Source organism: Actinotalea fermentans (assembly GCF_007991475.1).
Lineage (GTDB): Bacteria > Actinomycetota > Actinomycetes > Actinomycetales > Cellulomonadaceae > Actinotalea > Actinotalea fermentans.
Genome location: NZ_BJYK01000004.1, coordinates 225,551 through 280,876 on the forward strand (window position 1 = coordinate 225,551; position 55,326 = coordinate 280,876).

The following is a 55,326-nucleotide window of genomic DNA, read 5'->3' on the forward strand; positions in this document are numbered from 1 at the left end:
ACGAGAACTGGCCGCACATCACCGACGGCAGCGAGCTCGCGCGGTTCTTCGTGGGCGTCAACGCGGTGGGCACGTGGGACGAGCTGTTCTTCATCTGCACGTGCTTCGCGCTGCTGCGCCGGCACTTCCCGGTGTGGCTGGCGAACCTGCTGCAGGCGGTCATCTTCACGTCGTTCCTGTGGGAACTCGGCTACCGCGAGTGGGGTCCGCTGCTCACCGCACCGTTCGCGCTGCTCCAGGGCGCGATCTTCGCCCGCACGGGGTCCCTGACGTACGTGCTGATCGTGCACCTGCTGTTCGACGCCGTGGTGTTCCTCGCGATCGTGCACGCCCACAACCCCGACATGTTCGCGATCTTCCTCACCACGCCCGGCCGCTGACGTCCGCGGGCTCCGGCACCCGGGCGTGCGCGAACCCCGCGATGCGCACCGGGCGCAGCGCGTCGGTACGCCCCGCGAGCAGGTGCCCGACGGCGTCGGCGAGGTCTCCCGTGCGCTCGACGGCGAGCCCGACCGCCTCCAGCAGCGCCCGGATCTCGTCGGGCGCGGCCTCGAACCGCCACGGTTCGCCGGACTGCGCGGCGACGGCGGCCACGCCCTGGGCGTACGCCTCGCCGACGTCGTCGCGGTGGGCCGCAGGCAGGACGTGGTCGAGGACCAGCTCGGAGCCCGGCGCGAGCGACGCGACGCCCAGGGCCAGGCCGCGGACGTCGTCGGCGGTCAGGTACATCGAGACGCCGAGGCAGGCGACGAAGGCCGGCTGGGTGGGGTCGAGGCCGGCGTCGAGCAGCGCCGCCGGCCACTCGGGGTCGCGCAGGTCGGCGGCGACGAAGCGCACGGTAGCCGGGACCGCGAGGCCGGCATCAGCGAGCGCGGCGCGCTTCCCCGCGCCCGCCGGGGCCAGGTCCACCTCGAACGCGATCCGGCCCGACGGCGCGGCCACGCGGAGCGCGGACGTGTCCAGCCCGGCGCCGAGCACCACGTACTGGCGTGCCGCCGACGCCGCGAGGAGGTCCTCGGCGACGCGCGAGCGCGCCACCGCCCACAGCCGGGCCGTGGCCAGCACGGGCTCGGCCGGGTACGCGCGCTGGTAGCCGAGGAACCCGGTGCCGGCGTCACCGAGCAGGCGCGCCGCGACGTCGTCGACGAGCAGGTGCGGAGGCTCGTCCACCTCGAGGTGGGCAGCGCGGGCGGCCGCCGCGGCATACGCCGTGGTGCCGAGACGGGGAGCAGAGGCGGGCGAGGGAACGGAGGTCGTCGTCACTCCATTCAACTATCACATTCGCGCCCTGGAATGCATTCCACCATACCACAGAAATGCATTTCTCGCAATCCGCCGAATGCATCATTCTCTGGCGGGGCCCGCCTGTTCAGCCGACCAGGTCGGCCACCTGGACGACACCGAGCTCCACCCCGGGCTCCGGGCCCGCCGGACTCGCCGGCAGCACAGCCCCCAGCACACCCGCCGCCGCGATGGCGAGGGCGACGGCCGCGACGAGCCCCCAAAGGGAGGCCGGCGAGGCGTCCTGCACTGCCCGTGGCACGCGCTCGATCCCCATACCTCGCTGTGTCGCGAGCGGGCCGGATCCTGCACGACCGCCGCGCGATCACCGAGGCGCCCGTGCGACCATCGGGGCATGGCCCTGCCCCCCGAGACTCCCGGCCCGGGTTCCGAGGTCGCCACCCCGACGCCGGACGCCGCGCCCGACGTGACCCGCGTCGTCGACCGTCCCGTGGAGCCGGAGCCGCACCTGACGTCCGTGACCGGCATCCGGATCCTCGACGCGGCACTCGACAAGGCCGTGTCGGTGCCGTCCGCGAGCATCCGCAACCACGTCGACAAGCTGCGCGCGCGCAACCCGCACGCCAGCCCGCAGCAGATCGTCACGCTGCTCGAGCGCGAGTACCTGCTCGCCGTGAGCGCGTCGGGCGGCGCCGTCGGGGCCGCGGCCGCCGCGCCCGCCGTCGGGACGGGCGTGGCCATGACCCTGACCGCCAGCGAGGTCGCGACCTTCTTCGGGGCGTCCGCGGCGTTCGCGCTCGCCGTCGCCGAGGTGCACGGCATCCAGGTGGAGGACGTCGCCCGACGCCGCACGCTCGTCCTCGCCACGGTCCTCGGCGACCAGGGTGCGAGCGTCGTCGGCACCGAGGCCGGGCTGACGAGCATGGGGGGCGCCTGGGCCAAGCAGGTGCTCACGAAGATGCCGTCGTCGACGGTACGCAAGGTCAACGGCGCGCTGGCACGGCGGATGCTCAAGCGGCAGGCCGCCAAGCACGGCGCGCTCGCCTTCGGCCGGCTGGTGCCGTTCGGCGTCGGCGCAGCCATCGGCGTCGCGGGTGCACGCTCGCTGGGCAGGACGGTCGTCGAGGGGGCGCGGCGGGCGTTCGGCCCGCCGCCGCCGTCGTTCCCGGCGACGATCGAGGTGGTCGCCATCGCGAAGGACCTCGAGCGGCTCCCGACGCGCTTCCGGCTGCCGCACCGGCGAGCGCCTCAGTAGCGCCTCAGTAGCGCCTCAGGCCACCTCAGCCGCGCGTCGGGAGTGCGTCACCACCGGTCGTGCACGTGCTCGCGGATCGAGCGGTCGTAGATGTCCTCCAGCGCGGCGAGCTGCGCCTCGGTGAGCGGCTCGAGCGCGGCGGCGGCCGCGTTGGCCCGCGCCTGCTCCGGCCGGCTCGCGCCCGGGATGACGGTGCTCACGCCCGGCTGGTCGATGATCCAGCGCAGGGCGAGCTGCGCCGTCGTCGCGCCGTGCGGCGTGAGACCGGCGACCTCGCGGGCCGCGGCCACCCCCACCTCGAACGGCACGCCCGCGAACGTCTCGCCGACGTCGAACGCCTCGCCGCCGCGGTTGTAGGTGCGGTGGTCGTCGGCGGCGAACTGCGTGTGCTCGTCGTACTTGCCCGAGAGCAGGCCCGAGGCGAGCGGCACGCGCGCGATGATCCCGACGCCCGCCTCCGCGGCCGCGGGCAGCACGCGCTCGAGCGGCTTGCGGCGGAAGACGTTGAGGATGATCTGGATGCTCGCGACGTTCGGGCGCGCGATGGCGGCGAGCGCCTGGTCGACGGTCTCCACGGAGACGCCGTAGGCGGCCATGCGCCCCTCGGCGACCATGCCGTCCAGCCAGTCGTAGGTGCGGTCCGCCTCGATGACCGACGACGGCGGGCAGTGCAGCTGCACCAGGTCGAGGGTCTCGACGCCGAGGTTCTCGCGCGACCGGTCGTTCCAGGCGCGGAAGTTGTCGATGACGTAGTTGCCCGGCTCCTGGGCCATGCGGCGGCCCATCTTCGTGGCGACCACGAGCCCGGCGTCGGGCCGCTCGCGCAGGAGGCGCCCGACCAGGCGCTCGCTGCGGCCGTCGCCGTACACGTCGGCGGTGTCGAGGAACGTCACGCCCTCGTCGACCGCGGTGCGCAGGATCGCCATCGCGTCGTCCTCGGCGACCTCGCCCCAGTCGGCGCCGAGCTGCCAGCAGCCCAGCCCGACCACGCTCACGTCCTTGCCCGTCCGCCCCAGCACACGCGTCTCCATGACCATGACGGTACCCCGCGGGGCAACCGCAGCTCGAATCGATCCGACCCACGCGGGGCCGTCGCCGGAGACGGGGACGGCAGCGGTCGGCCGAATACCCCGGCGCCCGGTGGTGTTGAGATCACATGAGCCGCCGCGCGTCAGCGACGACGCACCTGCCGATCCCCGCCGAGCGCGCGTGGGACCTCGTCACCGACGTCCGCAACCACGCCCGCTGGGTCCCGTTCACGCGCATCGACGCCCCGCACCCGCTCCGCGTCGGCGACCGGTTCTCCGCCGCGACGGGCCCCGCGGGGTCGCTGCACCGCCTCGCGCTCGTGGACCGCATGGAGGTCACCGCGACCACTTCGCCGACGACGGCGCCCCCGGCGCCCGGCCGCGCGGTCTACCGCAAGCTCGGCCCGGTGCTGCTCGGCGGGGCCGAGGTGCTCGTCGAGCCCGCGGGCCCCGACGCCTCCGACGTCACGTGGGTCGAGGACATCCACCTGCGCGGCCTGCCCCGCTGGGCCGTCGCCTGGATCTCGCGGCCGCTGGCCACGCTCATGGTGCGCGGCGCCCTGCGCAAGGTCCGCGCCGAGGTCGCGGCCGGCGTCGGGAACCGGCGGTGAGACGCGCCTCGCTCGCCGGGCTGCTCGCGACGGCCGTCGCCCTCGGGGTCGCCGAGCTCGCCGCCGGCGCCCTGGGCGCGCGCTCGCTCGTCGTGGCGATCGGCGACGCGGTCATCGACCGGACCCCCGGGTGGCTGGAGCGGTTCGCCGTCGCGACGCTCGGCACCGCCGACAAGCCCGTGCTCCTCGTCGGGATCCTCGTGGTGTCCGCGCTGGTCGGCGCGGCGCTGGGCCGCCTCGCCCGGACCCGCCTGGCCCTCGCCTCCGCCGGCCTGGTCGCGTTCGGTGCGCTCGGGGTCGCCGCCGCCCTGACCGACGCGCGGACCGACCCCGCCGCCGCCGTCGCGGTGGCCGGCGTCGGCGCCGTCGCGGGCGTCGCCGCGCTCGTCCTGCTCACCCGGGCGGCCGCGCCCGCCGGGCCGGCCCGCTCGGTCGACACCGACCCGACCCTCTTCGCCCGACGCCGGTTCCTCGCCCTGGCGAGCGCGTCGGCCGCCGTCGGCGTGCTGGGCGCCGCGGGCGGGCGCCTGCTGGCCTCCCCGCGCGTCGAGCGGCTGCGCGAGACGATCGCGCTCCCGCGCCCGACGGCGACCGCCGTCCCCCTCGCGCCGGGGGCGGGTCTCGCCGTCGACGGCCTGACGCCCCTGCGCGTGCCGAACGGCGAGTTCTACCGGATCGACACCGCGCTGCTCGTCCCGGAGGTCGACCCGCAGGACTGGAGCCTGGAGGTCCGCGGCCTGGTGGACCGGCCCTTCACGCTCACCTACGACGAGCTCCTCGAGCTCTCCACGGTCGAGTCGGACGTCACGCTCGCGTGCGTGTCCAACGAGGTCGGCGGGGGTCTGGTCGGCAACGCGCGCTGGCAGGGCGTGCCGTTGCGCGACCTGCTCGAGCGCGCCGGCGTGCAGCCGGCGGCGACGCAGGTCATCGGCCGCTCCGTCGACGGCTTCACCGCGGGTTTCCCGGTCGAGCTGGGCCTGCGCCAGGGGTCCGGGCCGGGCGACGTCGGCGCGCTCGTCGCCGTCGGGATGAACGGTGAGCCGCTGCCGCAGCGGCACGGGTTCCCGGCGCGGCTCGTGGTGCCGGGCCTGTACGGCTACGTGTCCGCGACCAAGTGGCTCAGCGCCATCGAGCTCACGACGTTCGACGAGCGGGGCTACTGGATCCCGCGCGGCTGGTCCCGCGAGGGCCCGGTCAAGACCCAGGCGCGCATCGACGTCCCGCGCCGCGGCACGGTCGCACCGGGGCGGCAGCCGGTCGCCGGCGTCGCCTGGGCGCCGAGCCGCGGCATCGAGCGCGTGGAGGTGCGGGTCGACGACGGCCCGTGGCAGGAGGCGCGGCTCTCGGACTCCCTCGGCGTCGACGCGTGGCGGCAGTGGGTCTGGGAGTGGGACGCGACGCCCGGCGCGCACACGCTCACCGTGCGGGCCACGGACGGCACGGGCGAGGTGCAGACCCCGCGCGTCGCTCCCCCGGCCCCGAACGGCGCCAGCGGCCACCACACCGTCCAGGTCGTCGTGTCCTGACGCCCCCGGACGCCCGGCGGCGCGTCTGCGGAGGATCCGTCGCGCTTTCCGGGACGTATCCTCCGCAGATCGAGGATGCGCGGACGGACGCGCAACGAATCGCCGTCCAGAGGGCCCTGCGCGCAACGGAACGCGCATCGACACGCACCGATGGTCGCGGCGTCGGCCACCCGGCGGCGCATAACCTCGAACAGACCGACCGCACGGCGGCCCGACGGCGCCGCGGCCAGGTCCGACCACACCCCTGGGCCAGACCCCGGCCCACCACCGGAGGCGACTTGTGACCAGCACGCCCACGCCGCACACCCCGCGCACCCCCACCCCGCGCCACTACCTCATGTGCCGCCCGACCTACTTCGACGTCACCTACGAGATCAACCCGTGGATGGACGTCACGAAGCACACGGACAACGCACGGGCCGTGGCCCAGTGGGAGCAGCTGTACGCGGCGTACCTGGAGTGGGGGCACCGGGTGGAGCTCATCGACCCGATCCCCGGGCTGCCGGACATGGTCTACGCCGCCAACGGCGCGATGGTCGTCGACGGCCTGGTCTACTCCGCGAAGTTCCGCTACCCGGAGCGCGCCGCCGAGGGCCCGGCCTACCAGAAGTGGTTCGCCGACCGCGGGTACGTCACGCACACCGCCGCCGAGACCAACGAGGGCGAGGGCGACATCCTCATGGCGGGCGACGTCATCCTCGGCGGCTCGGGCTTCCGCACCGACCCGGCCGCGCACCGCGAGCTCGCCGAGCTGACCGGCCACGAGGTCGTCACGCTCGAGCTCGTCGACCCGCGCTGGTACCACCTCGACACCGCGCTCACGGCGCTGAACGGCACGCCCGACCAGCCGCTCATCGCGTACTTCCCCGGGGCGTTCTCGCCCGCGTCGCAGGCCGTGCTGCGCGAGCGCTTCCCCGACGCGATCATCGCCACCGAGCGCGACGCCCTCGTGCTCGGCCTCAACTCGGTCTCCGACGGCTACCACGTGGTGCACTCCCCTGCGGCCGTCGACTTCCCCGCCCAGCTGCGCGAGCACGGCTTCTCCCCGGTCGGCATCGACACGTCCGAGCTGCTCAAGGGCGGCGGCGGCGCGAAGTGCTGCACGCTCGAGATCCGTCCGGCGCCCGAGGACTGACCCATGGACCCGCGCGACCTGCTCACCGACGACGACGCCCCGGTCACCCTCCCGGGCGGCGAGCCGGAGCCCGGCGCGCACCTGGCGGGCAACTACCACCCGCTGCCGGTCCGCATCGCGAGCGGCGAGGGCGCGTGGGTCCGTGACGTCGCGGGCACCCGGTACCTGGACTTCCTCGCGGGCTACTCCGCGCTGAACTTCGGCCACCGGCACCCGGCGCTCATCGCCGCCGCGCACGCCCAGCTCGACCGGCTGACCCTCACCTCGCGCGCGTTCCTGCACGACCAGCTCGGCGAGTTCGCCGACCGCCTCGCCGGCCTGGTCGGCCCGCTGCTCGCGCCGTCCGCGGGCGGCGAGCCGACGCTCGTCCTGCCCATGAACACCGGCGCGGAGGCCGTCGAGACGGCCGTCAAGACCGTCCGCAAGTGGGGCTACGACGTGCGCGGCGTGCCCGAGGGCGCGGCCACGATCGTCGTCGCGGCGGGCAACTTCCACGGCCGCACCACCACGGTGATCTCCTTCTCCACCGACGACGACGCGCGGCGCGGCTTCGGCCCCTACACGCCCGGGTTCCGCGTGGTCCCGTACGGCGACGCGGCCGCCGTCGCGGCGGCGATCGACGACACCACCGTCGCCGTGCTGCTCGAGCCGATCCAGGGCGAGGCGGGCGTCGTCGTGCCGCCCGCGGACTACCTGCCGACCGTGCGCGCGACCTGCGACGCCGCCGGCATCCTGCTGGTCGCCGACGAGATCCAGTCGGGCCTCGGGCGCACGGGCACGACGCTCGCGTGCGAGGTCGTCGGCGTGCGCCCGGACCTCGTGACCCTCGGCAAGGCCCTCGGCGGCGGGATCGTGCCGGTGAGCGCCGTCGTCGGGCGCGGGGACGTGCTCGGGGTGCTCACGCCCGGGACGCACGGCTCGACGTTCGGCGGGAACCCGCTCGCGACGGCCGTCGGGATCGCCGTGCTGGAGCTCCTCGCCACGGGCGAGATGCAGGCCCGGGCCGCGGTGCTCGGCGCGCACCTGCACGAGCGCCTCGCCGCGCTGGTCCAGGCCGGGCTCGCGGAGGCGACGCGCGGCGTCGGCCTCTGGGCGGGCGTCGACGTCCCGCCGGCGCTCGGGACGGGCCGCGACCTGGCCGAGCGGCTGCTCGCGCGGCGCGTCCTGGTCAAGGACACGCACGGGCACACCGTGCGGCTCTCGCCGCCGATCGTCATCGCCGCGGACGACCTCGACTGGGCGCTGGACCAGCTGACGGACGCCCTGCACTGACCTGCCGCTACGGCACCATCCAGGCGAGCGGGCCGGTCTGCAGCAGGACCAGGCCGGTGACGAGCACCAGCAGCCCGATGCTCCATGGCAGCAGCGTGCGGAACAGCGTCGGCTCGCTGCCCGGCTGCCCGACGGCGGCCGCGGCCACCGCGAGGTTCTGCAGCGACAGCATCTTGCCCAGCACGCCCGCCGACGAGTTCGCCGACGCCATGAGCACCGGCGACAGGCCCGTCTCCTGCGCGGCGGTCACCTGGAGCTGCCCGAACAGCGCGTTCGAGGACGTGTCCGACCCCGTGAGCGCGACGCCGATCCAGCCGATGAGCGGCGACAGCGCCGCGAAGGCCGCGCCGGTCGAGGCGAGCGCGGCGCCGAGCGTCGTCGTCTGGCCGGACAGGTTCATCACGAACGACAGCGCGAGCACCGCGGTCACCGTGACGATCGTCAGCCGCAGCTGGCCGAGCGTCTCGCGGTAGATCCGCAGGCCACGCCGCGGGCCGACCCGGTACATGGCCATCGTCGCGATCCCCGCCAGCAGGAGCAGCGTGCCGGTCGCCTTGAGGTGGTCGAGCGTGAAGGTCTGCGCGCCCACCGGCTCGCCCTCCGGCGTGACGACGTCGAGCCCGGGCCAGCCGAAGGTGACCCGGCCGACGTCGGACAGCCAGGCCTTCACCGCGGGCACCTGCGCGACCGAGAAGATCGCCATGATGACGAGGTAGGGCGCGACGGCGAACCACATCTGGCGCGCGGCGGGCCGCTCGACGGCGGCCGGCGCCGCCTCCCCCTCGCGCGCGACGCCCACGACCTCCGCCGGCCGCCACACCCGCAGCATCGCGAGCACCGCGACCACCGTCGCGACGGCCGCGACGACGTCGGTCAGCTCGACCGCCAGGTAGTTCGCCGTGACGAACTTGGCCAGGCCGAACACGAGCCCCGCGACCAGGGCGACCGGCCAGGTCTGCCGCACCCCGCGACGCCCGTCGACCATCAGCACCAGCAGCAGCGGGACGAGGAGCGCGATGAACGGGGTCTGGCGGCCCGCCATCGCCGACAGGTCGTCCAGCGGCAGGCCCGTCACGCCCGCGAGCGCGATGATCGGTGCCGCCATCGCGCCGAACGCGACCGGCGCCGTGTTCGCGAGCAGCGAGACGAGCGCGGACGTCATCGGCTTCATGCCGGCCGCCATGAGCATCGCCGCCGAGATCGCCACCGGCGCCCCGTACCCGGCGAGCGCCTCCAGCAGCGAGCCGAAGCAGAACGCGACCAGGATCGCCAGGATCCGCAGGTCGTCGGACACCGAGCGGATCGACCGGCCGAGCACGTCGAACCACGGCGTGTCCACGGTCACCCGGTACAGCCACAGCGCGTTGACCAGGATCCACAGGATCGGGAACAGCCCGTAGAACCCGCCCTCGGCGGCCGCGCTCAGCGCCTGCCCGGCAGGCATCCCCCACCCGACGACGGCGAGCACCAGCGCGGCGGCCAGGCTCACCAGGGCCGCGCGGTGCGCCTTCATCCGCACGACGCCGAGGAGCACGAAGAGGAGCAGCAGCGGGACGGCCGCGCACAGGGCCGAGACGAGCAGCGAGTCCGCGACGGGGTCGACGTCCTGCACGAACACGCGAGCCTCCATGATCGGCCGACGGGCGCCTGCGATTCTGCCGACCCCGAGGATGGCGCGACTGGGACCTTCCGCGCACCGGTCGTCCACCTCCGGCGTCGGGCATGCTTGGGTCCGTGCTTCCCGGTGCACCGGACCTGGACCCCATCGACGCCGCCATCCTGCGCGAGCTCGGGCGCGACGCGCGGGCGAGCTTCGCGCGCATCGGCGCCGTCGTGAACCTCTCGGCGCCCGCCGTGAAGCGGCGCGTGGACCGCCTCAAGCGGCGCGGCGTCGTCGACGGCTTCACGGTGCGCCTGGACCCCGGTGCGACCGGGTGGGGCACCGAGGCGCACGTCGAGGTCTACGCCGCGGGCTCCACGCGGCCGGCCGTGATGAAGGAGGCCTTCGAGCAGTACCCGGAGATCGTCGCGGCCAGCACGGTCACCGGGGACGCCGACGCCGTCGTGCACGTGCGGGCGCGCGACATGACGCACCTCGAGGAGATCGTCGAGCGGCTCAACGCCGAGCCGTTCGTCGTGCGGACGCGGTCGAGCGTCGTGCTGACACCGCTCGTGCGCCGGCCGGACGTGCCCGTGCAGCCGTGAGCGCCTGAGCGACCGCCGCTCGACCCGGGCTCAGTCCGCCGCGCCGCCGCCCCACTCCTCGTCGCGCACCTTGGTCGTGACGACCATCACCGGGCAGGACGCGTGGTGCAGCACCGCCTGGCTCGTCGAGCCCAGCAGCAGCCCCGCGAAGCCGCCCCGGCCGCGGGACCCCACGACGACCAGGTCGACGGCGGTGGAGAACTCCGTGAGGAGCTGTGCAGCCGTCCCGTCCAGGACGTGCCGGCGCACCTGCAGGTCCGGGTGCTCCACGAGCGCGCGGTCCACCACCACGTCCAGGCCGGCGCCGACGTCGTGCAGCACGGCCTCGTGGTCGGCGGCGCTCGGCTGCCACGCGAGGTAGCTCGTGGTCGTCCCGATGGGGACCGCCGCGAGGGCGGTGAGCTCCGCCTGCCACGCCTCGGCCTCCACGATGGCCCGGCCCAGCGCGACCTCCGCCGCCTCCGAGCCGTCGACCCCGACGACGATCCGGCGCACCGGCAGCGCCCCGGCCGAGGCGTCGTCGTCGACGTCGGCCGCCGCGGCGTCCGCGCCCGTGCGGTCGTGCCGGCGATAGGGCACGACGACCGTCGGGCAGTGCGCGTGGGCCGGCAGCGCCGACGACACGGTGCCGAGCAGGCGCTCCGCGAACCCGCCCCGGCCGCGGGTCCCCACGACCACCAACGCTGCCTCGCGGGAGAGCTCGACCAGGACGGCTGCCGCGTCGCCCGTCGCCACGACCGAGGTGGCACGCAGGCCGAGCGGGCCGACCCGCTCGAGCGCCTCGTCCAGCACGGCGCGCGCGCCCTCCGCGATCGCCGAGTCGTCGAGCGCGGCGTACCCGCCGTCGAGCGCCGCCGCCGTGAACGACGGGATGGAGTACGCGCACACGAGGTGCAGGCCCATGCCGTGGACCTTGGCGTACGCGCCCGCCCAGTCGAGAGCGGCCAGGCTCGGGGGGGATCCGTCGACTCCGACCAGGACTACGTCGTGGTGCGTCATCGCTCCTCCATCGGCTCGCGGACGATCACCAGTCTGCCCCTTCGCGCGTCTCCCGGAGCAGTCCCCGCGCCGGGAGATCGCTCAGGCCACCGACTCCAGGTACTGGTGCCACGACGGATGGGGGCGCACGGTCGCGGCCAGCAGCGCCGACCCTCCGCGGGGCGCCGTCGGCGTCACGAGGAGCTGCCACCCGAGCTCGGACAGCAGCCGGTCCGCCTTGTGGTGGTTGCACCGGGCGCACGCCGCGACGACGTTCGTCCACTCGTGCGGACCGCCGCGCGACCGGGGGTGGATGTGGTCCACCGTGTCCGCCTGCCCCGCGCAGTACCCGCAGCGGAAGCCGTCCCGCTGCAGCACGGTCCGCCGCGTCGGGGGCACCGACGCCCGGAACGGGACGTGCACGTACCGCGTCAGGCAGAGCACCTGCGGCACGGGCAGGGCGAGGGCCGCCGAGTGGAGGTAGCGGCCGTCGGACTCGAGGACCACGGCCTTCCCGCTCAGGATCAGGCTCACGGCCCGGTGCAGGGTCACGATGCACAACGGCTCGCGACTGGCGTTGAGAAGGAGCGACCGGCGTGGGGTCGCGGGATGGTGGTCCTCCGTGGACTGGCTGTCCACCTGGAGGGCCGGGACGTACGTGGATCGCACGGCATGCCTCCCGTCCTGTCGGACCCGGCTGGCTGCAGGGTCCCGTGACGCAAGGTCAGAGTACGCGAGGCTCCTGGGAGCGCCCACGGATATCGGGCGGCGGGGCGGCATCCGGCGGACCACGCGCGGGAGGCGCCCCGGTGGCGACCGGAGATGCGCGAAGGCCCGCGGACACGTGGTCCGCGGGCCTTCGTCGCGACGGCGTCGTCAGCTCAGCCGGTGACCCGAACGAAGATCGGGTTGGACTGCCAGATCCCGCGGAACTGGATCGTCTTGCCGGGGCGCGGGGCGTCGATCTGGAGCCCGTCGCCCGCGTAGATGCCCACGTGACCGGGCGAGACGATGATGTCGCCCGGCTGCGGCTCGGTGACCCGCGTGCCGACGTCGTAGTAGGCGCCGGAGCTGCGCGGCAGGGAGATGCCGAGCTGGCCGTAGACGTAGGACACGAAGCCGGAGCAGTCGAAGCCGTCGGGCGAGGCGCCGCCGGCGACGTACGGGACGCCGACGTAGCGGGCCGCGATCTCGAGGACCGCGTTACCGGCCACCGACTGCGGGATGGCGTTGTTCACCGGGCGAGCGGCGGCGCGCGACGCGGCGGTGGACCGCTGCACCACGGGCTCGGGCTTCGGGTTGGCGGTGACGGTGATGTCGGGGGCGTCGAAGCCCCAGGCCACGGCCTCGGTGGGGACCTGCACCACCGGCGAGGTGGCGAGGGCGGCGCGCGCCTGCTCGGTGAGCGCGGCGACGTCGACGGGGGGAAGGGCGTTGGCGGGGCCCTCAGCGGGCGCGGCCGACGTCGGGATCGCCATCGTGGTGATGGCCAGACCGCTGGTCACGGCGACGGCGGCGGAGCGCCGGCCGACGTTGGCCATCCCAGTCGCGGCAGCGGCTGCGATGTCGTCCAGCGGTGTGAGCGGCCGACACGCTGCGCGGTGCCTGGCTCGGTTGGAGTCCGTCACGCGTACCTCTCCGATGCCTGCGAGGTGAGCTGTCGGGTTCGGGTGGGAGATCACCCGGTCCTGGTCGCTTGCGCTCCCGGGACTTCACCCCAAGGGCATCGGAGGCCGATGCCCGGATTGGTTCCCCCGCTCCTGCCATGCGTGTCGAACGGACCTGCGGGTGGTGGCAGGACTCGGCATCCACCCGAGGGCTCCGAAGAGGAGGGTTCCCCGAAGCGCTTCGCACAGTACCGGAGGCGTTCGGCGAATGTCACGCTCCGGTCACGGTGACGCGGCGCACATGTCACGACACGCCCGCCCACGGGGGCCGGAGCCGAGGGCGCGCCAGGACCTCCAGGGCCTTTGGTCCCAGGCCGACGGGGGCTCGCCCCCGCCTCCGTCACGCCCCGGCGTCCGCCACGAAGACGTGCCGCGCGATCTCCTCGGGCAGATCGATGACCTCGGCGGAACCCACGCCCGCGACGGTCACGTGCGCCGCCGACGGGCGCACCACGACCGCGGCGTCGGGCAGCACGCCCGCCGCGCGCAGCTCGCCGAGCAGGTCCGCGTCGACCTGCACGGGCTCGCCCAGCCGCGCCACGACGGCGGTCGCCTCGCCCACGCCGTCGAGCGAGCGGGCGAACGCGCTGAGGGAGACCACGCCGTCGAGGAAGGCGTTGGCGGGCTCGTGCTCGCCGAGCTCGTCCAGGCCCGGGATCGGGTTGCCGTACGGCGAGCGCTGAGGGTGGTCCAGGAGCTCCAGCAGCCGCTGCTCGACCCGCTCGCTCATCACGTGCTCCCAGCGGCACGCCTCGTCGTGCACGAGCGACCACTCGAGCCCGATGACGTCCGTGAGCAGCCGCTCGGCCAGCCGGTGCTTGCGCATGACGCGCGTGGCCTTGGCCAGGCCGTCGTCGGTGAGCTCGAGGTGGCGGTCGCCGCTGACGACGACCAGGCCGTCGCGCTCCATGCGCGCCACCGTCTGCGAGACCGTCGGGCCGGAGTGGCCCAGGCGCTCGGCGATGCGCGCCCGCAGCGGGACGATGCCCTCCTCGACCAGCTCGTAGACGGTCTTCAGGTACATCTCGGTGGTGTCGATCAGGTCGCCGCTCACGCCCCAAGGTTACGGTGCCGCGGCCCGCCGCCCCGGGACGCGGGCCCGCTGGACGTCCCGCGGGCCCGGGCGGCCCCGCGCCTAGAGTTGGCGCATGATCGACACGACGACCATCGAGATCCCCGCCGACCTGCTCCCCCGCGACGGTCGCTTCGGGTCCGGGCCGTCGAAGATCCGGCCCGAGCAGGTCGAGGCGCTGGCCGCCGCCGGTCGCACGCTCCTCGGCACGTCGCACCGCCAGGCGCCCGTGCGCGCCGTCGTGCGCCGCCTGCGCGAGGGCCTGGCCGAGCTCTTCGCGCTGCCGGAGGGGTACGAGGTGGTCCTCGGCAACGGCGGCTCGACGGCCTTCTGGGACCTCGCCACCTTCAGCCTGGTCCGCGACCGCGCTCAGCTGTGCACCTACGGCGAGTTCGGCACGTCGTTCGCCACCGCGGTGCGCCGCGCGCCGTTCCTGGCCGAGCCCGACGTGCGCACGGCCGACGTCGGCTCGCGCGTGCTCCCGGCCGCGGCGCCGGGGATCGACACCTACTGCTGGCCGCACAACGAGACCTCGACGGGCGTCGTCGCGCCCGTGCGGCGGCCCGAGGGGGCCGACGCCGACGCGCTGGTGCTCGTGGACGCGACGTCGGGCGCGGGCGGCCTCGCGGTCGACGTGCGGGAGACGGACGTCTATTACTTCGCCCCGCAGAAGTCGTTCGCGTCCGACGGCGGCCTGTGGCTCGCCCTGGCCTCGCCGGCCGCCGTGGCGCGGGCCGAGGCGCTCGAGGCCGACGGTCGCTGGGTGCCGCGGTTCCTGTCCTTCGCGACCGCCCTGACGAACTCCCGCCTCGACCAGACGCTGAACACCCCGGCGCTGGCCACCCTGCTGCTCATGGTCGAGCAGGTCGAGTGGATGCTCGCGAACGGCGGCCTCGCGTGGACCGCCGCCCGCACGGCCGAGTCCGCCGCGCACCTGTACGGCTGGGCCGAGGCGCGCGACTGGGCCACCCCGTTCGTGGCGGACCCCGACGCGCGCAGCTCCGTCGTCGGCACCATCGACCTCGACCCGTCGATCGACCACGCGGTCGTGTGCCAGGTGCTGCGCCGGCACGGCGTCGTCGACGTCGAGCCGTACCGTCGCCTGGGCCGCAACCAGATCCGGGTGGCCATGTTCCCCGCGGTCGACCCGGCCGACGTCCAGGCCCTGACCGCGTGCGTCGACCACGTGGTCGAGCGCCTGCGATGACGGCCGCCGGTCCGACGACCGACCGCACCCGCCGCCCCCGCGCGTTCCAGCGCGACCGGCTGACCCTCACGCTCGACGGCGCCTTCGTCACCTGGGGCTGGTTCCTCTACGCGTTCACGCCGACGGTGCCGCTCATCGCCGGCGAGCAGGGCATCTCGTTCGCGCTGGCCGGCCTGCACGGGACGGCGATGGCGGTCGGCTCCGTGGTGAGCGGGTTCGTGACGCCGTGGGTCTCGCGCCGGTTCGGGCGCCGGGTGCAGTTCCTCGCGGGCACCGTGGCGATCCTGGCCGGCGTCGTCGCGCTCGTCACCGGGACCGCGCTCGTCGCCACCCTGCCCGCCTGCTTCCTGCTGTCGCTCGGCGGCAACCTGACGATCACCGCGGCGCAGCCGGCGCTCGTCGTGCACCACGGCGCGGGCGGGCCGTCGGCGGTGACGGAGGCGAACGGGATCGGGTCCGGCGTCGGGCTGCTCGCACCGCTCGCGGTGGGCCTGACGGTCGCCGTCGGCTGGGGCTGGCGGCCGGCGGTCGCGGCGACCGTCCTGTTCGCGGTGGGCGTCGCGGTCGCGGTGGCGACCCTGCGCGACGAGCCCGCCCTCTCCCGCCCGGCCCCCGTCGCGCACGCCGACCGGCCGGCCGACGTGCGCTTCCCCCCGGAGCTGTGGTTCTTCTGGGCGTCGATGGTCTGCGGCTCGGCGATCGAGTTCTCGACCACCTTCTGGGCGGCGGACCTCCTGGCCGTGCGCACGGGCGCGTCCGCGTCGCTGGCCACGGCCGCCGTCTCCGGGCTCATCGGCGGCATGACGGCGGCGCGCTTCGTGCTCGGCCCCCTGGCGGCCCACAAGGCACCCGAGAAGCTGCTCATGCTGAGCTACGCCGTCGCGCTGCTCGGCTGGGCGGGATTCTGGACGGCGACGTCGCCCGCCCTCGCCGTCGCGGGCCTGGTGGTCGCCGGTCTGGGCTACGGCGCGATGTACCCGATGTCCGTGTCGCTCGTGCTGCGGGCCGCGGGCGGGCGGCCGGACAAGGCGCAGGGCATCGCGTCGCTCGGCGTCGGGCTCGCCACGGGCGTGGCGCCGTTCGCCCTCGGGGCGATCGCCGACCAGATCGGCACGCACCGCGCGTTCGTCGTCGTGGCCGGGCTGATCGTGCTCGGCGGCTGCTCGGTGACGCTCGGCCTGCGCGCGGTCCGGCGGCGCGTGGCCGCCGAGCGCACCCTCAGGCTGCCGTGACGCGGTTCGCGGCGTCCTGCTGGCGCATCGCCTCCGCGGCCTCCTCGCGCGCCACGTCGTCGGGCCAGCGGACCTCCAGGTGCGGCCGGCTGAGGAGCCGGTAGCGGACCTCCAGGTCCCAGTTCCGGATCGCCCAGATGCCCGCGGCCGCGGCCACCACGAGGGCGCTGATCGCGCCGACGCCGATCGACCAGCGGGCGCCGTAGGTCTCGGCGACCCAGCCCACCACCGGCGACCCGATGGGCGTCGCGCCGAGGAAGACGATCAGGTACAGCGACATCACGCGGCCGCGCATGTGCGGCGCCGTCGACATCTGGATCGTCGCGTTGGCCGCCGTGAGCATCGTCAGGGAGGCGAACCCGACCGGGATGGTGGCGAGCGCGTAGAGCTCGTAGGTCGGCATGAGCGCCATCACGCCGGCGAAGACGCCGAAGGCCAGCGCGGACCCGATGACGAGCCGCACCCGCGGGCGCTCGCGGCGCGCCGCCATCAGCGCGCCCGTGAGCGAGCCGATGGCGAGGATCGAGCCGAGGATGCCGTACTCCCCCGCGCCCTTGCCGAACTCCGTGCGGGCCATCACGGCGCTGGTCAGCTGGAAGTTCAGGCCGAACGTGCTGACGACGCCGACCACCACCATCACCACGATGATGTCCGTGCGGCCGCGCACGTAGCGCAGCCCCTCGCGGAACTGGCCCTTGCCTCGCTGGGAGCGCTCGACGGGCAGGAAGTCGCGGGCGCGCATCGCGACGAGCGCGAGGATCGTCGCGGCGAAGCTCACCGCGTTGATCATGAACACCCAGCCGGTGCCGACCCAGGCGATGAGCAGGCCGGCGAGGCCGGGGCCGACCATCCGGGCGGCGTTGAACGAGGCGCTGTTGAGGCCGACGGCGTTGGACAGCTTGTCCGGCGGGACCATGTTCGCCACGAAGACCTGCCGAGCGGGCGCGTCGATCGCCGAGACGCACCCGAGCAGGCCGGCGAACACGTACACGTGCCACAGCTGCGCGTGCCCGACCAGCACGAGCAGGCCCAGGCCGCCCGCGAGGACGCCCATCGCCGTCTGCGTGCCGATGAGGAGCTTGCGCCGGTCGACCCGGTCGGCGAGGACGCCCGCCCAGGCGGACAGGAACAGCGCGGGGCCGAACTGGAGCGCCGTCGTGACGCCGACGGCGATGCCGGAGTCGTCCGACAGGACCGTGAGCACGAGCCAGTCCTGGGCGACCCGCTGCATCCAGGTGCCGATGTTCGCGACGAGCGCGCCCGCGAACCACAGTCGGTAGTTGCGGAAGGCGAGGGAGGCGAAGGTGTTCCTCACTGGGCGGCCAACCTCCGCAGCAGCGTGGCGGCCTCGGCGAGCACCGCACGCTCGTCGGGGGTGTAGCTCGCCAGGCGGGCGCCGAGCCACTCGTTGCGGCGGCGACGGGTCTCGTGCACCTCGACCGCACCGGCGTCCGTGATGGACACGACGACCTGGCGCCCGTCGGTCGGGTGCTCGGCACGCTGGACCAGCCCGGCCGCCACGAGGGCGTTCACCAGTCGGGTCATGTGCGGGGGCTGGACGTGCTGGTCCTCGGCGAGCGCGGTGGGCGACATCGGGCCGCGGTTGGTGAGCGCCGCGAGCACGGCGTACTGGCCGTCGGTGATCTCGTCCGACGAGCGCTCCTGGCGGATGCGCCGGACGGCGCGCGTGGCGGCCACGCGCACGTCGTCCGCGAGGTCGGTCAGGTCGGGCACCTCGGGGGCGGCGAGGGCGACGGGCGCTGCGGGGTCGGGCTGGGCGGGCATGTTCTTATCATCGGTCATTACCCTGGGTAACTAAAATGGATTCCGGGTGATTCCCGCCACGTCCGACCTCCTCACCGCCGCGCGCCGACCTCGCCCGCGCCGACCTCACCCCGCGCCGACCTCGCCCCGCGCCGACCCCCACGAGCAACGGGTCCAGATGCGAACGACTGTTGTTCGCGTGGAGGACGGTTGTTCGTCGGGCGCGCCGTTGCTCGCGCGCACTCGGGGCACCACAGGCGGGCACCACGGGCAGGCACCCCAGGCGGGCGCGCCAGGCGGGCATCGTCCGCGGACGCGCGACGGCCCCCCGAGCCGGAGCTCGAGGGGCCGTCGCGGTCGCCGGGTGGAACGCGCGCAGCGTCAGACGCCGAGCAGCTCCTTGATCGGGGTCATCGCGAAGTAGATGACGAACAGGCCCGCGCACACCCACAGGAGCGGGTGGACCTGGCGCACCTTGCCGACCGCCACCTTGAGGATCACGTAGGCCACGAAGCCCGCGCCGATGCCGACGGTGATCGAGTAGGTGAACGGCATGAGCACGATGGCGAGGAACGCGGGGATCGCGACCTCCATGTTCCGCCAGTCGATGCCGGAGATCTGCATCATCATGAGGAAGCCGACGACCACGAGGGCCGGCGTGGCGGCCTCGTAGGGCACCATCGCGACGAGCGGCGAGAGCAGCGTCGCGAGCAGGAACGCGGCACCGGTCACGACCGACGCGAGACCCGTGCGGGCGCCGTCGCCGACACCCGCCGCGGACTCGATGTAGCTCGTGTTGGACGAGACGGACGCGGCGCCACCGGCGGCCGCGGCGATCGAGTCGACGATCAGGATCTGCTTGGTGCGCGGCGGGTTGCCGTCCTCGTCGAGCAGGTCGGCCTCGCCGCCGATGGCGACCATCGTGCCCATCGTGTCGAAGAAGTCGGCCAGCATGACCGAGAAGACGAGCAGCGCCACGGCGAGCAGGCCGAGCTTCTCGATCGAGCCGAACAGCGAGAAATTGCCGATGAGCGAGAAGTCCGGCACGTCGGCGACCTTGTCGGGCATCTCGGGGACCACGAGGCCCCAGCCGGTCGCGTTGTCGGCCGTCTTGCCGCCGAGGTCCGCGACGGCCTCGATGACCACCGCGAGGATCGTCGAGGCGACGATGCCGATGAGGATGGCGCCACGCACCTTGCGCACGTACAGCACGATCGTCAGGAACAGGCCGACGACGAAGACGAGCATCGGCCAGCCGTCGAGCGAGCCGTTCACGCCGAAGGCGAGCACCGGGTTGCCCGGGCGCACGATGCCGGAGTCCACCAGGCCGATGAGCGCGATGAAGAGGCCGATGCCGACGCCGATCGCCGTCTTCAGCTCCTTCGGCACCGCCTTGAACACGGCCTCCCGGAAGCCCGTGAGCACGAGCACGAGGATGATCAGACCCTCGAGCACGATGATGCCCATCGCGTCGGGCCAGCTCATGCCGTCGAGGCTCGCGACGGAGAAGGTCAGGAAGGCGTTGAGCCCGAGGCCTGCGGCGATCGCCAGCGGGAACTTCGCGACGATGCCCATCGTGATGCTCAGGATGCCCGCCACCAGGGCCGTCACCGCGGCGATCTTGGTGACGTCGCCGCCGGCCAGGAACTCACCCGTGCCGTCGGGGATGGTGGTGAGGATGAGAGGGTTGAGCACCACGATGTAGCTCATCGCGAAGAAGGTCACCAGACCGCCACGGACCTCGGTCCAGACGGTGGAGCCTCTCTCGGTGATCTTGAAGTACTTGTCGATCGCGCTGAGGGCGCGCGGGGCATCGGCCTTCTCGGCCGTGGAGGGGGTGGTCTGCGCCATGGCGCGCATAGTGGCAGATGCCGCGGGAGCGAATCCTCCCGTTCCGCGACGCGTGTCGCCAGTTCTGCACGACGTCACCCTCCTGGCCTACACCGGCGCCGTCCTCATGATCACCCTGTGGCCCTCGCCGCCCGACGTGGGCTCGAGCCCGGTGGTCGAGCGCCTCCTCGCGTGGGTGCACGACGCCGGCGTTCCCGAGGGCTTCGACCTCGCCGCCCTCGAGCTCACCGCGAACGTCGCCATGTTCGTGCCGCTCGGCCTGCTGCTCGCCTCGTCGGCGCGGGTGCGCGCGCCCTGGCTCGCCGTCGCCGCGGGCCTCGCCCTCTCGGCCACCGTCGAGACGGTCCAGATCGTCCTGCCGGGACGCGTCCCCACGGCGCAGGACGTCGTCGCGAACACCGCCGGGGCGGCCCTGGGGGCGTCGGTCGTCGTCGCGCACCGCGCCCTGCGGCGCCGTCGGGCCCGACGCGCGGGGACAGCGGAGACCGCCGTCGCCGCCGGCTCGGCGGCTGCCGTCACCCCTTCGGGCGACTGACCTCACCCGCCCGATCCCTCATGACGCGCGGCTGTCCGGCCGACTCAAGTGACGTGGACGTCACCGCTCCCCTGCCCGGCCCGGCCGCCGACCCGGCCGTCTGGCGCGACACCCTGTCGCCCGAGCTGCGCACGCTCACCGAGATCACCCTGGCGCACGCGCTCGAGGCCGTCGTGGACACCGGCAGCCCGATGCGGCCGTTCGCGGTGACCGAGGACGGGACCGGGCGCACGCTCGTCCGCTTCGACGGCGAGCCCGGGGCCGCGACCGACCGGGCGCGCGAGCACGCCCGCGCGTCGGCGGGTCCGCGGGCCGCGGTGGCCTGGGACGGCTGGCTGACGGTCGGCGGCATCCGGCAGGACGCCGTCGTCGTGCAGGCCTCCGAGCGCGGACGCCCGGGTGTCGTGGTGGCGCACCGCTACCGGGACACCCTCGAGGGCACGGTCGTCGTCGGCAAGCCGGTGCTCGTCGGACCGGGCGACGCGGTCCTCTGACGCCCGACGCGCGGTCCGCGCACCCCGCCCGGCTAGGCTGCGGCGCGTGAGCACCCCGCCCGACGCCGGACGCCCCGGCGACGCCCTCGGCGGCCTCCTGGCGCCGAGCACCCTGCGCCCGGTCGAGCTCGACCTGCGGACCGTCTTCTGGACGATCACGGGCGGCTTCGCGGTGGCGCTCGTCGTGCTCGCCGTCGTGGGCCTGGTGTCCTCGGTCGAGGGCCGCACGGTCGCGATCTGCGCCGCCGGGGTGGGCCTGGGCTTCCTCGCGCAGGGCTGGGTTCGGTGGCGCGAGTCGTCGCTGCGGCGGCGCGGCGCCACGGCCACCGACGACGGCGCCCCGGGTGGCGTCGGAGGCACCCCCGGCGACTGAGGCCCGCGGCCTGGGCCTCAGCCCTCGAGGGCGAGGTCCAGCAGCACCTGCGCCACGGCGTCGGGCTCGGCGAGCAGGCGCGCGAGGTGTGCGACGTGCCGCGGCCCGACCACCTCGGCGAGCGCCCGCGCCAGGCCGCCCGGCGTCGCGGCGTGCACCCGGCCGTCCCACCACCAGTCGACGGCCACCCCGTCGACGCGGAGGTCGTCGTGCTCGAGCCACGCGTCGGGCGCCGCCGGGAACACCGCGAGCACGGCGTCCGGCGTCGGCGCCGCCTCCCCCGGTGACGTGACCACGCCCGGCGCACGCTCGTCCGCGCGGTCCAGGTCGAGCGCATCGGCGACCCGCGCCACGGCCGCCGTCGGGACGAGCAGCAGCGGCCCGCAGTCCAGGCGCTGCGCCCAGAGGGGCCCGGCCACGGCGACGTCGTCGGTGGGGACCGCCCGGACGCCGTCGGGCACCAGGGCCGGGAGCAGGGGCAGCTCGGCGAGCGGGGCGACGCGGTCGAGGCGGGCGCACGCGCGCCAGAGCTCGACGGCGAGCGCGACCGGGACCTCCTCGCCCTCGCGCAGGTCCGCGAGCAGGGACGCCCAGTCCTCGGGATCGAGGTCCTCCCCGCTCGCCACGCCACCGACCAGCCGGCGGGCCGCCTCGTCGAGGTCCGCGACCACCGGCGGCGCCGGCGGGAGCCAGGCGGGCGCCGCGGGACCGACGGCGAACGGCCGGTCGAGACCGAGGTCGCCGCGCCGCCGCAGCCACCACGACGTGTAGGCGGGCACCGGGTCGCGGCCGGGCACGCGCACCGGGGCGAGCGCCGCGCGGTGCTCGGCGACCAGTCGGCGCACGACGCGCGGCCACGCCTCGTCACGCACCGCGTCCAGGTCCGCGACCGCGGGCACCTCGAGCCCGGGCGGGCCGCCCCGGGCCACCCCGCCCGGCGCCGCGTCCCGCCGCGCGTCCACCCCGGAGTCCAACCCGGTTCCCAGCCCGGCCTCGGCGAGCCAGTCCGCCCACCCGTCCAGGGACTCGAGCAGGTGCTCGTCGGGCGCGTCGAGCGGCACCCGCACCTCGGCGAGGCCGGCGCGCACGCCCACCCGCGCCAGCACGTCGGCGCCCCACCGCCCCTGGACCTCGGGGTCGACCGCGGGCAGCACCTCCGGGTCGAGATCCTCGTGCGCGGCCGAGCCCGCCAGCACGAGCCCGCGCGCGGGCAGCAGCTCGCCGTCCTCCGCAGGCAGCAGCACCTCGCCCCACCAGGACGCCCCGCCGCCGTCCTGCCCGCCGCCGTCCTGCCCGGCGCCGTCCTGCCCGACGGCGGCACGCACGAGCGCGAGGAACGGCTCGGCCAGCCCGGGGTCGGCCAGGACCTGCGCCCGGGCCGCGTCCGAGCGCGCGATCGCCGCGAGGGTGGTCCGCTCGGCACCGAGACGCTCGAGCAGCGGGTGCGCGGCCGCCGGGTGCACGACGCGCAGACCCCAGTCCGCCAGGAGGTCCGCGAGGCCCCCGGCGGCGTCGTCCAGCAGGAGCAGACCGCGCGGCCCGCGCACGGTCCGGCCGTCGACGAGCGGCACCGGCAGGGTCGCGAGCTGCTCGAGGCCACGTCCGTCGACGCCGGCGCACGCGTCGTACAGGTCGCGCGCGGCCCCGGGGGCGAGATCCGGCAGCGCGTCGACGGCCTCGGCGAGGTCCGTCGTCGCGATCCCGAGCAGGCGCACGAACCGGCGCTCGGCCGGGCCCAGGTCGACGAGCCCTGGCCGGGTCGCCCCGAGCGCGCGCACGAGGGAGGGCGGCACAGGCGTGGCGAGCGCGACGGCGTCCGCGGGCGCGACGCGCGGGCCCCCGTCGGCCGGGACGAGGACCGGCGCGCGCCGCGTCGCCGCGACCACGGCCGCCACGAGCGCGGCGTCGAGCGGGCCGGCGGGCAGGGCCGCCGGGAGCAGGTCGGCCCACGACGGCGCGCCCGGCGCCGCGAGCAGGTCCGCCCACGCGCGCCCCGCCTCGCGGACGAGCGCGTCGGTCACCGGGCCGGCGGCCACGTGCCGGCGCGTGGGGTCCAGCGGGAAGGTCCCGACCAGCACCGCCGGCACCGAGCAGGGCTCGTCTGTGGGCGTCGGCGCGTGCACGACGCCGGGCGCGGTCCCGCCCTCGCGCCGGACGGCCCACGCGACGTCCCAGGCCCGCCTGCCCTGCTCCTCGACGGGCCGGTCCGCCAGCAGGGCTGCGTCGTGCTCGCCCGAGCGACGGGCCGCCACCCACCGCGCGGCGACGTCGCGCACGACGCGCGGCGCGTCGTCGTCGACCTGGACGGTCACCTCGGCGAGCGCGGGCAGGGCGAGGAGCAGGACGTCGTCGACGGCCGCGAGCTGGTCGCGGACCGCGCGGACGGCGGCGTCGTCGCGCAGCGTCAGGGCGACGACGGTCGCGCGGTCGGCGGGCGGGGCCGCGGGATGGCCCGGCGCGGGTCCACCGAGCGGCAGGCGGAGCACCGGCAGCCAGTCCCCGCGCGCGGCCGCCTCAGCGGCCAGCGCCGGGTCTCGCGCGGTCGCCTCCGCCAGCAGCGCGCGCGTGTCGGCGAGCGTGAAGCGGACGGCGCCGGCGACCGACGCGACCGTGACCGCGTCGCTGACCCCGCGCACGGCCGCGAACCCGACGCCGAAGCGCCCGACGCTCGGGCAGGTCCGCTTGGCGGACGCGCGCAGCGACGCGAGCGAAGCCACGCCCGCCGGGTCCAGCGGCGCGCCCGTGTTGGCGGCGAGGAGCACGGGGCCCGCCGGACCCGTCGTCCGCAGGACGAGATCGAGCCGACCGGCCACGCCACCGCGCGCCGCGGCGTCGGCGGCGTTCTGCGCGAGCTCGACGACCACGCGGTCGCGGTAGTAGCCGCGGGCGTGGTCCTCCTCGGCGTTCGCGTCCTCCCGCAGGCGGGCAGGGTTGCCGGACCACGCCGCGAGCGCCGCGTCCCGCAGCGCCGCCGTGCCCAGCGGGTCGTTCACCCGAGGTCCGGGGCGTCCTCGTCGGTCTCGGCCGGCTCGACCTCGGCGACGGGCTCGCCCTCCGGCTCGAGCTGGACCATCTCGAGCTCGGTGTCCGCCGGCGGGGCGGGCCACTCGCTGCGCGGCGCGGGCGCGTCGGTCTCGGAGTGCGCGCCGCAACCGTGGTCCATGCTGACGACGCGACCGTCGTCGGGCGACCACTCGTTCGCGCAGACGCCGAAGGTGGTCCGCATCGAGCCCGCGAGGAGCACGAGGAACCCGCAGGTCGAGCACGGCTTCTCGGCGGCCACCGCGCCCGGCGACGTCGGGCCGTGCACGCCCGAGTACCAGCGGGTCGCGGCGTCGTCCCGGCCGCGACGCGAGAGCACGCGGGGCCGGCCGAGCCCGAGCTCGCGGATCGCGACCTCGTCCACGTCGACGTCGCCGGTGGCCTCGTAGCCCTGGTCCAGCCGGTCGTCGTCCGGCAGGTACGGCAGCACGTCGCCGGGGCCCAGGTCGCCGGGCCGCAGCCGCTCGGCCCACGGCACCCACGCCGGGGCGAGGATCGCGCCCTCGCCCGGCAGCAGCGCAACCTCGTTGACCGTGGGGATCCGCCCGCGCGGCACACGCGCCAGCGTCACGGTCCACTGCCAGCCCGGGTAGCCGGGGGCGGTGGCGGCGAACTGGTGCGCGACCAGCCGGTCGCCCTCGACGACCGTGCCGAGGTGCTCGCCGACGAGGTCCGGCCCGCCGGCCACCTCCACGGCGGCCTCGCGCGCGAGGTCGACCGCAGCGCGGAGGACCGGGTCCAGCGTGGGCGCGGCCATCAGGCGTCGAGGTCGTCGGCGACGGCGCGGAGCATCGTCGCCACCTGGGTCGCGCGCTTGCCGTCGGGGTAGCGACCGCGGCGCAGGTTCGTCCCGACGGCGTCGAGCAGCTTGATGAGGTCCTCCACGATCACGGCCATGTCGTCCGCCGGCTTGCGCTGCGCGCGCGCGACCGACGGCAGCGGGTCGAGGACCCGCACCGAGAGCGCCTGGGGACCGCGACGGCCGTCGGCCACGCCGTAGTCCACGCGCGTGCCCGGCTTGGGCGCCGTCACGCCCGCAGGCAGCGCCGACGCGTGCAGGAAGACCTCGCCGCCGTCGTCGCCGGCGATGAAGCCGAAGCCGCGCTCGACGTCGAACCACTTGACCTTGCCGGTGGGCACGAAGGACCTGCCTCGGTGGAGGCCCACGCTGCGCGCGGGACAAGGAACGGGACGCGACCAGGGTATCCGAGTGCCGGAGCACGGGGCCGGGCGACCCCCTCGGCGGCCCTGCCAGCGGGTCTGGGCGCCTCCGCGGCCGGCCCGAAACTTCACCCGAACGGCCGGGGAACGAATGATGATCAACCGGCGTACCGTCGACTAATCGGACAGTTCATCTGAGATCCCCCATCTCAACCTCTATGAGATCCCCCGTCTCATCCCCCATGGAGCACCCGATGAGCACTGCACCACGACTGGTGCGTCGCGCGGCCAGCATGCTGCTGGTCGCCCTGCTCTGCGCCGCTGGGACCGTCGTGATCGGTACGCCGGCCAACGCGACGACAGACTCAGGCTGCCCGCACACGACGTTCCTCGACCCGCTCGGCGGCTGGATCAAGTACGACGGCCTCACCGGCACCACGTACACGTACCCGCAGAAGCCCGGGTACGTCGTCGCCGGCGTCTGCTACAAGGCGTCGACGACGACCGCCTACGTCACGCCCACCGGCACGATCACCTCGACGGTGACGAACGACAACGGCGAGATCAAGGAGATCAGCCACGCCTCCGTGCTCTACCTGCCGCGGCCGATCCCGCCCAAGCCGGCCCCGCACGTGACGGAGGAGCCGTTCACCGCGCAGCCCACGTGCGAGGAGCCCACGGTCCTCGTGGGCGTGATCACCATCACCACCGACTGGGTCTTCGACCGCGCGAGCTGGACGTGGGTACCGGGCGAGCCGGTGGCGGTCGACAACCGCGTGCCGGTCAGCCTCACCGAGGCCGAGCTCGCGGCCTGCCAGCCCAAGCCGGAACCCGTCGTGACCATTGTCACCTTCAGCACGCAGCCGAGCTGCGAGACCCCGAGCGTCATGCTCGGCGACGTCGTCACGACGACCGACTGGATCTGGGACGCCGGCACGTCGAGCTGGGTCCCGGGCGAGCCGGTGGTGGTCGACAACCGCGTGCCGGTCAGCCTCACCGAGGCCGAGCTCGCGGCCTGCGAGCCCAAGCCGGAACCCGTCGTGACCATTGTCACCTTCAGCGCCCAGCCCAGCTGCGAGTCGCCGACCGTCATGCTCGGCGACGTCGTCACGACGACCGACTGGATCTGGGACGCCGAGACGTCGAGCTGGGTCCCCGGCGAGCCGTCGGTGGTCGACAACCGCGTCCCGGCCGGCCTGACCCTGGCCCAGCTTGCCGACTGCGAGCAGCCCGACCCGAGCAAGCCGGACCCCGTGGTCTCGGTGCTGTCGTTCACGGCCGTGCCGACGTGCGCGGCACCCTCGGTCCTCCTCGGCGACGTCACGACGACGACCGACTGGATCTGGGACGCCGAGACGGAGACATGGGTCCCGGGCGAGCCGATCGTGACCGACAACCGCGTCGCTGCGGCCCTCACTCCGGTCCAGCTCGCCGCATGCGCCGCACGGCAGGTCACGGTGGTCGATGCAGTGCGGACCGTACCGACGGCAACCGCCAGGCTCGCCGCGACCGGTAGCCCTGTGCTGCTGCAGACCCTGACGGGGCTCGCCTTCGTCGCACTGGGCGGGTTGGCCCTGCTCGGCCGGCGCCGACTGCGCACCTGACCTCGAGGCGGCGGCGCCGTGGTCGCGGGAGCGACCCGACCACGGCGCCAGCCGTCGTCATCGCGCACTCTCTCGAGAGTCCGAAACCCTCCCATATCAGCGCCAATCGGACTATCGTCGCCCCCACCCCCCCGGTCGAGGAGTCCCCCCATGCGCACCACGCCCGCCCCCGCGAGGCTGCTCCGCGACACCGCCGTCGCCGCCCTGACCGGCCTCGCCCTGGGCGTCGCCGGGCTCGTCGCGCTGGCCGTGCCCGCTGCTGCGGCCCAGGAGACCTGCCCCGACACCGGGGGGGACTGGATCAAGGAGGACGGCGTCGCCGACGGCACGTACACGCTGACGGTCGCCGCGCCGAGCAAGATGGTCATCGTCGAGACGTGCGTCAAGGCCGCGAACGACGTCGCCTTCGCCACCTACTCCCCGGGCGAGAACGTCGTGACGGTCACGAGCCCCGCGACGAACGACGCCGGTGCGCAGCAGTCGATCAGCCACGTCTCGTACCGCCTCGAGATGGTGCCCATGACCCCGGGGGTCTGCGCGCCCGACCTGACCGGCTGCGCACCGGAGACGCCCGCACCCGAGACGCCCGCACCGGCGACGCCGGCTCCGGAGACGCCGGCCCCCGCCGTCCCGGTGACACCGCCCGCGCCCAGCCGTCCGAGCACGCCGTCCGCCCCGGTCGCCGAGGCACCGGCGCAGCCTGAGACGCCGGCCGTCCAGTCACCGGCTCCGCAGGTACCGGCGCAGCCGATCGTCGGCGTCGTGACCGCGCCCGCGCCGGTGCACCACGCGGCGGCTCCCCTCGCGCCGGCGGAGACGACGGCGCTCGCCGCCCCCGGTCCTCGCGGCCTCGCCGTGACGGGCGCCGACGCCTGGGTGGTCCTCGCCGCAGCTCTGCTCGCCGCCCTCGGAGCCGGCGCGGTCGCCCTGCGACGCAGGCTCGGCCAGGACGCCGCGTAGGCCGCCCGAACGCCGCCGACCGCTCGAGGGATCAGCCCAGCACGCCCGGCTTCCAGAGGACGGCGATGGCGATGTTGAGCACCGTCAGCCCGCCGATGCCCGCCCACGCCCAGGTCGGCACGGACGGACGCTTGCGGAAGGCGAACGCGATGCCCAGGATCGCGACGAGCACCAGGAGCTTCACGGCGATCTTCACGTGGTTGATCTCGTAGTCGCCGATCGCCTCGACCATGCCCACGAGCGCCACGCCGGTCAGCAGCTGGGTCCACGCGCCGTGCAGCACGAAGGCGTCGATGCGCCGGGTCTCCGCGCGCAGCTGCACCAGGACGCCACCGATGATGGCCGCGAGGCCGATGAAGTGCAGCACCAGCAGCAGTCCCTTGAGGACCTCCATGACCACCCCTTCGTTCCGGTGCGCACCCGTCGGGTGGGGCGCACGTCGTGATCATCCTAAGGAGACCCTCACGAGCGCCGCGCACCGCGGTTCGGGCCGCACTCCCCGACCGGCCGCTGCTTGCGAGGGCCCGCGCGCCGTATCGTGGTGCGGATGGGCTTCACGCAGCACCTGCGCGCACGCGGTGAGGACGGCCTCGCCGCGCTCCTCGCGCTGCGCCCGGACCTGGCGTCGCCGCCGCCGTCGTCCATCCGTGCCCTGGCCGCCCGGGCGAGCGGACGGACGAGCGTCGAACGGGCTCTGGCGCCCCTCGACGCGCTGACGCTGCAGGTGCTCGAGGCGGTGCTCGCCCTGGCGGGCACCGCGGGCCACCCGAGCGGCCCCACCGCCGCCGAGGTCGCCCGGGCCACCGGTGCCGACCTGGACGCGGTCGCCGCCGCCGCGCGGACGCTCCTCGACCGCTCCCTGCTCTGGTCCGACCCCTGGCCGGTGCCCGACGACGGTCGGCTGCGCCCCTCGCCGGGCCTGGAGGACGTGCTGGGCCCGTACCCGGCGGGCCTCGGCCCCACTCTCACCGCGACCCTGCGCCGCCGCACCCCGCAGGCCCTCGAGCGGCTCGCGGTGGACACCGCGCTGCCCGCGAGCACCGACGACGCCGCGCCGGCCACGACCGCCGACGGCGAGCCGGCCCTGGTCGGCCTGCTCGCCACCCACCTCGCCGCGCCCGCCACGGTGGAACGCCTCCTGGACGACGCCCCGCCCGGCGCCCGGCGCGTGCTCGAGGCGCTGACGTGGGGTCCACCGGTCGGCCAGGCGCCGCAGCCGGGCGGGCCCACCTCGCCGGTCCGCACCGCCGTGCAGTGGCTGCTGCGGCACGGCCTGCTCGCGATGAGCGACACGCAGCACGCGGTGCTCCCGCGCGAGATCGGCCTCGCACTGCGCGGGGACCGCACGCACGCCTCGCCCGCCCACGCCCCCGAGGTCGTCCCGGCCGTGCCGGACCCTGCCGTGGTCGCCGGCGACGGCGCCCGGCACGCCGAGGAGTTCGTCCGCCTCGTCGCGGCCCTCGTCGCGATGTGGGGCGACCAGCCCGCGTCGCAGGTGCGCACCGGTGGCCTCGGGGTACGCGAGCTGCGTCGCCTCGCCGTCCGCCTCGAGGTGACCGACGCCGTGGCCGCCCTGGTCGTGGAGGTCGCGGAGGCGGCCGGCCTCGTCGGCGACGACGGCGCCGAGCAGCCGTCGCTCGTCCCCACCACCGAGGCCGACACCTGGCTGGAGAGGCCCGTCGGCGCCCGGTGGCACGCGCTCGCGCGCGCCTGGCTCGCGTCCGACCACGCCACCTGGCTCGTCGGCAGCCGGGACGAGGGCGGCACGACGCGCGGCGCCCTCGACCCCGAGCTGCGCCGGCCGTGGGTGCCACGGCTGCGCACCACCACCCTCGGCGCCCTCGAGTCCGCCGGCGCCCTCGACCCCGAGCAGGTCATCGAGGTGCTGCGCTGGCGCACGCCGCGGACGCCGCCCGCGGCGCACGGCGTCCAGGCCGTCCTCGCCGAGGCGACGGCGCTCGGCGTCGTCGGGGCGGGTGCGCTCACGCCGCCCGGGCGGGCCCTGCTGGCGGGCCAGGACGCCGGCGCGGCGCTCGAGGCGGAGCTGCCGGCCGCCGTCGGGCACGTGGTGCTGCAGGGGGACCTCACCGGGATCGTGCCGGGCCGGCCCAGCCCCGACCTGGCGGCGCTGCTCGAGCTCGCCGCGCAGGTGGAGTCCCGCGGCGCGGCCCTCACGGTGCGGTTCACCGAGACCAGCGTGCGCCGCGCCCTGGACACCGGGGTCGACGCGCAGGACCTGCTCGAGCGCATCGCCGCGCACGCCCACGGCGCGGTCCCGCAGCCCCTGGAGTACCTGATCGTCGACGTCGCGCGCCGGCACGGGCTGCTGCGCGTGGGCACCGCGTCGTCGTACGTGCGCGCCGAGGACCCGGCCCTGCTCGCGGGGCTGCTCGGGGACCGCGCGCTCGCCGGGCTGCACCTGTTCGCGCTCGCGCCGACGGTGATCGCCGCGCAGGCGCCCGCGCCGCAGCTCGCCGAGGCGCTCCGCGAGCGCGGCCTCGCCCCCGTGCTCGAGGGGCCCGACGGCCAGGTGCTGGTCCTCGGCCAGGCCCCGCACCGGATCCGCCCCCGGCGCGGCCGCCGCGCGGCGGACGCCCCCGCGGACGACGCCGCCGAGGCGCGCGACCGCCGCCTGCACCGGCTCGCCGGTGACCTGCTGGCGGGCGACCGACGCCGGGGCGAGGCCGACGACGACATCGACCCGGGAGACCCGGCCGGCCCTGGTCTGGCCATCGGGCTGCTGCGGGAGGCCGCGGCCGAGCACCGGCCCGTGTGGCTCCAGCTCGTCGGTCCGGACGGCTCGACGTCCCGGCGCCGGGTGCGGCCGCTGCGGGTGGACGCCGGCCGGGTGCGCGTGCTCGACCTCGACCGCGAGGCGGAGCTGACGGTGGCCGTGCACCGGATCGTGGACGTCACGCCGTGACGGGCCCGCTCATCGTCCAGAGCGACAAGACGCTCCTGCTCGAGGTCGACCACCCGGACGGCGACGCCTGCCGCCGCGCGATCGCCCCGTTCGCGGAGCTGGAGCGCGCCCCCGAGCACGTCCACACGTACCGGCTCACGCCGCTCGGCCTGTGGAACGCGCGCGCGGCCGGGCACGACGCCGAGCAGGTCGTCTCCGTGCTGCTCGAGTACTCGCGCTACCCGGTGCCGCACGCGCTCCTCGTCGACATCGCCGAGACCATGGCGCGGTACGGGCGGCTGCAGCTCGTCTCGCACCCGGTGCACGGCCTCCTCCTGCACTCCCTGGACCGCGCGGTCCTCGAGGAGGTGCTCCGCTCGCGGCGCGTGGCCGGGATGCTGGGCGTGCGCCTGGACGCCGACGACGTCGTCGTGCACCCCAGCGAGCGCGGGCGCCTCAAGCAGGCCCTCCTCAAGCTCGGCTGGCCCGCGGAGGACCTGGCCGGGTACGTCGACGGCGAGGCGCACGCGATCGACCTCGACACCTCCGACTGGCACCTGCGCCCGTACCAGGAGCAGGCGGTGGAGAGCTTCTGGCACGGCGGGAGCGGCGTCGTCGTGCTGCCGTGCGGCGCGGGCAAGACGCTGGTGGGCGCCGGCGCGATGGCGCGCTCGCGCACGACGACGCTCATCCTCGTCACGAACACCGTCTCCGCGCGCCAGTGGCGCGACGAGCTCCTGCGCCGCACGACCCTGACCGAGGACGAGATCGGTGAGTACTCGGGGGCCCGCAAGGAGGTGCGCCCGGTCACGATCGCCACCTACCAGGTGCTCACCACCCGCCGGAAGGGCGTCTACCCGCACCTGGAGCTGCTCGACGCGCGGGACTGGGGGCTGATCCTCTACGACGAGGTCCACCTGCTCCCGGCACCAGTGTTCCGGATGACCGCCGACCTGCAGGCGCGACGCCGGCTCGGGCTGACGGCCACGCTGGTGCGCGAGGACGGGCGGGAGGACGAGGTGTTCTCCCTCATCGGGCCCAAGCGGTACGACGCGCCCTGGAAGGACATCGAGGCGCAGGGGTACATCGCGCCCGCCGAGTGCATCGAGGTGCGGCTGACCCTCGCCGACGCCGACCGCCTCGCGTACGCGACCGCCGAGCCGGAGGACAAGTACCGCCTGGCCGCGACGGCGTCGGGCAAGAACCACGTGGTCGAGGCACTGGTCGCGCGGCACCCGGGCGACCAGGCGCTGGTCATCGGGCAGTACCTGGACCAGCTCGACGAGCTGGCCGAGCACCTCGGCGCACCCCTGATCACGGGCGCCACGACCGTCCGCGAGCGGCAGCGGCTGTTCGACGCGTTCCGCGCGGGCGACGTCGAGACGCTCGTCGTGAGCAAGGTCGCGAACTTCTCGGTGGACCTGCCCGAGGCGGCCGTCGCGATCCAGGTGAGCGGCTCGTTCGGGTCGCGCCAGGAGGAGGCGCAGCGCCTCGGCCGGATCATGCGCCCCAAGGCGGACGGGCGGACGGCGCACTTCTACGCCGTGGTCGCGCGCGACACCGTGGACCAGGAGTTCGCGGCGCACCGTCAGCGGTTCCTCGCCGAGCAGGGCTACTCCTACCGGATCGTCGACGCCGAGGACGTGCTGCACCGCGGCTGACCGCGCGGCCGCGGGCCTGCGACCTGGGAGTCCGTTGCGCCCCACCGCCAGGGCGGCCAGGATCGACGGGTGGCACTCCCCCGGCGCGCGGCCCGAGCTCTCGCGGCGGGGTTCGCCGCCCTGACCGGCCTGGTCGCCCTGACCGCCCCCGCGGCGGGCCGCGTCGTGCGCATCGAGGAGCCGGGGCGCCTCGCCGACGAGATCACGGACACCGCGGGCGTGCTCGGCTCGCGGGAGGCGGCCGTGGCCGACGCCCTCGACCGGCTGGCGCGCGAGACCGACCTGCAGCTCTTCGTCGCGTTCGTGGACACCTTCGGCGACTGGGACGCCGCGGCGTGGGCGGAGGAGGCCGCGATCGAGAGCGGGCTCGGCCGCGACGACGTGCTCCTGGCCGTCGCGGTCGGCGACCGCGCCTACGCGATCTCGGTCGACGACGCCCTCGACCTGACCGACGACCAGCTGGACACGGTCGCCGCGGACGTCGAGGACGCCCTGCGTGACGACGACTGGGCAGGCGCCGCGATCGCGGCCGCCGACGGCTACCGCCTCGCGGCGCTCGACGACGGCGACGGCGCATCCGGCGGCGGCTTCCCGTGGCTCCCGGTCGGGCTCGGCGGAGCGGGCGTCGTCGCGCTCGCCGCCCTGCTCGGCCACCGACGGGCGTCCGGCGCCGGCACCCCTGCCGCGCCGGGTGGCGCGCCCGCCACGGGCCCGGCCGCACTGCCGACGGCGGAGCTCACCTCCGTGGCCGCGCGCGGCCTGGTCGCCGTGGACGACGCCCTCAAGGCCTCCGAGCAGGAGCTCGGGTTCGCCCAGGCCCAGTTCGGCATCGACGCGACGGCGCCCTTCGCCGCGGTCCTGGCGACCGGCAAGCAGACGCTCGCGCAGGCCTTCGCGCTGCGCGCGCAGCTCGACGCCGGCGACCAGCCCGAGCCTCGCCGGCGGGAGCTGCTCCTCGAGATCGTGCGCCTGTGCGAGGAGGTCGACGCCGCCCTCGACGCGCAGACGGCCGAGTTCGCGCGCCTACGCGACCTTCAGGCGCGCGCCCCGCAGGTGCTCGCGGAGATCCGCCAGCGCGTCGGCGAGGTGCAGGGGCGGCTGCCCACGGCGCGGGCGGCGTACGAGCAGCTGCAGGCCCGCTACCCCGCGAGCGCCCTCGCCTCGGTGGCCGGGAACCTCGAGGAGGCCGAACGCCTGCTCACCGGGGCCCTGACCAACGTGGACCAGGGCGAGGCCGCCGTGGCGGGCGACCGTGCGGCCGCCGTCGCGCGGGCGCGCCTGGCCGAGGACGCCGTGACACGCGCCGGCACCCTGCTGGACTCGGTGGACCGGGCGGGGACAGACCTGGCCGAGGCCGGGTCCCGCATCGACGCCGCGCTCGCCTCCCTCGCCCAGGACCTCGCCGACGTCGACCGGCTGGCCGCGGGGGACGCCGCCGTCGGGCAGGCTGCGGCGCGCGCCCGGGAAGCCGTGACGGCCGCCGGGGCCGAGCGCGCGGCGGGCGACCCGTTCGCCGTCCTGCGCGCCCTGGCCGAGGCGGAGGCCGCACTCGACGCCGCACTGGCGCCCGCCCGGGAGCACGCGGAGCAGGTCGCGCGCGACCGGGCCCGGCTGGACACCGCGCTCGCGCGTGCGGCGTCGGCGATCGCGGCGACGACGGCCGTCGTGGACACCCACCTGGACGTCGTGGGTGCCGAGCCCCGCACCCGGCTGGCCGAGGCGACCCGCCTGGCCGGGGAGGCCGAGCGCGTCAAGGACACCGACCCCACCGCCGCGCTCAACGGCGCCCTGGCCGCCGAGCAGTTCGCGATGTCGGCCGAGCAGCTGGCCCGTGCCGACATCGACCGGGCCCGCTCGGTCGGGTCCTGGGGCGGTTCCGGCGGGTTCGGCAGCGGCGGCAGCTGGGGCGGCTCTGGCGGCGGCTGGTGGGGCGGCTCGGGCGGCGGCTGGTCCGGGGGCGGCTGGTCGGGCGGCGGCTCGTCGCGGAGCCGGTCGCGCTCGAGCAGCTCGCGGCGGTCGAGCAGCAGCCGCTCCTCGTCCAGCCGGAGCCGGTCCTCGGGTGGCCGCGGCCGCCGCGGAGGGGGTGGCCGTTTCTGACACGCATCGACCAGCACACGCATCGACCAGCACACATCGGAAGGCAGTGACGCATGGCTGAGAAGCAGACGATCCTGGGCCGCATCGCGCAGCTGACGCGGGCCAACATCAACGCACTCCTGGACCGCGCCGAGGACCCGGAGAAGATGCTCGACCAGCTCATCCGCGACTACACGAACTCGATCGCCGAGGCCGAGGAGGCCGTCGCGGTCACCATCGGCAACGTCCGGCTGGCCGAGCAGGACCACGCCGCCGACGTCGCCGCAGCCGCCGACTGGGGCGCCAAGGCCGTCGCCGCGTCCGGCAAGGCGGACCAGCTGCGCGCCGCCGGCAACGCGGCCGAGGCCGACCGGTTCGACGGGCTCGCCAAGGTCGCCCTCTCCAAGCAGATCGCGTTCGAGAACGAGGCCCGCGCCGCGGAGCCCATGATCGCCTCCCAGAACGAGGTGGCGGAGAAGCTCAAGTCCGGCCTGGCCCAGATGAAGGAGAAGCTCGGCGACCTGCGGACGCGGCGCGACCAGCTGGTCGCCCGCGCGAGGTCCGCCCAGGCCCAGGCCCAGGTCCAGGACGCCCTCTCCTCGATCAACGTGCTCGACCCGACGACGGAGGTCGCGCGCTTCGAGGAGAAGGTGCGCCGCGAGGAGGCGCGGGTCGCGGGCAAGGCCGAGATCGCGGCGTCGTCGCTCGACGCGCAGTTCGAGGAGCTCGAGGCCGACGCCGGTGCCGCCGAGGTGGAGGCCCGCCTCGCCGCGCTCAAGGCCGGCGGACCGACCGCCTGATGCCGGACCACGGACGGCCGTCGCCCGGCGGGCGGCGGCCGTCCGGTCGTCCCAGCCACTCACGGCCCCCGATGTCCGTTGCGCCCGTGATGTCCGGTGTGCCCACGCGGCGCGGGAGCGCACGCCGGACCCCGCAACCCGGACTACGATGGCGCCTCGTTGTCCCCCGAGAGGAACGCAGCGAATGGGCGTCCACGACGCAGCGCAATGGCTCCTGCCCGCATGGGTGCGCACCTGTCTCGGTGCCGGCGCCACGGCGTCGCCGTCCGAGATCGAGTACGTCGGTGAGCGGCTGCTCGCGCGGTGGTCCGAGCCCGGTCGGCACTTCCACAACACCCGCCACCTGGCCGACGTGCTCGCCCACGTCGACGAGCTCGCGGAGGAGGCGCACGAGCCCGAGCTCGTCCGCCTCGCGGCCTGGTACCACGGCGCGGTGTTCGACGCCGCGGAGCGCGCGTCGTTCGCCCACCGCGGCGGCGAGGACGAGCGCGCGAGCGCAGCCCTCGCACGGCTCGAGCTCGGCGAGCTCGGCCTGCCGCAGCGGGCCGTCGACCGCGTCGCCGAGCTCGTGACGGCCCTCGCCCGGCACACCCCGATGCCCGGCGACGACGACTGCGCCGTCCTGTGCGACGCGGACCTCGCGATGCTCGCCGCCGAGCCGCAGCGCTACAAGGCCTACCTGACCGCGCTGCGCGCCGAGTACGCGCACATCCCCGTCGAGGACTTCGTCCGCGCGCGCATCGCCATCCTGCGCCGGCTGCAGGAGCGGGCACGCCTGTTCGCGAGCCCGCTCGGCCACGGCTGGGAGGAACCGGCGCGGCAGAACGTCGACGCCGAGCTCCAGCGGCTGGAGAAGGAGCTGCTCACGCTCGAGGCGGAGCACGAGCTCGCCGCGGGCCGCGAGACGACCTCGGCTGCGGAGGCCGACGAGCAGCCGGCCGACGGCTCGTCCCCGGCGTCGCCCGGGTCCACGCCGTCCCTGTCCTGAACCGCCGGCACTGACCCGCCCAGGCCGACCTACCGAGGCCGTCCCTCCGAGGACGAGCCTCCGAGGACGAGCCACCGAGGCCGACCTCCGGGGCTGACACCCCGACGCCCCCGCCCGCCCGACCGTCCACAGGCCCGCCGGGCCACCCCCTGGTTCCCGGCCGCACCCGCCCTACCGTTCCCGGCATCGACGGGAAGGAGCGGAGACATGCGGTACGAGGTGGACAGCGCGCAGGTGGCGCAGGCGAGTGCGGCCGCCGGGGCGTCGGTGGGCGTCATCCGGGCGGAGGTGGCGGCCCTGATGCGGCACCTGACGGAGCTCCAGGCAGGCTGGCGCGGCGGGGCGGCGTCGGCGTTCGGCGGCGTGGTCAGCGAGTGGGGCGTGACGCAGCAACGCGTCGAGGCGAGCCTGGACCAGATCACGGCGGCGCTCAGCGCGGCGGCCCAGCACTACGCGGACGCCGAGGCCGCGGCGACCCGGCTCTTCCTGCGCTGAGGTGGCGCGCGCTCCGGCGGGTGGTTCAATCGCCGGATGCGCGCACGACCGGCCTCGTCATGACGATCCTGGTGGACCCGCCGCTGTGGCCGCGGCACGGGCGCGTCTGGGGGCACCTCGTCAGCGACACCTCGCTCGAGGAGCTGCACGCGCTCGCGGCCGCGGCGGGGATCCCACGGCGCGGGTTCGACCGGGACCACTACGACGTCCCCGCCGAGGCCTACCCGGAGCTGCTGCGGCTCGGGGCACAGCTCGTGGACTCCCGGGAGCTGGTCCGCCGGCTGCGGGCCTCGGGGCTGCGTGTCCGGGCACGGGACCGGCACGCGGGATACTCGTCGCCATGACGGACGGCGCCGCATGATCGAGATCCTCAACCAGGCCGAGCTGGCGCGGGCCCGCGTGACGGGCGCCCTCGTGGCCGAGATCCTCCAGACGATCAGGGCACGGGCCACCGTCGGCACGAACCTGCTCGAGATCGACGCCTGGACGCAGGCGATGATCGTCGGGTCGGGCGCCCAGTCGTGCTACGTCGACTACGCGCCGTCGTTCGGGCGCGGCCCGTTCGCCCACTACATCTGTACGTCGGTCAACGACGCGGTCCTGCACGGCCGCCCGTACGACTACGCCCTGCGCGACGGCGACCTGCTGACCCTCGACCTCGCGGTCACGAAGGACGGCATCGCCGCCGACGCGGCGATCAGCTTCGTCGTGGGCGACGCCCGGCCCGCGGGCAGCCTCGAGCTCATCGAGGCCACGGAGCGGGCGCTCGCGGCGGGCATCGCCGCCGCGCGTCCCGGTGCCCGGGTCGGCGACCTGTCGCACGCGATCGGCACCGTCCTGCGGGCCGCCGGCTACCGGATCAACACCCAGTTCGGCGGTCACGGGATCGGCTCCACCATGCACCAGGACCCGCACGTGTCCAACGACGACCGCCCCGGCCGCGGCTACAAGCTCCGGCCCGGCCTGCTGCTGGCGCTCGAGCCGTGGGTGATGGCGGACACCGCCGACCTCGTCGTGGACGGCGACGGCTGGACTCTGCGCAGCGCGACGGGCTGCCGCACGGCCCACACCGAGCACACGATCGCGATCACGCCGGACGGCGCCGAGATCCTCACCCTCCCGCCGTCGGCCCGCTGAGAGCGCCCTGCCGACCGCAGAGCACTCCCGCCGACCGCAGAGCGGCCGGCCGTCGCCGAGCACGGCCGCAGACGCCGACGGCGGGCGCCCCCCGAAGGGGACACCCGCCGTCTGGGACTGACTGGCTGGACTCAGAAGTCCATGCCGCCCATGCCGCCGTCGCCGGCGCCCGCGGCGCCCGCGTTCTTCTCCGGCTTGTCCGCCACCACGGCCTCCGTGGTGAGGAACAGCGCCGCGATCGACGCGGCGTTCTGCAGCGCGGAGCGCGTGACCTTCACCGGGTCGGCGACGCCGGCCGCGAGCAGGTCCTGGTACTCGCCGGTCGCGGCGTTGAGGCCCTGACCGAGCGGGAGGTTGCGCACCTTCTCGACCACGACGCCGCCCTCGAGGCCGGCGTTGACCGCGATCTGCTTGAGCGGAGCCTCGATGGCCGCCTCGACGATGCGGGCACCGGTGGCCTCGTCGCCCTCCAGCTCGAGCTTCGCGAACGCGTCCTTGCCGGCCTGGATGAGCGCGACGCCACCACCGGCGACGATGCCCTCCTCCACGGCGGCCTTGGCGTTGCGCACCGCGTCCTCGATGCGGTGCTTGCGCTCCTTGAGCTCGACCTCGGTGGCCGCACCCGCCTTGATGACGGCGACGCCGCCGGCGAGCTTGGCGAGGCGCTCCTGGAGCTTCTCGCGGTCGTAGTCCGAGTCGGTGTTGTCGATCTCGGCGCGGATCTGCGCGACGCGACCGGCGATCTGGTCGGTGTCGCCCTGGCCCTCGACGATGGTCGTCTCGTCCTTGGTGACGACGACCTTGCGGGCCTGGCCGAGCAGCTCGAGGCCGGCGTTCTCCAGCTTGAGGCCGACGGTCTCGGAGATGACCTGGCCGCCGGTGAGGATGGCCATGTCCTGCAGCATCGCCTTGCGGCGGTCGCCGAAGCCGGGGGCCTTGACGGCGACCGACTTGAAGGTGCCGCGGATCTTGTTGACGACGAGCGTGGCCAGGGCCTCGCCCTCGACGTCCTCGGCGATGACGAGCAGCGGCTTGCCGGCCTGGATGACCTTCTCCAGCAGCGGCAGCATGTCCTTGACGTTGGAGATCTTGGACTCGACGAGCAGCACGTAGGCGTCCTCGAGGACGGCCTCCTGGCGCTCCGGGTCGGTGACGAAGTACGCCGACAGGAAGCCCTTGTCGAAGCGCATGCCCTCGGTCAGCTCGAGCTCGAGGCCCAGCGCGCTGGACTCCTCGACGGTGATGACACCCTCGTTGCCGACCTTGTCCATGGCCTCGGCGATGAGCTCGCCGATCGCGACGTCCGCGGCGGAGATGGCGGCCGTGGCGGCGATCTCCTCCTTGGTCTCGACGTCCTTCGCGTTCGCCAGCAGGGCGGCGGTGACGGCCTCGACGGCCTTCTCGATGCCGCGCTTGAGGGCGATCGGGTTCGCGCCGGCCGCGACGTTGCGCAGGCCCTCGCGCACGAGTGCCTGGGCGAGAACGGTGGCGGTGGTGGTGCCGTCACCCGCGACGTCGTCGGTCTTCTTGGCGACCTCCTTGACGAGCTCGGCGCCGATCTTCTCGAGCGGGTCCTCGAGCTCGATCTCCTTGGCGATCGAGACGCCGTCGTTCGTGATGGTGGGGGCGCCCCACTTCTTCTCCAGGACGACGTTGCGGCCCTTGGGGCCGAGCGTGACCTTGACGGCATCGGCGAGGGCGTTCATGCCCCGCTCCATACCGCGACGGGCCTCCTCGTCGAAGGCGATGATCTTGGCCATTCGGATGGATCCTCCGGTTGTGGCGGATGAGTCGGCCGAGGTGCCCGCGACGGACGGACCAGGGCGGCGGCGGTCAGGTCCCGCCGCGCTCCGGACCTCACCGTCGGCCGGTCGTGCGTTGTCACTCTCGCATCGAGAGTGCTAAGGCGATTATTGGCACTCGGACCCCGAGAGTGCAAGCAGCCGCCGCCCTCCCGGGGAGGACGACGGCTGCAGCCGGCGGCGAGGGGCCTCAGGTGGCCTGGTAGTCCGTGGCGAGGACGACGACGATGCCCTCCGGCGCGTCCGTCGCGGACTCCACGACCTGGGCGATCCCGAGGGTCTGGGCGACGAGCTGCGCCGTCGTGATGTCGTTGGCCGTGGCGTAGTAGACGACCGAGGCGGCCGGGTCGTCACCGTCCCAGTTCAGCGCCGAGACGTCGGTGAACCCTGCGGCCTCGAGCCGGTCGGACGCGTTGCCGGCCAGCCCCGAGCGGTTCGTCGCGTTGAAGACGTCCACCGGCCGCGCCTGGTCGAGCGGCGGCGGCGGGGGCGGCTCAGGAGTGGCCGTCTCGGTGGGCGTCGCGGCGGGGGTCTCCTCCGCCTGCGTGGGGTCGTCCGCGGGCTCGTCGTCGGCGGGCGGCTGAGCCTCGGTGCCGCTGTCACTGCTCGACAGGCCGTCCCAGTCGGACAGCACGGTCACCGCGGCGTACGCGAGCGCGGGGAAGACGACGAGCACGACGAGGAACGGCCACCACCGGCTCCAGCGCGACCGCGGAGCCCGGTGGACACCCCGAGGACCACCCGCTCGTGCAGCGGCGTCGAACTCGTCGGGGGGATACGGATAGGAGCCCGGCTTCACGCCCGACAGGCTAGCGTGCGGGAAACGGGGTCAGGCGTCGATCCCGAGCCGCCGCGCGGTACGGGCTCGCTGACGGGACGTGCGCATCCGCCGCAGACGCTTGATGAGCATGGGGTCGTACGCCAGGGCGGCCGGCGAGTCGATGAGGGCGTTGAGCACCTGGTAGTACCGCGTCGCCGACATCCCGAACAGCTCGCGGATCGCCTGCTCCTTGGCGCCCGCGTACTTCCACCACTGCCGCTCGAAGCCGATGATCTGCTGGTCCCGCTCCGACAGCCCGGCCGCGGGCGAGACCACGGGGGCGAGTGCGGCGAGCGGGCTGTCCATCGGTCCTCCGTTACCGCCGGCGGCGCCCTGAGGGGGCGTGGTGCCGGTCGCGTGCTGGCGTGTGCTGCGTGACGTTCGGGTGTCCCCATGGTAGTCGGCTAATGACACGCGTGTCATTAGCGCGCGTGTCGTCCCGGGCGCCGGCGCTACTCTCCCGACGTGCCCAGGCTCCCGCTCGACCAGCTCGTCGCACCGGACTGGGCCCGCGCTCTCGCGCCCGTCGAGCCGCGGCTGCGCGCCATCGGCGACGCGCTACGGGCCGAGGTGGCTGCCGGCCGCCGCTACCTGCCCGCGCCCGACGCCGTCCTGCGCGCCTTCGCCCGCCCCCTCGCGGAGGTGCGCGTGCTCGTCATCGGGCAGGACCCCTACCCGACGCCGGGACACCCGGTGGGGCTCTCGTTCTCCGTCGCACCGCACGTGCGCCCGCTCCCCCGCTCGCTGCAGAACATCTACCGCGAGCTGACCGACGACGTCGGCGGGAACCCTGGGCCGACCGGTGACCTCACGGGGTGGGCCGAGCAGGGCGTGCTGCTGCTCAACAGGGTGCTCACCGTGGGCGAGGGGAACCCCGGTTCGCACCGGAACCTGGGCTGGCAGGAGATCACCGACCGCGCCGTGGCGGCGCTGGTCGAGCGCGGCGGCCCGTTGGTCGCCGTGCTGTGGGGGCGGGACGCGCAGCAGGTCGCCCCGGCGCTGCGGGGCGTGCCCGTCGTCGCGAGCGCACACCCCAGCCCGATGTCCGCCGACCGCGGCTTCTTCGGCTCACGGCCGTTCTCGCGCGTCAACGCGCTGCTGGCCGACCAGGGCGCGGGCCCCGTCGACTGGTGCCGTCAGGCTCCCCCAACGGCCGGCGGCGGTCCGTCCCCACGTCCCACCGCCGGCCACGAGTGAGGGCTATGCCTCCGCACCGCTGAGCACGACGGCCACTCCGGCCACGTGCTCGGCTGACACCGGCGAGGTCGCCGGCACCTCGACGCGAACCTGTTCCCCAGCCACCACCGTGGTCATCTCGGCGAGCGTGGCCCCCCCGGGCCCGTTGAGGGAGACAGTGACGTCCCATCCCTCGCACCGCGCATCCAGCCCCGACAGCAGGGCGGCGGTGACGCCGTATCCCATCAGTGTGGCGTCGTAGGCCACGTCGTAGTCCACTGACACCGAGGACGAGCTGCACTGCTCGTTCTCGCTACCACCCACGAGGATCTCGAGCGGATCCCCAGCGGCGCCGGCCGCGGACGCGGTCCGCACGCCGAACGCAGCAAGGCCGACCAGCGCAACCGCTGCGACCTTTCGTGCTGCTCGGGTGTTCATCCGGTACCCCTCCATGGGTTCCTGAGATTGCTTCCTGGCTTCTGCACCTGTGCTCCGGACCTCCTGTCCGGTGCCACCTGCGCGCACGCAGGCGAGTGCCCCGTGGGGCCTAAGGTGTGTTGTGGAAGCCGGCGAAGGCATGCCGCGAGGGGCGCCTTGCCGGGGGGCTGGTCCACTGCCAGTTGGCGTTCATCGGAACCCTGTCGTTCGGTAGCCCGGCTGACTACGTGAGTCCCGTGGCTTTGCGTCCCCACCTCGCGGTGGGTTTGCCGTTATCGCTGACCTGTTCAGGATGACCGTCCGGGGCCGTCGCGTCCAGGCCCTTCACCCGGACGCCGTGTCCGGATTGGCCCGCCTCGTGCTCAAAGGGGCAGACTGCCGGGGTGGATTTCACCCGCACGGCCGCCTCACACGGGACGCCGACGGGTCGGGGGACACCACGGTGGCGTCGCTACGTCGCGCTCGGGGACTCGTTCACCGAGGGCCTGTGGGACGTGCCGGACGGCGTCGACCCGGCCGTCCGCGCGTCGGCCGGCGACGTCGGCGCGCTCGTGGAGGTCCCCTGCCGGGGCTGGGCCGACCTGCTCGCCGCGCACCTCGCCGAGCGGTCCGCGGCCGATGGCGGCGCCGGGGACGGCCGCGACGACGAGCCGTTCCGCTACGCGAACCTGGCCGTCCGGGGCCGGCTCCTGGGCCCGATCGTGCGCGAGCAGGTGCCGGCTGCCGTCGAGCTCGGGCCCGACCTGGTCAGCCTCGTCGGCGGCGGCAACGACATCCTGCGCCCAGGCGTCGACCCCGACGCCCTGGCGGCGATGCTGGAGGGCGCGGTCGCCGGTCTGCGCGCCGCAGGCGTGGACGTGCTCCTGGCGACCGGGTTCGACACGGTGCACAGCCCGGTGATCCGCCGCACGCGCGGCCGGACGGCGGTCTTCAACGCCCACGTCTGGACCATCGCCAACCGGCACGGCGCCCACGTCCTGGACATGTGGGGCATGCGTTCGCTGCACGACTGGCGCATGTGGGCCGACGACCGGATCCACCTCACGACGGACGGCCACCGCCGGGTCGCGCAGGCCGCGCTCGTCGCGCTCGGCCTGCCGCCCGACGACGAGCGCTGGGACGACCCGCTCGCGCCCCTGCCCCCGCTCCCGCGGGCCGCGCGCGTGCGCGCCGACGCCGCGTGGCTGCGCACGCACGCGTCACCGTGGCTCGCGCGACGCCTGCACGGACGCTCGTCCGGCGATGCGAGGGCGCCCAAGCGACCGACGCTGGAGCCCGTCGGCTGAGCACGGGCGGCGGGGCAGGCGCGCGGACGATCACTCCGCGCAGAGCGTGAAGGTGATGCCCTGCCCGTCGCGGATGCCGTAGTTGCCCCAGTGGCTTCCGCTGACACGCCAGACGTTCCCCGGAAGCTGCTGGAGGGTGTAGGCCCCTCCACTCGCGTACACGCGTTGATACGTGTTCGGAGGCGTGTTCGCGAGGGCGACGGCTGCGGACATCTCGACGTCCGCGCGCCAGCCGGCGTAGAAGAGCGGCGTCCCCGTCACCGACACCGACGTCGTGACGCAGGCGTTCCACGGGTTCCCCGTGACGGGCCCCTGGATCACCGTGTAGGTGAGCGCCGGGTCGTACTGCGGGGCCGGCGTGCTGTAGTGGCAGACGGTGAACGACAGCGCGGGGTCGGTGCTGCGCAGCTTCTTGTAGTTGCCGGTCCCGACGATCGTGACCTTGCCCGCATCAGGGTTCGCGGCGAACGCGACCTTCTGGGCGTCGGCACCCTGGATCTGGTAGCCCGAGGTTGCCCCGTTGAACGGCCGCTGACCGATGTTCAGGTCGACGGCCCAGTCCTTCTGGGACGTCTGGTTCGTCGTCGAGACGGTGACGTCCACGCAGAACTGCTGACCGACGACCACGGACGTCCACGTCACCGAGCGAAGATCCGTCTCCGGGGTCCCCGGGGTGATCGGACCGGTCACCGGCGGCTGGGGCGAGTAGGTCCACGTGGTGGCGATTGACCACCCCGCGACGACGGCCGAGACGGGGTTGCCGGTCGACGGCGGCGTGAAGGAGCCGCTGAGATCGAGCGGCGTCACGGTGCCCGCGACCGGTGCGGAGGCGATGCTCGCGGTCCGCACCTGTGCCCCGTCGAGGACCATCAGGTCGATCCGCTTGCCGACGCACGCCGACGGCCAGGTGGCCGGCGTCGTCACCTCGATCCAGGTAGCCGTGCCAGCGACGGCATCGGTGGTCACGGCGAGCGTCTGCCCGGCACACGGGTTCGTCGCGGACGCGACCGAGATCTGCCCGCCGTTCACCTGGAGCTGGGCGGCGTTGCCGACGACGACGGCCGTCGCCGCCACGACCGTCGAGACGGCGAGGACGATGCCCGCCCGGAGCGCGTTCCTCACGAGTGCATCACCACGTCGACGCGGACGATCGACCGCGTGCCCACGGCCGGGAACGAGCCGGTCCTGAACGCGGTCGAGGGCACCTGGCCCGTGACCTCCACGATCGGGCCGGAGGCACCGATGACGCTGAGCCGGTACTGCTGGCCGACGCAGTTGGGGTTGATGCCGCTGAGGTCGACGGCCGTGGTGGTGAAGCCGGAGCCGGTCGGCTGGCTGACCAGGGCGGCGGTCACCGGCGCCTGGTTCTGGCACGACGTCACGGCGGCCGAGCCGGCGGCGAGCGACGTGCTCACGACGCCGAGGCTCGCCGCGGAGGCCGCCCCCAGGCCGAGCGTCGCCACCGCCGCGACCGCGACGGCCGCGAGTCGGCGGGGGCGGGGAGTGGTCGTCCCGAGGCTGCGCCAGGCAGCACGAAGGCCCGCCGGGTGGCGCGGACTGCGCGTCACGGGGCCTCCTTCGGGGCGGTGTCTCAGGCGCCCTCCCGCGGTGCGCGGGGGGCGGTGGGGGGAGTGCAGTACTGGTGCTGGTGCTCGGTCCTGGCGCTACGTCAGACGAGCGCCGTCACCGGCGGCTCGTCCGACTCGGCATCGGGCTCGGCCTCGGCGACCTCTCGCTCGGCGTCGGCCACCAGAGCGGCGAGCTCGCCGTCCTCGTCCTGGCCGTCCGTCTCCGGGTCCTCGTCCTCGGGCTTGCCCGGCCAGACGACCACGGCGAGCGCGATGACGAGGAGCGAGATCCAGGTCAGCGGGCTGAGCAGGATCGAGGCGAACTTCCCGACCTGCGGCAGGTGCAGCACCGCCGAACCGAGGATCTGGTCGCCCTTCGGGTTCCACGGGTCCAGGAAGTCGTTGTTGTCACCCTGGACCACCCAGCCGTCGTCGGCGTTGCCGTCGACGATGCGGTGGATCACCCTCGCGCCGCCCACGTCGGGCGGCGTGTAGACGATGACGTCACCGACGTCGACGGGCCCGCACCGGGAGACGACCAGGTCACCCGTGTAGTACGTCGGCTCCATCGAGTGACCGGACACGATCGTCAGGGTCGTGCAACCGCCCAGCGAGCTGGGCCACAGGAGCCACCCGACGACGAGAGCCCCGACGAGCCAGAGCGCGCTCGTGGCGAGCCCGAGCAGGCGGCGCGGCACTGCCGCGCCGCCCTGCTCTGAGCCCTCACGTGCGACCACGATCCCGTGGGCCTCGACGACGTCAGTGGATGACGACGGCCGCCGACACCACCGACTCGACCGAGACGGCCGACTCGAGCGTGAAGGTGTAGGCCGTGCTGCCGGCGACGACCGTCTGCTCAGCACCGCCGCTCACGTCCTGCACCGTCACGCCGACCTGCTGGCCGAGGCACTTGCCGGCGGCGTTGTCGACGTCGTTGACCGTCACCTGCGTGACCTCGTCGCCGACGACCGTGTACGTGAGGTTCACGGCGTCGTCGCAGCTGGTCACGATCGTGCTGCCGGCGCTGAGGCTGGCCGAGTTGACGTCCAGGGTGGCAGCAGCGGCGAGGGAGAGACCGGCGATGCCGATGACGGCGAGACCGGCGGCGGCAGCCTTACGGCGCGTGGAAGCCATGGATGTGTCCTTCTGTCGGGTGCGGGTGGGTAGCCCGCAGCGGGGGGTCGCCGGTGGGGGCCGGCCGCTCGCGCACCGGAACCTGGGGAGGGAACCGGGCGTGCGAGTCACCTTCGATTGTGATGGATTCCGCCCGTTGGTGGGGCACACGAATGCCTCTTCACCCGCTCACGGAACCGCTTTTCACCCGCTCGAAACCCATGTCGTTCTTTCCGCCGCCTCGCCCTCTGCGCGCGTGGGGCGAGGTCTGCGACGCGCCGCGCATCGGACGGCGCATTCTGGAGCGGTCGAGCCGTGCCATCACCCGTCATTTTGCACGTCACTCAGGTCACACATCTCGGAGCCGCCTGTCGGATTCGAACCGACGACCGTCCGCTTACAAGGCGGGTGCTCTACCACTGAGCTAAGGCGGCACAGGGGCCGGGCGACGCATCGCCCGGCCCCTCAGTCTGCCAGGGTGCCTCAGCCGCGGGCGTCGTCGATCGCCTGGCGCAGCGCCTCCTCGACGCGCCAGTCGACCGTGTCGCCGAGGGGCTCGCCGTTGAGGCGGATCGACGGCGTGGCCAGACGCCCGTCGTACAGGTTGCGGGCCGCGTCGGTGACCTGGCCGACCCACCAGGTGTACGTGCCGTCCGCGATGGCCGCGGCGGCCTCCTCCGGCACCCCGGCGGTCCGGGCGATGTTCGCGATCTCCTCGTCGCTCAGGCCCGCCGTGCCCTCGGCCGGCTGGCTGGCGAACAGCGCGGTCTCGAAGTCGAGGTAGGCGTCGGGCGCCAGGTCGGCGACGGTGTAGAGCGCCTGCGCCGCGCGCGTCGAGTAGCGCGTGCTCGACTGGTTGTCGAGGTTGCCGACCACGCGGTGGTCGACGACGACCTCGCCGGCGAGCCGCATCTCGTCGAGCACCGGCATCGCGGCCTCCTCGAACACCGCGCACCACGGGCAGATCGGGTCGGAGTACACGGTCACCACGACGGCGTCACCGAAGGCGCCGACCGGCCACTCCTCCGACGCGTCGGCCGGCGGGGTGACGATGCCGTCCGCGTCCATGACGATGCCGCCCCCGCCCGCGGCGGCGAACGGCGGCTGGACCTGCGCCGAGGCCGGCACGTCGTCCTTGCCGCCCTGGTTCAGGATCACCACGACGAGCACGATGAAGCCGACGAGCACCGCCGCGGCGGCCGTGATGGCGATGGTGCGGTTGCGCTTGGCCTTCCGCTCCTGCTCGGCGCGCAGGGCCAGGGCGGCCTGACGGGCCTCGTCCCGGCGCGCGGCCTTGGTGGGACGGTCAGTCGGGGACATCGGAGCTCCTTCCGGGCGCGTTCGCGCCGGCGTCATCGGTGTGGTCGAGCGTGTGGTCGAACAAGGTGTCGCTGGTGTCGCTGAGGTCGCGGTCCAGGACCGCGGGGTGGAGCGCGCCGTCGAGCGACAGGCGCGAGGTGGGCCACCACGTCAGCAGCGCGGCGAGGACCAGGAGCCCGAGGTCGCGCAGCAGGTCGGGCAGGTAGTTCGTCTCGGCCGGGTCCACCGGGCCGCCGCCGCCGAAGCAGCCGCAGTCGATGGCCAGGCCGCGCGCCCACGCCGAGGCGATGCCGATCGTGAAGGCGACCAGCAGCAGGCCGAAGCCCGCGGCCGCCCACCGGGTCGCCAGTCCCGTGATGAGCAGCAGGCCGAGGAGCACCTCGGCGAACGGCAGGACGTGACCGACGACGTCGGCCACGCCGTCGGGCAGGAGGTCGTAGGCGCGGACGGCCCAGACGGACTCGTCGAGGTCGCCGAGCTTGATCGCGCCGGCGTAGAGGGCCACGCCACCGAGCAGGAGGCGCGCCGCCGTCGCCGCCCAGGCTCGCCACGCGGGCGCGGCGGAACGGGGACGGACGGGATTCGTGGGTGGGGACAGTGCAGTCGAGGTCGTGGACACGGTGGTGCTCCGGGGTCGCAGGAGTGCGCGCCGGGGCGCGCGGGGGTCAGGCGAGCCCGACCTCGGGCGGCCCCCGCCACCACGGTCCCCCGGCGACCGCGCGGCTGCGCGGCGCGACGACGGGGACGTCCACCGCGACCAGCCGCGGCACCGGCAGGGCGACCGGCTCGGCCGGCCGCGGCCGCAGGCTGCGCACGACGCCGACCGCCACCCGCACCAGCCGGTGCAGGCGCGACGCCAGACCGACGCCCACGCCCGCGCCCACGAGGTGCGCGAGCAGGACCGGCAGGGCGATCGCGACGACGACGCCGATGGCGCGCTGCCCGTCACCGACGCCGTAGCCGGACGGGCATGCCGCGTCCTCGCGCAGCAGGGCGAGCGTCACGCCGAACCGGCCGAGCGAGCCGGCGGTGACGCACTGGTGCACCATGAGGGCACCCTGCTGGAGCAGGACGACGGCGCCCGCGCCGAGCAGCGCGAGCGCCGAGAGCACGGGCCAGAGCGCGGCGCCGGACCGGCGCACCCGCATGGCCCCTGCAGTCATGCGGCAACCATACGCGTCAGCCCAGCCTGGGGTGACCGCCCAAGGGCCACCAGACCACGTCCTGCCCGAGCATGGCCATGGCCAGCACGACGGCGACCACCACCCCGACCACGACGGCCGCCAACGCGCCCCACGGCCCCGGGGCGATCGTGGCGAGCGCGCGGCGCGCGCCGTCGCGATGCGTCCGCGCCATGGGCCCGAACCAGACCATCGCGAGCCCGATGGCGGCCATCACGCCCACCCAGGCCCGGCCGACCCAGGGCAGGTTGCCGCGCAGCAGCCCGGACCCCTGCCCCGGCACGAGCGGGGCGATGGTCCAGTGGCCCGCCTCGATCAGCCACCAGGTCACCCCGCCCACGAGCACGACGACGGCGCCGCCCACCACGAGCACCGGGACCACCCCGAGCGTGCCGCGCACCAGGTACCACGGCCAGGTCACGACGGCGCGGACCCGGTCGCTCGGCCGCGCCCCCCGCCGGGCCCGACGCCGCTCGAGCGCCTCCGCGTCGAGCTCGACGCTGCGCAGCAGGGCCGCCACGACGAGCGCCACCGCGAAGGCGGCACCCGGCCGCGCCAGGCCGAGGGCAAGGAACGGCAGCGCGAGGGCGGCCACCGTCCCGGTCCTGCGCGCGGGCGGCGTCGGGTAGAAGTCCGGCTCGGGCAGCCGCCGGTCCTCGTCGTAGCCCTCGTCGTCCTCGTCGTACGCCTCGTCGTCGTACTCGTCGTACTCCTCGTACGCCTCGTCGCCGTAGGCCTCGTCGACCTCGTCGTCGACCTCGTCGTCGTACGCCTGGTCGTCGACCTCGTCGACCTCGTCGGCGCCGAGCCGGGCGGCGTCGTCGTCCGCCGTCCAGGTGTCCGGGAGGACGCGCGTGGTGGAGAGCCCCGTCGCGAGGTCGGCCGGGGCGCCCACCGCGGTCACGACGACGGCGGGGTCGGCCTCCTCGTCGGCGCGCTCGTCCGCGTCCGCCACGAGGACGGCCGTCACGCCCGCGTCGTCCGCCTGCACGCTCTCGGCGTCGTCGTCGGCCGCGCTGTCGCTCTCGGGGGCGTCGGCGGCGAGCTGCTCGAGCGCCGCGACGACGTCGTCAGGGCCGGTGCGCTGGGCCGGGTCCACCGCGAGCGCGCCACGCAGCGCGTCCGCGAGCACGCTCGGCAGGCCCGCGAGGTCGGGGTCGCCCGCGCGCACCCGGGTGAGGACGGTGCCGATGGTCCCCTTGCCGAACGGCGGCCGACCGGTCGCGGCGAACGTCAGGACGGCCGCCCAGCCCCACCAGTCGCTGTCCCGGGTGGGCGCCTCGCCGTCGAGCAGGTCGGGCGACACGTAGCCCGGCGTGCCCGTGACCAGCCCGGTCGACGTCATGCGGGCGTCCTCGACGGCCTGGGCGAGCCCGAAGTCGATGAGCACCGGCCCGTCCGCGGTGACCATGACGTTGCCCGGGGTCAGGTCCCGGTGCAGGACGCCGGCCGCGTGCACGACGTCGAGCGCCTCACGCAGGCGGGAGCCGAGGAGCAGCAGGTGCTCCGGCGGCAGCGCGCCGCTGCGCGAGACGTGCCGCGCCAGGTCGCGACCCGGCACGAGCTCCGTGACGACGAACGCCTCGGTCGACTCGATCTCCGCGTCGAGGACCCGGGCGACGCCCGCGTGGCGGACCTTCTGCAGGGACGCGACCTCGCGGCTCAGCCGCTCGCGCGCCTCGGGGTCGTCCAGGTGCGCGTGCAGCAGCTTGAGTGCGACGACCCGGCCGTCGCCGTCGCGCGCCTTGTACACAGCACCCATGCCGCCGCGGCCGAGCGCGCCGAGGATGCGGTAGCCGCCGACCTCCTCCGGCAACGCCCCCGGCGCCCCCGGGGCCGGCGGGGCGGACGGCGCCGTCGGGGAGGTCGTCCGAGCGGCGGCCGCGGTGCCCTGCGCGGCGGCCTTGGCGGTCTTCGCGGCCTTCCCGGACGCCCGGAGGGACGGCGCGCGGCCGGCGGCCGACGACGTCCGACCGGTGGCGCTCGCGCGCTGCTTCCGCGGCGGCTCGGGCGCGGCGGGTTCGTCGGCCGCCTCGGGCTCAGCCTCCGGCCTCGGCGCGGGGTCCGCCGGCGGGATCACCGGCGGCGCCTCCGACGTCGGCGCATCGTCCGTGGGCGGGTCGTCCGCAAGCCTGTCGTCGACAGCGGGCGTCGCGTCGTCGGGCGGGTCCAGAGCAGGCGTGGCGGGCGCGGGCGCGCTCGCGGCCGGCGGCTTGGCCTTCGGGCGTCGGGGCGGCCGCGCTGCCTTCGTCCGCCTGGCCGCCTTCGCCGGCTGGGGCGGCGTGCTCTCGGCCGGACCGGCGTCGTCCGCGGAGCTCACGGCCTCCGCGGGACCGGCGTCGTCCGCCGGCTGCTCCGCCTCGGACCCCTCCGCCTCGGACCCCTCCGCCTCGGACCCCTCCTCGGCGGACCCCTCCTCGGCGGGCGCGTCCTCGGCGGGCGCGTCCTCGGCAGCGCCGGCCTCACTCACAGCGACCGCGATCGGGGCGTCCTCGGTCACCGGCCCATCGGTCGGAGCGTCCTCGGCAGGGGCGGTCTCGACCGCCGCCGCGGGCTCGTCCGAGGGGGGCGAGCCGGACTCGGCGGACGCCGGCGTGGCGGCGGCGGCAGGCGGGCGCCCGGCGCCGCGCTTCTTGCGTGCGCCCGCTGCTCCCGATGCCCCCGCCCTCGCCACGACGGCCACCGTAGCGGGGGCAGGCCGCACGTGTGCCCGGACCGCGCCGGGCGAGCCCAAGGCCGCGCCGATAGGGTCGTCGTGGGAAGCCTGGAGGGGGGCGCGCGTGGCCTACGAGCTGGTCGTGGTGGCCAACCGGCTGCCGGTGGACATCTCCGTGGCGGCCGACGGGACGCAGAGCTGGCAGCGATCGCCCGGCGGCCTCGTCAGCGCCCTGGAGCCGGTCATGTCCGAGGCCCACGGGGCCTGGATCGGGTGGTCCGGCTCCCCCGACCTCGAGGCCGAACCCTTCGAGGCCGACGGCGTGCACCTGGTGCCTGTCACCCTGTCCGCGGACGAGGTGGCCGACTACTACGAGGGTTTCGCCAACGACACGCTGTGGCCGCTCTCGCACGACGTCATCAGCCCGCCCGTCTACCACCGGCGCTGGTGGGACGCGTACCGGCGCGTGAACCGGCGCTTCGCGGCGGAGGCCGCGCAGGAGGCCGCCCAGGGCGCGACCGTCTGGGTGCACGACTACCAGCTGCAGCTCGTCCCGGCGATGCTGCGCGAGCTGCGGCCGGACCTGCGGATCGGCTACTTCCACCACATCCCGTTCCCGCCGCTGGAGATCTTCGCCCAGCTCCCCTGGCGGCGGCAGGTGCTCGAGGGCCTGCTCGGCGCCGACCTGGTCGGCTTCCAGCGCACCGGCGACGCCGGCAACTTCATCCGCACCGTGCGCCGCTTCACCGACCTCACGACGCGCGGCGCGGTCATCACGGTCCCCGGGCCGGACGGGCGCGAGCGGCAGGTCCGCGCGTCGGCCTTCCCCATCTCGATCGACTCCGCGCGGTTCGACGCGCTCGCGCGCACGCCGGAGGTGCGCGCCCGGGCCCGGGAGATCCGCGCGGACCTCGGTGACCCCGGCGTGGTGCTCCTCGGCGTCGACCGGCTCGACTACACCAAGGGCATCCGGCACCGGATCAAGGCCTACGGGGAGCTCCTCGAGGAGGGCCGGCTGTCCGTGCCCGACACCGCGCTCGTCCAGGTCGCCAGCCCCAGCCGGCAGAACGTCGAGGCCTACCAGCAGCTGCGCGAGGAGGTCGAGGTCCTCGTCGGGCGCATCAACGGCGAGTTCGGCCGCATCGGCGCCACGCCGATCCACTACCTGCACCACTCCTACCCGCCGGAGGAGATGGCCGCGCTGTACCTGGCGGCGGACGTCATGCTCGTGACGTCCCTGCGGGACGGCATGAACCTCGTCGCCAAGGAGTTCGTCGCGGCGTGCGTCGACGACCGCGGCGTGCTCGTCCTGTCGGAGTTCACGGGCGCCGCCGACGAGCTCTCGGGGTCGCTGCTGGTCAACCCGCACGACATCGACGGCCTCAAGGACGCCATCGCGCACGCCACCCGCATGGACGGCCGCGAGATGCGCTCCCGGATGCGCAAGCTCCGCCGGCGCGTGCTCGCCGACGACGTGCGCAAGTGGTCCCAGAGCTTCCTGCGCACGCTCGAGACGGCCCCCCGGGTGCCGCTGCGATGACGACGCCCGGGCCCGTCACCTCGGAGGTGCTGCACGAGCTGGCGGCCGGCGTGCGCCGCGGCGCGACGCTCGTCGCGCTCGACTTCGACGGCGTCCTCGCCCCGCTGGTGGACGACCCGGCCGAGAGCCGCGCCCTGCCGGCGTCGTCCGCGGCGCTGGCGCACCTGGCCGCGGCGTCCGTGCCGCTCGCCCTGGTCTCCGGGCGGGCGCTCGAGGACCTGTGGGTCGTGGCGCGGCCACCGGTGGGTGCGCACCTCGTCGGCGGGCACGGCGCCGAGCACGGCCACGCGACGGCCGACGGCCTCGTCCGGGAGCCGCTCGCGCTGCCGCCGGAGGCCGCCCGCACCCTCGAGGAGCTCGCCGCGGCGCTCGAGGCGCTCGTGGCCGGCACCACGGCGCGGGTCGAGCACAAGCCCGCCTCCGTCGTCCTGCACACGCGCACCGCCGCCCCCGACGACGCCGCCCGCCTCACCCGGGCCGCCGCGTCCGCCGGGCACGACGCCGGCGTGGACGTCCTGGCCGGCAAGGACGTCGTCGAGCTCTCCGTGCTGGACGTGTCCAAGGGCGAGGCCCTGCGCGGCCTGCGGGACCGGCTCGGCGTCGCCCAGGTCTTCTACGCCGGCGACGACGTCACCGACGAGCGCGCGTTCGCCGCGCTCGAGCCGCAGGACGTGACGGTCAAGGTGGGCCCGGGCCCGACGGCGGCCCGGCACCGCGTGGCCGACCCCGCCGCCGTCGCCGCCCTGCTCAGCGACCTCGCCGCGCTGGTCGCGGCACCGCCGGCCGCCCCCTGACGCCCGGGGCCGCGGCGGGCGTGGCTACCGCGCGACGCGGCCGCGGAGCTGCCAGATCGTGACCTTCGGGCCGTCCCCAGGCCGGGGTGACTGTGGCACCATGAGCGGGTCGCACGGGCGAGGAGGTCCGCCGGTGCCGCGCGAGCGGACCGGACGGACCGAGCCGCACGTGTCGGTGCCACCCGGCACCCCCGACTCCACTCGGATCGTCCGGCACGTACCTGCCGGTGGAGGGAATGCAGCATGGCAACCGTGACCTTCGACAAGGCCACCCGCATCTACCCGGGGACCGAGCGTCCCGCCGTCGACTCGCTCGACCTGCACATCGAGGACGGCGAGTTCCTCGTCCTCGTCGGCCCGTCGGGCTGCGGCAAGTCGACGTCGCTGCGGATGCTCGCCGGCCTGGAGGACGTGAACTCCGGCCGGATCCTCATCGGCGACCGCGAGGTCACCGACGTGCAGCCCAAGGACCGGGACATCGCGATGGTGTTCCAGAACTACGCGCTGTACCCGCACATGACCGTCGCCGACAACATGGGCTTCGCCCTGAAGATCGCCGGCGTGCCGAAGGCCGACATCCGTAAGCGCGTCGAGGAGACCGCGAAGATGCTCGACCTGACCGAGTACCTGGACCGCCGCCCGAAGGCGCTGTCCGGTGGTCAGCGTCAGCGCGTCGCCATGGGCCGCGCCATCGTGCGTCAGCCGCAGGTCTTCCTCATGGACGAGCCGCTGTCGAACCTCGACGCCAAGCTCCGCGTCCAGACGCGCTCGCAGATCGCGTCGCTCACCCGCCGCCTCGGCGTCACCACGGTCTACGTCACGCACGACCAGACCGAGGCCATGACGATGGGCGACCGGATCGCCGTGCTCAAGGACGGCATCCTCCAGCAGGTCGGCGACCCGCGTGACCTCTACGACCGTCCGAACAACGTCTTCGTCGCGGGCTTCATCGGCTCGCCGGCGATGAACATCGGCTCGTTCCAGGTGGTCGAGGGTGGCGCGCAGCTGGCCAACACCCGCATCCCGCTGGCCCGCGAGGTCCTCTCCAAGATCGTCCCCGAGGACCGCGGCCACGTGACCGTCGGCTTCCGCCCCGAGGCGCTCGACGTCGTCAGCCAGGCGACCGAGGGTGCGATCCCGATCAAGGTCGTCCTCGTCGAGGAGCTCGGCGCCGACGCCCTCGCCTACGGCGAGCTGGTCATGGGCGGCGCTGCCGCTCGCGAGATCCACTCGGGCGCCGGCGAGGCGCAGATCATCGTGCGCGTCGACCCGCGCACCCCGCCGCGCAAGGGCGACACCATCTGGGTGGCGATCCGTCACGGCGAGCTCCACGCGTTCGCGGCCTCGACGGGCGAGCGC

General features: G+C 74.9%; 54 protein-coding genes, 1 tRNA gene and 2 riboswitches (2 of these 57 only partly in view). Of the genes, 27 read left to right on the top strand and 28 right to left on the bottom strand.

The window, feature by feature from the left end:
* Positions 1-380: the end of a CPBP family glutamic-type intramembrane protease gene (locus tag AFE02nite_RS17720; protein WP_052113875.1), read on the top strand. Its footprint begins 544 nt before the window's first position; only the last 380 of its 924 coding nucleotides appear in the window; the start codon falls outside the window, past its left edge; its stop codon occupies positions 378-380.
* Here the strand turns inward: AFE02nite_RS17720 and AFE02nite_RS08335 are convergent.
* The gene (locus AFE02nite_RS08335) at positions 361-1,263 is read right to left on the bottom strand and encodes a class I SAM-dependent methyltransferase (protein WP_146819425.1); all 903 of its coding nucleotides are present in this window, start codon (positions 1,261-1,263) and stop codon (positions 361-363) included. The genes AFE02nite_RS17720 and AFE02nite_RS08335 overlap by 20 nt on opposite strands.
* A gap of 106 nt (positions 1,264-1,369) precedes the next feature.
* Positions 1,370-1,543: a hypothetical protein gene (locus tag AFE02nite_RS17365; protein WP_186814505.1), complete on the bottom strand. Its 174-nt coding sequence runs from the start codon at positions 1,541-1,543 to the stop codon at positions 1,370-1,372.
* 93 nt (positions 1,544-1,636) lie between these two features.
* Between AFE02nite_RS17365 and AFE02nite_RS08340 the strand changes: the two genes are divergently transcribed.
* Entirely contained in the window at positions 1,637-2,497 is an 861-nt protein-coding gene (locus AFE02nite_RS08340) for a hypothetical protein (protein ID WP_261765546.1), read from the top strand.
* Between the two features lie 47 nt (positions 2,498-2,544).
* Here the strand turns inward: AFE02nite_RS08340 and AFE02nite_RS08345 are convergent, their stop codons facing one another.
* The gene (locus AFE02nite_RS08345; protein ID WP_034247622.1) at positions 2,545-3,528 is read right to left on the bottom strand and encodes an aldo/keto reductase; all 984 of its coding nucleotides are present in this window, start codon (positions 3,526-3,528) and stop codon (positions 2,545-2,547) included.
* A 125-nt stretch (positions 3,529-3,653) separates the two neighbouring features.
* Here AFE02nite_RS08345 and AFE02nite_RS08350 point away from each other — a divergent pair, with 125 nt between their 5' ends.
* The 4 genes from AFE02nite_RS08350 to rocD all read left to right on the top strand — a co-directional run bounded on the left by AFE02nite_RS08350 (position 3,654) and on the right by rocD (position 8,069).
* On the top strand, positions 3,654-4,136 hold the full coding sequence (locus AFE02nite_RS08350) for an SRPBCC family protein (RefSeq protein WP_052113872.1): 483 nt from the start codon (positions 3,654-3,656) through the stop codon (positions 4,134-4,136).
* Positions 4,133-5,662 carry a sulfite oxidase gene (locus tag AFE02nite_RS08355; RefSeq protein WP_146819426.1) on the top strand — a complete coding sequence of 510 codons (1,530 nt, stop codon included), beginning with the start codon at positions 4,133-4,135 and terminating at the stop codon, positions 5,660-5,662. Before AFE02nite_RS08350 ends, AFE02nite_RS08355 begins: the two co-directional genes overlap by 4 nt.
* Before the next feature lie 280 nt (positions 5,663-5,942).
* Entirely contained in the window at positions 5,943-6,797 is an 855-nt protein-coding gene (gene ddaH / locus AFE02nite_RS08360; RefSeq protein WP_407643092.1) for a dimethylargininase, read from the top strand.
* Positions 6,798-6,800: 3 nt separating this feature from the next.
* Entirely contained in the window at positions 6,801-8,069 is a 1,269-nt protein-coding gene (gene rocD, locus AFE02nite_RS08365) for an ornithine--oxo-acid transaminase (RefSeq protein WP_146819427.1), read from the top strand.
* Between the two features lie 7 nt (positions 8,070-8,076).
* On the opposite strand, the gene AFE02nite_RS08370 is transcribed toward rocD, so the two are convergent.
* Positions 8,077-9,687, bottom strand: coding sequence for an L-lactate permease (locus tag AFE02nite_RS08370; RefSeq protein ID WP_034245518.1), 1,611 nt, complete (start codon positions 9,685-9,687; stop codon positions 8,077-8,079).
* A gap of 116 nt (positions 9,688-9,803) precedes the next feature.
* On the opposite strand from AFE02nite_RS08370, the gene AFE02nite_RS08375 reads away from it, so the two are divergent.
* Positions 9,804-10,274 carry an Lrp/AsnC family transcriptional regulator gene (locus AFE02nite_RS08375; RefSeq protein WP_261765547.1) on the top strand — a complete coding sequence of 157 codons (471 nt, stop codon included), beginning with the start codon at positions 9,804-9,806 and terminating at the stop codon, positions 10,272-10,274.
* 30 nt (positions 10,275-10,304) lie between these two features.
* Here the strand turns inward: AFE02nite_RS08375 and AFE02nite_RS08380 are convergent, their stop codons facing one another.
* The 4 genes from AFE02nite_RS08380 to AFE02nite_RS08395 form a co-directional block, all read right to left on the bottom strand.
* Positions 10,305-11,273: a universal stress protein gene (locus tag AFE02nite_RS08380; RefSeq protein ID WP_034245524.1), complete on the bottom strand. Its 969-nt coding sequence runs from the start codon at positions 11,271-11,273 to the stop codon at positions 10,305-10,307.
* A gap of 81 nt (positions 11,274-11,354) precedes the next feature.
* Positions 11,355-11,786, bottom strand: a complete 432-nt coding sequence (locus AFE02nite_RS17725) for an HNH endonuclease (RefSeq protein ID WP_261765548.1) — start codon at positions 11,784-11,786, stop codon at positions 11,355-11,357.
* A gap of 347 nt (positions 11,787-12,133) precedes the next feature.
* Entirely contained in the window at positions 12,134-12,793 is a 660-nt protein-coding gene (locus AFE02nite_RS08390; RefSeq protein ID WP_146819429.1) for a C40 family peptidase, read from the bottom strand.
* Positions 12,794-12,886: 93 nt separating this feature from the next.
* Positions 12,887-13,059, bottom strand: a riboswitch (cyclic di-AMP (ydaO/yuaA leader).
* Positions 13,060-13,259: 200 nt separating this feature from the next.
* Positions 13,260-13,973 (bottom strand): metal-dependent transcriptional regulator, encoded by a 714-nt coding sequence (locus AFE02nite_RS08395; protein ID WP_261765549.1) that lies wholly within the window; start codon positions 13,971-13,973, stop codon positions 13,260-13,262.
* A gap of 94 nt (positions 13,974-14,067) precedes the next feature.
* Here AFE02nite_RS08395 and serC point away from each other — a divergent pair, with 94 nt between their 5' ends.
* Positions 14,068-15,198, top strand: a complete 1,131-nt coding sequence (gene serC / locus AFE02nite_RS08400; RefSeq protein ID WP_034245530.1) for a phosphoserine transaminase — start codon at positions 14,068-14,070, stop codon at positions 15,196-15,198.
* Positions 15,195-16,430: an MFS transporter gene (locus AFE02nite_RS08405; protein ID WP_052113619.1), complete on the top strand. Its 1,236-nt coding sequence runs from the start codon at positions 15,195-15,197 to the stop codon at positions 16,428-16,430. Before serC ends, AFE02nite_RS08405 begins: the two co-directional genes overlap by 4 nt.
* On the opposite strand, the gene AFE02nite_RS08410 is transcribed toward AFE02nite_RS08405, so the two are convergent.
* The 3 genes from AFE02nite_RS08410 to AFE02nite_RS08420 form a co-directional block, all read right to left on the bottom strand.
* Positions 16,417-17,745 carry an MFS transporter gene (locus AFE02nite_RS08410; RefSeq protein ID WP_034245533.1) on the bottom strand — a complete coding sequence of 443 codons (1,329 nt, stop codon included), beginning with the start codon at positions 17,743-17,745 and terminating at the stop codon, positions 16,417-16,419. The two genes, AFE02nite_RS08405 and AFE02nite_RS08410, sit on opposite strands and share 14 nt — an antisense overlap.
* The gene (locus AFE02nite_RS08415) at positions 17,742-18,215 is read right to left on the bottom strand and encodes a MarR family winged helix-turn-helix transcriptional regulator (protein ID WP_146819430.1); all 474 of its coding nucleotides are present in this window, start codon (positions 18,213-18,215) and stop codon (positions 17,742-17,744) included. Before AFE02nite_RS08415 ends, AFE02nite_RS08410 begins: the two co-directional genes overlap by 4 nt.
* Positions 18,216-18,575: 360 nt before the next feature.
* Positions 18,576-20,045 carry an NCS2 family permease gene (locus AFE02nite_RS08420; protein WP_034245548.1) on the bottom strand — a complete coding sequence of 490 codons (1,470 nt, stop codon included), beginning with the start codon at positions 20,043-20,045 and terminating at the stop codon, positions 18,576-18,578.
* 52 nt (positions 20,046-20,097) lie between these two features.
* Here AFE02nite_RS08420 and AFE02nite_RS08425 point away from each other — a divergent pair, with 52 nt between their 5' ends.
* Genes AFE02nite_RS08425 through AFE02nite_RS08435 form a run of 3 tightly spaced genes read left to right on the top strand, consistent with a single transcriptional unit; the run spans position 20,098 to position 21,447 of the window.
* Positions 20,098-20,580: a VanZ family protein gene (locus AFE02nite_RS08425; RefSeq protein WP_052113620.1), complete on the top strand. Its 483-nt coding sequence runs from the start codon at positions 20,098-20,100 to the stop codon at positions 20,578-20,580.
* Positions 20,581-20,633: 53 nt separating this feature from the next.
* Complete coding sequence (locus AFE02nite_RS08430) at positions 20,634-21,074, top strand: hypothetical protein (protein WP_052113621.1); 441 nt, start codon at positions 20,634-20,636, stop codon at positions 21,072-21,074.
* A gap of 46 nt (positions 21,075-21,120) precedes the next feature.
* The gene (locus AFE02nite_RS08435) at positions 21,121-21,447 is read left to right on the top strand and encodes a DUF2530 domain-containing protein (RefSeq protein ID WP_034245535.1); all 327 of its coding nucleotides are present in this window, start codon (positions 21,121-21,123) and stop codon (positions 21,445-21,447) included.
* A gap of 17 nt (positions 21,448-21,464) precedes the next feature.
* Here the strand turns inward: AFE02nite_RS08435 and AFE02nite_RS17370 are convergent, their stop codons facing one another.
* Genes AFE02nite_RS17370 through AFE02nite_RS08450 form a run of 3 tightly spaced genes read right to left on the bottom strand, consistent with a single transcriptional unit; the run spans position 21,465 to position 25,629 of the window.
* Entirely contained in the window at positions 21,465-24,440 is a 2,976-nt protein-coding gene (locus AFE02nite_RS17370) for a sacsin N-terminal ATP-binding-like domain-containing protein (protein ID WP_186814506.1), read from the bottom strand.
* Positions 24,437-25,246 (bottom strand): DUF3027 domain-containing protein, encoded by an 810-nt coding sequence (locus AFE02nite_RS08445; RefSeq protein ID WP_146819433.1) that lies wholly within the window; start codon positions 25,244-25,246, stop codon positions 24,437-24,439. Before AFE02nite_RS08445 ends, AFE02nite_RS17370 begins: the two co-directional genes overlap by 4 nt.
* Entirely contained in the window at positions 25,246-25,629 is a 384-nt protein-coding gene (locus AFE02nite_RS08450; protein WP_034248854.1) for a cold-shock protein, read from the bottom strand. Before AFE02nite_RS08450 ends, AFE02nite_RS08445 begins: the two co-directional genes overlap by 1 nt.
* Before the next feature lie 275 nt (positions 25,630-25,904).
* On the opposite strand from AFE02nite_RS08450, the gene AFE02nite_RS08455 reads away from it, so the two are divergent.
* Entirely contained in the window at positions 25,905-27,254 is a 1,350-nt protein-coding gene (locus tag AFE02nite_RS08455; RefSeq protein WP_146819434.1) for a hypothetical protein, read from the top strand.
* Between the two features lie 150 nt (positions 27,255-27,404).
* The gene (locus AFE02nite_RS08460; RefSeq protein ID WP_146819435.1) at positions 27,405-28,214 is read left to right on the top strand and encodes a hypothetical protein; all 810 of its coding nucleotides are present in this window, start codon (positions 27,405-27,407) and stop codon (positions 28,212-28,214) included.
* Positions 28,215-28,245: 31 nt separating this feature from the next.
* Here the strand turns inward: AFE02nite_RS08460 and AFE02nite_RS08465 are convergent, their stop codons facing one another.
* A complete protein-coding gene (locus tag AFE02nite_RS08465) occupies positions 28,246-28,608 on the bottom strand; it encodes a hypothetical protein (protein WP_034250289.1) in 363 nt (120 codons plus the stop codon).
* Between the two features lie 153 nt (positions 28,609-28,761).
* Here AFE02nite_RS08465 and AFE02nite_RS08470 point away from each other — a divergent pair, with 153 nt between their 5' ends.
* From AFE02nite_RS08470 to map, 8 genes are all read left to right on the top strand, one after another.
* Positions 28,762-31,137: a helicase-associated domain-containing protein gene (locus tag AFE02nite_RS08470; protein ID WP_146819436.1), complete on the top strand. Its 2,376-nt coding sequence runs from the start codon at positions 28,762-28,764 to the stop codon at positions 31,135-31,137.
* The gene (locus tag AFE02nite_RS08475) at positions 31,134-32,777 is read left to right on the top strand and encodes a DNA repair helicase XPB (protein WP_034249418.1); all 1,644 of its coding nucleotides are present in this window, start codon (positions 31,134-31,136) and stop codon (positions 32,775-32,777) included. The genes AFE02nite_RS08470 and AFE02nite_RS08475 overlap by 4 nt, the downstream gene beginning before the upstream one ends.
* A 69-nt stretch (positions 32,778-32,846) precedes the next feature.
* Positions 32,847-34,874 (top strand): TPM domain-containing protein, encoded by a 2,028-nt coding sequence (locus tag AFE02nite_RS08480; protein WP_146819437.1) that lies wholly within the window; start codon positions 32,847-32,849, stop codon positions 34,872-34,874.
* 53 nt (positions 34,875-34,927) lie between these two features.
* A complete protein-coding gene (locus AFE02nite_RS08485) occupies positions 34,928-35,653 on the top strand; it encodes a PspA/IM30 family protein (RefSeq protein ID WP_034246355.1) in 726 nt (241 codons plus the stop codon).
* A gap of 184 nt (positions 35,654-35,837) precedes the next feature.
* Positions 35,838-36,641 carry an HD domain-containing protein gene (locus AFE02nite_RS08490; protein ID WP_034246357.1) on the top strand — a complete coding sequence of 268 codons (804 nt, stop codon included), beginning with the start codon at positions 35,838-35,840 and terminating at the stop codon, positions 36,639-36,641.
* Positions 36,642-36,848: 207 nt separating this feature from the next.
* Positions 36,849-37,136 carry a WXG100 family type VII secretion target gene (locus AFE02nite_RS08495; protein WP_034246359.1) on the top strand — a complete coding sequence of 96 codons (288 nt, stop codon included), beginning with the start codon at positions 36,849-36,851 and terminating at the stop codon, positions 37,134-37,136.
* Positions 37,137-37,195: 59 nt separating this feature from the next.
* Complete coding sequence (locus tag AFE02nite_RS08500; RefSeq protein WP_034246361.1) at positions 37,196-37,480, top strand: DUF4031 domain-containing protein; 285 nt, start codon at positions 37,196-37,198, stop codon at positions 37,478-37,480.
* Positions 37,481-37,493: 13 nt separating this feature from the next.
* Complete coding sequence (gene map / locus AFE02nite_RS08505; RefSeq protein ID WP_034246362.1) at positions 37,494-38,273, top strand: type I methionyl aminopeptidase; 780 nt, start codon at positions 37,494-37,496, stop codon at positions 38,271-38,273.
* A 131-nt stretch (positions 38,274-38,404) separates the two neighbouring features.
* Here the strand turns inward: map and groL are convergent, their stop codons facing one another.
* The 3 genes from groL to AFE02nite_RS08520 all read right to left on the bottom strand — a co-directional run bounded on the left by groL (position 38,405) and on the right by AFE02nite_RS08520 (position 41,201).
* The gene (gene groL / locus AFE02nite_RS08510) at positions 38,405-40,033 is read right to left on the bottom strand and encodes a chaperonin GroEL (RefSeq protein WP_034246364.1); all 1,629 of its coding nucleotides are present in this window, start codon (positions 40,031-40,033) and stop codon (positions 38,405-38,407) included.
* A 232-nt stretch (positions 40,034-40,265) separates the two neighbouring features.
* Positions 40,266-40,874 (bottom strand): LytR C-terminal domain-containing protein, encoded by a 609-nt coding sequence (locus AFE02nite_RS08515; RefSeq protein ID WP_034246366.1) that lies wholly within the window; start codon positions 40,872-40,874, stop codon positions 40,266-40,268.
* Between the two features lie 30 nt (positions 40,875-40,904).
* Entirely contained in the window at positions 40,905-41,201 is a 297-nt protein-coding gene (locus tag AFE02nite_RS08520) for a DUF3263 domain-containing protein (protein ID WP_034246369.1), read from the bottom strand.
* A gap of 159 nt (positions 41,202-41,360) precedes the next feature.
* Here AFE02nite_RS08520 and AFE02nite_RS08525 point away from each other — a divergent pair, with 159 nt between their 5' ends.
* Positions 41,361-42,092 carry a uracil-DNA glycosylase gene (locus tag AFE02nite_RS08525; RefSeq protein WP_052113699.1) on the top strand — a complete coding sequence of 244 codons (732 nt, stop codon included), beginning with the start codon at positions 41,361-41,363 and terminating at the stop codon, positions 42,090-42,092.
* Between the two features lie 3 nt (positions 42,093-42,095).
* On the opposite strand, the gene AFE02nite_RS08530 is transcribed toward AFE02nite_RS08525, so the two are convergent.
* Positions 42,096-42,524: a hypothetical protein gene (locus AFE02nite_RS08530; RefSeq protein WP_034246372.1), complete on the bottom strand. Its 429-nt coding sequence runs from the start codon at positions 42,522-42,524 to the stop codon at positions 42,096-42,098.
* Positions 42,525-42,715: 191 nt separating this feature from the next.
* Positions 42,716-42,790: riboswitch (cyclic di-GMP riboswitch) on the bottom strand.
* Between the two features lie 102 nt (positions 42,791-42,892).
* Between AFE02nite_RS08530 and AFE02nite_RS08535 the strand changes: the two genes are divergently transcribed.
* Positions 42,893-43,795 carry an SGNH/GDSL hydrolase family protein gene (locus tag AFE02nite_RS08535; RefSeq protein WP_052113700.1) on the top strand — a complete coding sequence of 301 codons (903 nt, stop codon included), beginning with the start codon at positions 42,893-42,895 and terminating at the stop codon, positions 43,793-43,795.
* Between the two features lie 30 nt (positions 43,796-43,825).
* On the opposite strand, the gene AFE02nite_RS08540 is transcribed toward AFE02nite_RS08535, so the two are convergent.
* The 9 genes from AFE02nite_RS08540 to AFE02nite_RS08580 form a co-directional block, all read right to left on the bottom strand.
* Entirely contained in the window at positions 43,826-44,917 is a 1,092-nt protein-coding gene (locus AFE02nite_RS08540) for a hypothetical protein (RefSeq protein ID WP_034246375.1), read from the bottom strand.
* Positions 44,914-45,363, bottom strand: a complete 450-nt coding sequence (locus AFE02nite_RS08545) for a hypothetical protein (protein WP_146819438.1) — start codon at positions 45,361-45,363, stop codon at positions 44,914-44,916. Before AFE02nite_RS08545 ends, AFE02nite_RS08540 begins: the two co-directional genes overlap by 4 nt.
* Before the next feature lie 101 nt (positions 45,364-45,464).
* Entirely contained in the window at positions 45,465-46,100 is a 636-nt protein-coding gene (locus tag AFE02nite_RS08550; protein ID WP_146819439.1) for a signal peptidase I, read from the bottom strand.
* A 22-nt stretch (positions 46,101-46,122) separates the two neighbouring features.
* Positions 46,123-46,497, bottom strand: a complete 375-nt coding sequence (locus tag AFE02nite_RS08555; protein ID WP_034246380.1) for a hypothetical protein — start codon at positions 46,495-46,497, stop codon at positions 46,123-46,125.
* 341 nt (positions 46,498-46,838) lie between these two features.
* Positions 46,839-46,910 (bottom strand) — tRNA-Thr (locus AFE02nite_RS08560).
* 49 nt (positions 46,911-46,959) lie between these two features.
* Positions 46,960-47,796, bottom strand: coding sequence for a DsbA family protein (locus AFE02nite_RS08565; protein ID WP_034246382.1), 837 nt, complete (start codon positions 47,794-47,796; stop codon positions 46,960-46,962).
* The gene (locus AFE02nite_RS08570; RefSeq protein WP_261765551.1) at positions 47,783-48,415 is read right to left on the bottom strand and encodes a MauE/DoxX family redox-associated membrane protein; all 633 of its coding nucleotides are present in this window, start codon (positions 48,413-48,415) and stop codon (positions 47,783-47,785) included. The genes AFE02nite_RS08565 and AFE02nite_RS08570 overlap by 14 nt, the downstream gene beginning before the upstream one ends.
* Positions 48,416-48,461: 46 nt before the next feature.
* The gene (locus AFE02nite_RS08575) at positions 48,462-48,959 is read right to left on the bottom strand and encodes a hypothetical protein (protein ID WP_146819441.1); all 498 of its coding nucleotides are present in this window, start codon (positions 48,957-48,959) and stop codon (positions 48,462-48,464) included.
* A 16-nt stretch (positions 48,960-48,975) separates the two neighbouring features.
* Positions 48,976-51,477 carry a serine/threonine-protein kinase gene (locus AFE02nite_RS08580; RefSeq protein WP_146819442.1) on the bottom strand — a complete coding sequence of 834 codons (2,502 nt, stop codon included), beginning with the start codon at positions 51,475-51,477 and terminating at the stop codon, positions 48,976-48,978.
* Positions 51,478-51,757: 280 nt separating this feature from the next.
* On the opposite strand from AFE02nite_RS08580, the gene AFE02nite_RS08590 reads away from it, so the two are divergent.
* From AFE02nite_RS08590 to AFE02nite_RS08600, 3 genes are all read left to right on the top strand, one after another.
* Entirely contained in the window at positions 51,758-53,173 is a 1,416-nt protein-coding gene (locus AFE02nite_RS08590) for an alpha,alpha-trehalose-phosphate synthase (UDP-forming) (RefSeq protein ID WP_034249842.1), read from the top strand.
* Positions 53,170-53,967, top strand: coding sequence for a trehalose-phosphatase (otsB, locus tag AFE02nite_RS08595; protein WP_146819443.1), 798 nt, complete (start codon positions 53,170-53,172; stop codon positions 53,965-53,967). Before AFE02nite_RS08590 ends, otsB begins: the two co-directional genes overlap by 4 nt.
* Before the next feature lie 243 nt (positions 53,968-54,210).
* Positions 54,211-55,326, top strand: the 5' portion of a protein-coding gene (locus tag AFE02nite_RS08600; protein WP_034248909.1) for an ABC transporter ATP-binding protein. Its footprint extends 9 nt past the window's final position; the window shows 1,116 of its 1,125 coding nt (coding positions 1-1,116); the start codon lies at positions 54,211-54,213; its stop codon lies off the right edge, out of view.

What these genes read in the sequence shown, in the direction of transcription:
- AFE02nite_RS08340 (WP_261765546.1), top strand. Translation starts at nt 1,637, where the DNA reads ATGGCCCTGCCCCCCGAGACTCCCGGCCCGGGTTCCGAGGTCGCCACC.
- AFE02nite_RS08345 (WP_034247622.1), bottom strand. Translation starts at nt 3,528, where the DNA reads ATGGAGACGCGTGTGCTGGGGCGGACGGGCAAGGACGTGAGCGTGGTC.
- AFE02nite_RS08350 (WP_052113872.1), top strand. Translation starts at nt 3,654, where the DNA reads ATGAGCCGCCGCGCGTCAGCGACGACGCACCTGCCGATCCCCGCCGAG.
- rocD (WP_146819427.1), top strand. Translation starts at nt 6,801, where the DNA reads ATGGACCCGCGCGACCTGCTCACCGACGACGACGCCCCGGTCACCCTC.
- AFE02nite_RS08380 (WP_034245524.1), bottom strand. Translation starts at nt 11,273, where the DNA reads ATGACGCACCACGACGTAGTCCTGGTCGGAGTCGACGGATCCCCCCCG.
- AFE02nite_RS08390 (WP_146819429.1), bottom strand. Translation starts at nt 12,793, where the DNA reads ATGGCCAACGTCGGCCGGCGCTCCGCCGCCGTCGCCGTGACCAGCGGT.
- serC (WP_034245530.1), top strand. Translation starts at nt 14,068, where the DNA reads ATGATCGACACGACGACCATCGAGATCCCCGCCGACCTGCTCCCCCGC.
- AFE02nite_RS08405 (WP_052113619.1), top strand. Translation starts at nt 15,195, where the DNA reads ATGACGGCCGCCGGTCCGACGACCGACCGCACCCGCCGCCCCCGCGCG.
- AFE02nite_RS08415 (WP_146819430.1), bottom strand. Translation starts at nt 18,215, where the DNA reads ATGCCCGCCCAGCCCGACCCCGCAGCGCCCGTCGCCCTCGCCGCCCCC.
- AFE02nite_RS08420 (WP_034245548.1), bottom strand. Translation starts at nt 20,045, where the DNA reads ATGGCGCAGACCACCCCCTCCACGGCCGAGAAGGCCGATGCCCCGCGC.
- AFE02nite_RS08445 (WP_146819433.1), bottom strand. Translation starts at nt 25,246, where the DNA reads ATGGCCGCGCCCACGCTGGACCCGGTCCTCCGCGCTGCGGTCGACCTC.
- AFE02nite_RS08455 (WP_146819434.1), top strand. Translation starts at nt 25,905, where the DNA reads ATGAGCACTGCACCACGACTGGTGCGTCGCGCGGCCAGCATGCTGCTG.
- AFE02nite_RS08460 (WP_146819435.1), top strand. Translation starts at nt 27,405, where the DNA reads ATGCGCACCACGCCCGCCCCCGCGAGGCTGCTCCGCGACACCGCCGTC.
- AFE02nite_RS08465 (WP_034250289.1), bottom strand. Translation starts at nt 28,608, where the DNA reads ATGGAGGTCCTCAAGGGACTGCTGCTGGTGCTGCACTTCATCGGCCTC.
- AFE02nite_RS08470 (WP_146819436.1), top strand. Translation starts at nt 28,762, where the DNA reads ATGGGCTTCACGCAGCACCTGCGCGCACGCGGTGAGGACGGCCTCGCC.
- AFE02nite_RS08485 (WP_034246355.1), top strand. Translation starts at nt 34,928, where the DNA reads ATGGCTGAGAAGCAGACGATCCTGGGCCGCATCGCGCAGCTGACGCGG.
- AFE02nite_RS08490 (WP_034246357.1), top strand. Translation starts at nt 35,838, where the DNA reads ATGGGCGTCCACGACGCAGCGCAATGGCTCCTGCCCGCATGGGTGCGC.
- AFE02nite_RS08495 (WP_034246359.1), top strand. Translation starts at nt 36,849, where the DNA reads ATGCGGTACGAGGTGGACAGCGCGCAGGTGGCGCAGGCGAGTGCGGCC.
- AFE02nite_RS08500 (WP_034246361.1), top strand. Translation starts at nt 37,196, where the DNA reads ATGACGATCCTGGTGGACCCGCCGCTGTGGCCGCGGCACGGGCGCGTC.
- map (WP_034246362.1), top strand. Translation starts at nt 37,494, where the DNA reads ATGATCGAGATCCTCAACCAGGCCGAGCTGGCGCGGGCCCGCGTGACG.
- groL (WP_034246364.1), bottom strand. Translation starts at nt 40,033, where the DNA reads ATGGCCAAGATCATCGCCTTCGACGAGGAGGCCCGTCGCGGTATGGAG.
- AFE02nite_RS08520 (WP_034246369.1), bottom strand. Translation starts at nt 41,201, where the DNA reads ATGGACAGCCCGCTCGCCGCACTCGCCCCCGTGGTCTCGCCCGCGGCC.
- AFE02nite_RS08530 (WP_034246372.1), bottom strand. Translation starts at nt 42,524, where the DNA reads ATGGAGGGGTACCGGATGAACACCCGAGCAGCACGAAAGGTCGCAGCG.
- AFE02nite_RS08555 (WP_034246380.1), bottom strand. Translation starts at nt 46,497, where the DNA reads ATGGCTTCCACGCGCCGTAAGGCTGCCGCCGCCGGTCTCGCCGTCATC.
- AFE02nite_RS08565 (WP_034246382.1), bottom strand. Translation starts at nt 47,796, where the DNA reads ATGTCCCCGACTGACCGTCCCACCAAGGCCGCGCGCCGGGACGAGGCC.
- AFE02nite_RS08575 (WP_146819441.1), bottom strand. Translation starts at nt 48,959, where the DNA reads ATGACTGCAGGGGCCATGCGGGTGCGCCGGTCCGGCGCCGCGCTCTGG.
- otsB (WP_146819443.1), top strand. Translation starts at nt 53,170, where the DNA reads ATGACGACGCCCGGGCCCGTCACCTCGGAGGTGCTGCACGAGCTGGCG.